This window comes from Bacillus sp. DE0042 (assembly GCF_007680225.1).
Lineage (GTDB): Bacteria > Bacillota > Bacilli > Bacillales > Bacillaceae_G > Bacillus_A > Bacillus_A wiedmannii.
On sequence record NZ_VEJP01000007.1, the window covers coordinates 20,860 to 78,530 of the forward strand.

Sequence of the window (57,671 nt, forward strand, 5' to 3'; positions counted from 1 at the left end):
TTGATTATCGTTTCCGCCTTGATTATCGTTTCCGCCTTGATTATCGTTTCCGCCTTGATTATCGTTTCCGCCTTGATTATCGTTTCCGCCTTGATTGTCTAACGGTTTAACGCTATCTTTATCAAATGCGAATTGAATGTCGTAGAAATGATGATAATTCATTGAATCGATATCTACTTTTACTTTTGCATTTAACTTTTTAGATAAATCATCTACTTCTACTTCCACTACGCGTGTATCAGCTTTTATATCTTCACTTAATACACTCGCATCAACGAACGAACCATTTTTCTCAAATTCAAACTTTGTAATCCATGCACTATTCGTTAATGTGAATGATACATATTTTTTACCATCTTTCACCTTTAACACGCCCGGACTCTTCGTATACGTGTTCATCATTGAAATTTCTTCTGTTTGATCTTTTAAAGCTTTGAAACTGATGCTGTATTCGCCATCTTTCATTGTTTCAACATTCGGCTTCTCTACTTCTGGTTTCTCTACCTCTGGCTTTTTATCTCCATCTGGTTGCTTTTCTTCGTTCTTAATTGGCTCAAGTTTATCTTGATTAAATTGAAGTTGTAATTCATGCGTTTGTTTATAATTTTGTGATGCCACTTCAATAAATACTTTTGTATTCAACTTTTTAGATAAACTGTCTACTTCAAATTCTACTACTCTTGTATTTTTCTCTTTATCTTCACTTACTACTTTCGCATCAACAAATGAACCATCTTTTTCTGTTTGGAAATTTTTAATTGATGCGTTATCTGTTAATGTTACAGTCGCTTTTTTCTTACCGTTTTCTACTTTTAATACTGCTGGACTTATTAGCTTGTCTTTCATTCTAGATTCTTCATCTGTCTTATCTTTTAATACTTTAAATGGAATGCTGTACTCTCCATCTTTAATTGTTTCAACTTCTGGTTTTTCTACTTCCGGCTTTTTATCTCCATCCGGTTGTTTTTCTTCATTTTTAATTTGTTCAAGTTTATCTTGTTCAAATAAAAGTTGTACATTATGTGTTTGCTTGTAACCTTGTGATGCCACTTCAATAAATACTTTTGTATTTATTTTTTTAGATAAATCGTCCACTTCAAACACGACTACTCTTGTATCTTTTTCTTTATCTTCACTCACTACTTTTGCATCAACAAATGCGCCATCTTTTTCCGTTTGGAAATTTTTAATTAATGAGCTACTTGTTAGTGTTACAATTGCCTTTTTCTTACCGTTTTCTACTTTTAATACTCCTGGATTTACCATGTAAGTATTCATCTTAGATTCTTCATCTGTTTGATCTTTTAACACTTTAAATGGAATACTATAATTCCCATCGTTAATTGTGTTAGAATTGGGTTGTTGATCTGGGTCAGGCTTTTGGTCGGGCTTCTGACTTGGATCCGGTTTTTCATTTGGATCTGGCTTATTTGCTGGATCCTCTTTTTCATTTGGTTTTTCTACATGAATCGGTGTAATACTATTTTGATCAAATGCAATACGCACATCATAGTCATGATGATAACTTAAAAAGTCTATGTCTACTTTTACTTTCGCATTTAATACTTTCTCTACATCGTCCACTTCAAATTCTACTACTCGTGTATCTTTTTCTTTATCTTCACTAATTACATTTGTCGCAACAAACTGGCCACTTTTTTCTGTTTCAAACTTCGTAATCCATGAACTATGTTCTAACGTAAAGGATACCTTCTTCTTCCCATCCTTCACTTTTAAAGTTCCTGGACTTACAGAGTATTGATTCATCATAGATTCTTCATCTGATGTATCCTTAAGAACTTTGAAACCGATTGAATATTCACCGTCAGCTAGTTGGCTTGCTGCTTGAACTGCAAGAGGTTGTAATGTTGATACGAATGTAAATATCATTAAACACATCGCAACAACAATTTTAAGATATCTATTCAATGGGATAACGCTCCTTTATTTAGTTTTGACGTACTTTACGAATTAAGAAAACACCTGAAATAAGAATTAACACTGCAAATAATCCGATGCGTGCTTCATCGCCTGTTTTTGGGTTATCTGTTTTTTCAGCTTTACCACTTTCATTTGTTCCTTTGTTCGCCTCTTTATTTGTTTCTTTATTCTCTTCTTTCTTCACTCCTTCTTTTACTTTTGTATCTGTTTTTGTCTGATCATTATTCTTTGTTGCAACAGTTGCTTTATTTTCTCCACCTACCGCTTTTACATTTGCATCAAACGCAAAGCGAATTGTGTAGTTATGGTCATAATTTACGTTAGGTACAACAACATGAATTTTTGCAGCTGCTGGCTTAGATAAATCGTCTATTTTAAACTCTACAGTTCTTTTATCTGCTGATTCATCTTTACTAACAACTTTTGCATCAACAAAGTTCCCGTTCTCTGGTGCTTTAAATTCTGTAATCCAAGCACTATGATTCATCGGAATTTGTACTCTCATCTCACCATTTTTCACAATTAACTTAGCTGGTTTTTCAAAATAATCATTTGCCATTGAAGCTGAATCATTTTCTGCTTTTTGTATGACATAGTTAATATCATAAGTACCGTCAGCTACATTTGCCGAAGCTTGTCCAAATGGCACTACGAAAAAAGCTAGCATACATACGAATGTCATAATAAAAGCGGGTAATACAGAAATCTTTCTCATTTGGCTTACTTCCTCCTTGTTTATCTTTCATCCATACTTTTTTTGAAAATGATAATTATTCTCAATTTATAAGAAAAAAATAATAATCCTCTATCATTATTTAATTGTAATTTATTTATGTAATGTAGATATTATTGATTATCATTCTCACTACGCGTTAAAAATAATATCCCTCCCTATTCCTTATAAAGAGCGATTTACATTTTAACATAAGTCCCTATTTCTTTTGATGATTATCATTCTCAATGAAGGTCAAAAAAAATAAAACTAACCATTCTCCTACTCTATCACCTCTATCTACAAAATGATATCGTTATAGAAAACCTTATACCTTTCCACTCCTCACTTTCCTTCCAATATTTCCACAACTAAGTCAATCTTAGCCTAATGCTAATTTTTTTGTCAACTATATTACGTATAAAATTTTTAATATCCAAATTTCCCTATATGTAATTTTTTCTACAAAAAAAGAGACTTTCTTTCATAGAAAGCCTCTTTTCACTATTTTTCTACAGCAACTTCTTGCTTTTGAAATAAAGAAACTACATATCCAATTGCAATTCCAATGATACCCGGAACTAGCCAACCAATCCCTACACTATATAGTGGAATTTTATCTAAGATAGGAGCAAGGGCCACTACTTGAAGATTTGCATTATGCAACCCATCAAAGAAGCTAATTGCAAATGAACCTACAATACCGCCTACATACATAGCTAATGGAAGACGAATATAGTTTTCAACAAGTGATAATACAATCAGTACGATACCAATTGGGTAAATTGCAATTAAAATCGGTAATGCTAATGCGTTTAACTGAGTTAACCCAAGGTTTGCTACCATAAATGCTAACACACAGAAGATGAAAACAACCTTTTGATAAGAAAGCTTTGGTAATAAGGAAGAAAAATATTCCCCACAAGCTGCAACAATACCTACAGAAGTTGTTAAACATGCCGCTGTAATTGCGATCCCTAATAATAAAGTTCCGTAGCTACCAAATAAATGATTTACAACGTTTGTTAAAATAATTCCTCCGTTTGCCCCCATTCCAAGAGACACACTAGAAGCTCCCAGATAAGCAAGTGCTAAATAAACAAGTAGTAAACCGAGTGCTGCAATAAATCCTGCAAAGATTGTTACTTTTGCAATGCTGTTCTTATTTGTAACGCCTTTTGCTTTTAAAGCATTAATAACAACATTTCCGAAAACAAGTGCTGCAAGTCCATCTAAAGTTAAATATCCATCAATAAAACCTTTAAAGAGCGGAGCATTATACGCTTCTGTCGGTGCACCAAATTCTCCAATTGGTGTAATAATTGCTTTACCTACGATAATTGCTATAACAGCTAACAAAATCGGAGTTAATACTTTACCGATGCGGCCCACTAATTTCGATGGGTTTAAAGCTAAATAGAAAGTTACTGCAAAGAAAATGAATGTAAAGATAACAAGTGGATAAGATTGACCAGCTATCTCACTTGGTAAAAATGGTGCAACACTCATTTCATAAGCAACTGTTCCTGTACGCGGAACACTTACGAATACGCCTAAACATAAATAAATTGCAGTGATAAAAACAAGTGCGAATACAGGGTGTACACGTCCCGCTAGCTCATTAATATCTCCCTTTAGAGCTATAACAATTACCCCTAATAAAGGTAATCCAACACCTGTTACGATAAAGCCAAATAACGCGATCCATACGTCTGTTCCAGCACCTTGCCCTAAAGCCGGCGGGAAAATCATATTACCTGCACCGAAAAATAGTGCAAACAACATTAAACTTATTGCAAACATCTCAGAAAACTTTAAAGATGATTTCATTTCTACTAACCTCCTACATATTTTTATATTAACAAAATATTCTGAATTAACGGCCGTCACATATCCTCTTTCAAGCATACTTCCCCGTAAAAGAACGCAAAAAACACCCGTCCCTAACAAAGGGACGAGTGTTGAAATCGTGGTTCCACCCTTATTCTAATAAAATGAATTTATAACAAAATAAACACATTTTATAGCTCGTGTAAATTGATAACGGTTTTATCCGCCAAGAATTACAATGCATCATGCAGTTCACTCTTGAAGTTTAGAGGTGGTAAGTTTGTCTTTCCGTATTAGGAAGCTCACAGCCTAGGCTTCCCTCTCTGAGAATCGTCAAAAACAACTCATGTCCTCATCATTACTTTTATAAAATATCTTGTCGAAACTTGTTGTTTTTTATTATATGGGCTATTTTTTAAAAAATCAATAGTTTTATTTTTTCTGACAAAAAATATAGGGAGAAAATTTTTCCTCCCTATAACTGATTTATTAAAATGTCTAATTCCTCAGATGTAACGCTCCGCCATTTTCCCACTTCAAGATCGTCTAGCTCTATATTCAGAATACGAACCCGCTTTAGCTTTGTTACAGTAAATCCGAAAGCACGGCTCATTCTACGAATTTGTCTGTTCATTCCTTGCGTTAAAACGATGCGAAATGTAGATTGATCCACTCTCGTCACTTTACAAGGCTTCGTCATTCCATCTTTAATCTTTACACCGCTGGCCATCTCATCAATAAACCAATCTGTAAACGGCTTATCAACCGTAACAATATATTCTTTCTCGTGTTCATGATCTCCGTGTAAAATTTGATTGGCAATCCCACCGTCATTCGTTAATAAAATTAATCCTTCTGACGCTTTATCTAATCGTCCAACAGGAAAGATACGCTCTGGGTAATTGATATAATCAATAATATTATCTTCAATATGATCGGCTGCTGTACAAGTAATACCAACTGGTTTATGAAAGGCAATATACACCTTTTCCTTCTCTTCTTTTGCAATAACCTGTCCATCAATCGTTACAACATTACCATCATTAACAAGTGCACCGTGCGTACATATTTCGCCGTTAATAGCCACGCGTCCTGCTTTAATGAGACGGTCTGTTTCGCGTCTTGAGCAAGATTTTGCTTCGCTTATGTATTGGTTGATTTTCATAGCTTATTCCTTTTCATATATATTAAAAGCGTCAATCTATGGCAATATCACTCTGCCACGATTGACGCTCTTTCACTTCGCAAAAACAACTAAATAAATAACCCCAATCACCAAAAATATTCCACAACAAGCTAACAATACTTTTGCAAGTTTGTCCATAAACATATAATGGTTCCCCTTTGTTTCGTTGTTTGCTATTTTAATTCGACAACTGTTACGCCTAGGCCTCCCTCGCCCATGTCACCGTAGCGGTAGTTTTTCACACCGCGGTGCTTCTTCAAGTAATCTTGTACACCTTGGCGAAGCGCTCCTGTTCCTTTACCGTGAATAATTGATACACGAGGATAGCTTGCAAGCTGTGCATCATCTAAATATTTTTCAACGCGCATCATTGCATCTTCATAACGTTCACCGCGAAGATCAAGCTCTAACGAAACGTGATAATCTCTACCCTTCACACTTGCGACTGCTTTTTTCTCAGTTTGCTTCGGTGTATTAATGTATTCCATATTGGATTCTTTCACTTTCATCTTCAGAATACCAATTTGTACGCTCCACTCTGTATCACTTACTTTTTCAAGCAATTGACCTTTTTGACCAAACGTTAACACTTTTACTTCATCACCTGCGCGTAATTGTTGTTTTGGCGCTGTGTTTTTCACGTTTACTTTTTGTTTCTTCACAAGCTCTGGCGCCGTACCTTCTAGACGGCTCTTCGCTTCAATAAGCTCATGGTCTTTCACGTTTATAAGCTGTGCTTTACGCAATTGACGAAGTTCTTGAATAATGCCTTCTGCTTCTTTCTTTGCAGCTTCGACTTTTTCTTCCCCTTCTTTTTGCGCTTTTAATAATTTTTCATCGCGCTCATCATTAAATTCAATAATTTGACGCTGTAATTCACGATGCAGTTTTTCAGATTGCTTGCGAAGTGCTTCTGCTTCGTTCCAGTCACGTTCTGCATTCTTTTGACTTTCTTCTAACTTCGCAATCATATTTTCAATTTTGTTTGTATCTGTACTAATGTGGTTACGAGCTTGATCAATCACGCGATCAGATAGTCCAAGGCGCTTCGAAATTTCAAAAGCATTACTACGTCCTGGTACACCGATTAATAATTTATACGTTGGGCTTAATGTGTTCACGTCGAACTCAACGCTCGCATTAATAACTTTCTCACGGTTATATCCGTATGCTTTTAATTCTGGGTAATGCGTCGTAGCAACAACGCGAGCACCACGATTACATACTTCATCTAAAATTGAAATTGCTAATGCAGCACCTTCTTGCGGGTCTGTTCCAGCACCTAATTCATCGAATAAAACTAAGCTTTCAAAATCAGCTTTTTCTAAAATATCAACAATGTTCACCATATGTGAGGAGAACGTACTTAAACTTTGTTCAATCGATTGCTCATCACCGATATCGGCAAAGATATTTTTAAATACACAAATCTCTGATTCATCCATTACTGGAATGTGAAGGCCAGATTGCGCCATTAGCACACAAATACCAACAGTTTTCAGCGTAACTGTTTTACCACCTGTATTCGGTCCTGTAATAACAATTGTCGTGAAATCTTTACCTAACATAATGTTATTTGGCACGATAATTTCTGGATCAATAAGCGGATGACGTGCTTGTCTTAAATCCATATAGCGCTCGTTATTTACAATTGGCTTCGTTGCTTTTATACGCTTCGCATAAAAAGCTTTCGCAAAGATAAAGTCAAGATTCGCAACTACTTCTACGTTAGATAAAACGATATCTGCTTCTACTGCCACTTCTTCTGTTAACATCAATAAGATGCGTTCAATTTCTTGTTTTTCTTTCACTCGTGCTTCTTGAAGCGCGTTATTTAACTCTACAATGACTTGTGGTTCAATAAATAACGTTTGCCCAGAAGCTGATTGATCGTGGACAATACCGCCATATACACCGCGGTATTCTTGTTTTACTGGGATTACGTAACGTTCGTTACGAATCGTTACAATCGCGTCAGACAACATCTTTTGCGCGTTGGAAGAACGCGTCATGTTTTCTAACTTTTCACGAATACGACTTTCCGCAGTACGAATTTGAGTACGAATACCACGCAGTTTATCACTTGCGCTATCGACTACTTCACCGCCATCACCGATACAATTTGTAATTTTCTTTTCTAAATCATATAAAGATACAATTTGAGCGACATGAGTTTCTAAAATTGGAAGCTCCACACCATTATCAACCATATCTTCGATGAAACGTTTCATATTACGACTACCGTACATTGTATTTGCAATATCAAGTAGTTCGTTCGGACTTAACATACTTCCAATCTTTGCACGCTTCACATTTGAGCGAATATCCGTAATACCACCTAATGGTGCACTACCTTTTAAGCGAATGACTTTCGCTGCTTCATCCGTTGTATCTTGCATTTCTACAATTTCTTCAAAATCAGTGCTTGGCACTAAATGCTTCACTTTGTCACGGCCAAGTGAAGAGGCTGTATGTTCAAGTAATTGTTCTTTTACTTTATTGTATTCTAATACACGCAACGTTCTTTCTAACATGTTGCAGGTCCCCCTTGTGTTACTTATTACGTTTAATATAATCTAATAAACGTTCAATATCCCACGTGTTAATCACGTTATCTTTTTGAATCCAACCTTTACGTGCTGCTGCTACACCTGTTTCCATATCTTCTAACATTTCAAGCGTATGAGCATCCGTATTAATCGCTACTTTCACACCAGCATCTTGTGCTTGTTTTAATAATTTCGCGCTTAAATCTAGACGGTTTGGATTCGCATTTAATTCTAAAACTGTATTTGTTTCTTTTGCGAGCTCGATTAATAAATCTGTATCCACATCATAGCCCTCGCGGCGTCCAAGAAGACGTCCTGTCGGATGAGCAATCATTGTGACATGCTTATTCTCTAGCGCAGCACGAAGACGTTTCATAATCGTTTCACGGTCTTGTGAGAAGCTAGAGTGAATCGCTCCAATGACATAATCTAATTCTGCTAATACTTCATCGTCAAAATCAAGTGTTGCATCCGGTAAAATATCCATTTCAATTCCGCGTAAAATTGTAATGTCTGGATACTTTTCGTTCATACGTTCAATTTCTTTCGCTTGTTCACGAAGGCGCTCTTTCGTTAAACCGTTCGCTACTTTCAAGTATTGTGAGTGATCTGTAATCGCCATAAACTTATATCCACGAGCACGACACGCTTGTACCATCTCTTCAATGGAAAAAGCACCGTCACTCCATGTTGTATGCATATGTAAATCACCTTGTATGTCAGAGAACTGAATTAAGTTTGGATACTCTTTAATTAATTCAATTTCTTTTCCATCTTCACGCACTTCTGGTGGGATAAATGGAAGACCGAAATGAGCGAAGAACTCCTCTTCTGTTTCAAATGTTCTCACTTCACCTGTTTCTAAGTTTTCTACACCGTACTCACTAATTTTCTCGCCTCTATCTTTCGCGATTTGGCGCATTTTTACGTTATGGTCTTTTGATCCTGTGAAATGATGAAGAGTTGTAATAAATTCTTCAGGTTTTACTAAGCGGAAATCGATTGAAATATCATATTCATATTGAAGACGAACAGAAACTTTCGTATCTCCACTTGCGATTACTTCAATCATATTATCAAATTGCAGTAAATGCTCACGTACTGCAGCTGGTTCTGACGTTGCAATGATAAAGTCTAAATCTTTCACTGTTTCACGAACACGGCGCAAACTACCAGCACGAGAGAAACGAATTACTTCAGCAATATTCGACAATTTCTCCTCTATTTCCCCGGCAATAGGCAATACCATTGCGATTGGTAAACGCTCTGGACGAGATCCTACTTGATCGATTGCTTCTAATATTTTCTCTTCTGTCTTCTTACCGAAACCTGCTAAAGCTTGTACTTTATTTTCCTCACAAACCGCTTTTAGCGATTCCATATCAACAACACCAAGTTCTTTATATAACTTAGCCACCTTTTTACCACCAAGTCCTGGCAATTTTAATAACGGTAATAAGCTACTTGGCACTTCTTTCTCAAGCTCTTGTAATACTTCAGATGTTCCCGATTCTATATATTCTTGAATAACTGCCGCTGTTCCTTTTCCAATGCCCGGAATCTTCGTAAAATCTTCAATTTCAGAAAGACTGCGATCGTCACTTTCTAACGCTGCCGCCGCCTTACGAAATGCAGATATTTTAAATGGATTCGCGCCCTTTAGTTCCATAAAAAGCCCAATTGTCTCTAGTAATTTAATAACTTGTTTTTTATTTACTTTCATCATTACCCCGCCTTTCTTTCATAGAAAAAAACTCCTCTTTCCGAAAAAAGAGAAGTTATACTCTGCTACCTGTCTGCCATAGTTCCTTCACCTTTTCAGAAAGAATCGGTGTATCGTCTACAATTATTTTGCTAATTGATGATTTTTGTAATGGTGTTTGTATTTGTTCAATTGGAAGAATGTTTCCAACGATAATTAAAACAAACAAAATAATATATACTTCTAAAAATCCGAGAATTGCCCCCGCAAACGCATTGACTTGCTTTAAAACCGGTATTTCTGCAAACATATTTAACAAATTACCAAGTAATGAAAGTGCAATTTTTGTAATAATAAACAATATGATAAACGCTAGTGCTTGATAAAATACTGTTTCAATATTATTTGCATCAATCCATTCTGGAACAGATACGTTTTTATCAAATGGATACGGAATAAATTTCGCAAGTGCTGGCGCTAAATCTTTACAGTACCAGTATGCAACAAGGTATGCGATAATAAAGCTTGTTAACTTTACAAGTTGCAGAATAAACCCTCTGCGTAAGCCGAGGAAAAATCCCATAACAAGCAGTAAAATGATAATAATATCAATCATGTTATTCCATTCCTTTTTTTGTCATACTTTCTTTCAATTTCTCATGTTCTTCTTTTAATTTTATGTAATCGTGTATGACGTTTACTGCCGTCAATACCGCTAGTCTACTCGTGTCAAGCGAAGGATTCTTGGCATTGAGTTCGCGCATTTTATCATCCACAATCGCTGCTACCATGCGGATATGACTTGTACTTTCATCGCCAACAACTGAATATTGTTGACCATAGATTTCTACATTAATTCGACTTTTCTTTCCCTTTTGTTGTGACAACTCACCGGCCTCCAATCACGTACAGAATCCTAAAGTTTATCATACCATGAACCATCATATTATGGAAACAGAAAGAACAATCCGATATGATAAAAATAACAATATAAAAAAAGGAGCGACCATCTTGTCAAATTCTATCGTAATACAAACAAGTTCTACAGTAATTGAAGACATGAAACAACAATATAAACAAGCGCTTAGCCCAAAAATCCCACAAGGCGGGATCTTCATGGCAAAGGTGCCATCTTGCACGATTACAGCTTATAAATCTGGAAAAGTAATGTTCCAAGGAGGCCGTGCTGAAGCAGAAGCTTCGCGTTGGCAAACTGTCTCTCAAACACCGAAAACAGCTGTAAAAAAATCTGTCGATTCACACCGTTATGCACCCCCTGCTTCCATCGGTACAATGTCTATCGTAGGGTCAGATGAAGTTGGTACTGGTGATTTCTTCGGACCGATGACAGTAGTTGCTGTATATGTGGATGCGAAGCAAATCCCACTGTTAAAAGAACTTGGTGTAAAAGACTCTAAAAACTTAAATGACGATCAAATTACTGCCATTGCAAAACAACTTCTACACGTTGTTCCTTACAGCTCTCTTGTCCTTCATAATGAAAAATATAACGAGCTATTTGATAAAGGAAACAACCAAGGTAAGTTAAAAGCTTTACTACATAATAAAGCTATTACAAACTTATTAGCTAAAATTGCACCTACAAAGCCTGAAGGCGTCTTAATCGATCAATTCACACAACCAGATACATACTATAAATATTTAGCAAAGCAAAAGCAGGTACAGCGTGAAAATGTTTACTTCGCGACGAAAGGCGAAAGCGTCCATTTAGCAGTAGCCGCTGCTTCTATTTTAGCTCGCTACTCATTCGTAAAACAGTTTGACGAATTAAGCAAAAAAGCTGGTATGTCACTTCCAAAAGGTGCTGGTAAACAAGTCGATATCGCCGCTGCTAAATTAATTCAAAAGCTTGGTAAAGAACGATTACCTGAGTTTGTGAAAATGCATTTCGCTAATAAGGAGAAGGCCTTTCGCTTATTAAAATAGTATCGACAAAAACAGGAGGCTACAAACTCCTGTTTTTTTGTTTCCCTACTATTATCCTTATAATTTTGTTACAATTAAAATATACAGATTATTCTAACACAGGAGGAGATTCCCATTGCTACTTCTACAAATGATTCTAAATATTTTACTAGGCGATCCACACGAAAGACAGTTTGAAATTAGAGAAAACATTCAGCTACTAAGTGAACAACGAGAATTCAACGATTTAATAGAGCGCTATGGCCGATCTTTCTTATTAAACTTTCGGATTCGAAGATTTATCGGGAAACACGATGCCCGCTTGTTAATACATAATCCAGCAAAACTACAACACTTCTGTGAGGAACTTGAATGTATGATTAGAAGAAAAAGATTGTTTACATAAGGAGGGAATTCATATGAACGCTTTAAAAGTTAAAAAGTTATTATATGTTTTCGTACACCTCGTAGGCCCACTTTCTTACCTCACTATTTCTACCATTTGGGGAGCTTTTTTCACTTCTAAATCCACATTCGAAAATATATCTGATAATCTTGGTGTGATGGCCATCTATTACGTGCTCATGAGCTTACTGTGGTTTTTCTATTTAGATCGATTAGACAAAGATGTAGATAAAATTACAAAAGAGATTAATGATAATAAGGTGTAATACATATAAAAAAAGGAGAGCCGCCAAGACTCTCCTTTTTTATGTTAGCTTCTTTTCTGCTTCTTATTTGATGAAGATACTTTATGAGAACCTGTTTCATGTGTCGTCGTTCCTTGTCCTTCTACTTCTGGAGAACCTAGGCTTGATCTTGAATGATCTTTTTTTACTTTTTTACTCATTTATATTCACCCCTTCGCGTTACTTTTTGCTACGAGGTAATAAACTATGCAAAGTCAACTCCCCCCACTGAGATAAAGCGTTTCAGTGGGGGCTTGAGTTAGAATGCTAGGTCTTTTCGTCTATCGCTAGACAGTTTGACGCTCTAGCATTCATGCCACCTTATGGTAACACCCCAAGTAAGTTTTTGGTTGGTACTGGCAACGAACTATTGTTTTCCCACTTGCACCACCCTTTCGAAAAAGAGCAATTCTTCCTTCCAGAAGAAGCCACCACTCAGATGAATCTGGCGTGTGCTACAAGCCCCGACAAGTCGAGTACACATGGATGGTTGACGCACCCACTAAGCTATGCGCGAAGCAACAGCCTTACGTTTTTGCACTTCTAATAGAACCGGCGTTTTCACTTTAAGATTTTCATCCAATTCTACAACTTTTGATTTTTCCAATGTATTCAATGCACCATTAATATCAGCATGGATACATGTTCCTGCTTTACTTTGGTACAGACCACGAGTGATTCGTTTGCCACTAAAGCGATACTGAGTCCTATCATCCTTAGACCAAACTGGAACCCTATCTTTATCCAGAAAACTAGCTTTTGAAGTATAGCTTTCTTCTTGTTTTAAAAATTGGATACCTTCTTTTACACATTTATTCTCAATCGCTGCCATCAGTTTATGAAATGGGATTTGAACAAATGTTTGATTATTCTTTTTTCCCATATCAGATTTTTGTTTCCAACCAGCGTTATACCCTACGACAATCGTATCTATGTTGCATGCTCTCACTTTTTTGAACAACAGGCCTACAGTTTGTGAAATGTAACCATGTATTTGTCGTTCTCGTTTATGCCAAAGTGCAGCCATTTGATTCGTTACAACACGTTTTGAAAGTCCATTTTCCCTATTTTTTAGTTGCAGATTACGTATCATTTTGTTGAAGTATTGGTTAATGGATTTTAGTTTTTTTCCATCAATTAAAAATGCATCACCTGTATTTGTTATGCAACTTACTAATCTGTCTACACCTAAATCGCAACTCAAAGCGTTACTAGTAGTCGTGGATGGTTTCTTCATTTGAGAAACGTGCATTTCATATGTATAATGCACCTCAAAGAACCGACCTTTTTGCTTCGGTACAATCTCAATGTAGGAGATTTTTTTATTTCTTAAGTTTTTTGGCATACGTATTTTAATGGAACCGAATTTTTTTCTGAATGCAACATTCATCGGAATCATCCAATACCCGTTATCATCAACTTTTGGAACTTGATAGATTTCAATAATTCGTTTGTCAGTGGAACGAGAATAATTCGGAAACTTAGGACGACCTGTGAAGGTTTCATTTTTTTTCTTCCACTGTTCCAATGCCTTAAAAAAGCTTTTTACTTCTGTAAATAAGGCTCTACGAATCGCTTGAACAGAGTTTGATTGCATGCCCCAGTAGTTTGTATCGGTTTGCATGGCAGTGTCCACTTCTTTTACAGTAGCCATCTTTTTATTATTCAAGTAACTTTGTTTAATCGTGTACAATCCAACATTTCGCAAAGCTTTTGAACTATGTGACATACGCTGAAGTAAGCGAAATTCTTTTGCAGTAAGGCACGCTCTTCCGATATTCTGTTTCTGAGTGAATCGTTGTATGCTTTCTCTTTTCTTTTGTTTTCGTAATACTTTCACTGCTTTCTTTCTAGCCATTGTTTTCACCACCTATCTTAGAGAGTTCATTAAAATTATTTTTGACAAATCAATATTTGGAACAAAATGGAACAAAATGCGAACATGTTCTTCATCTTAATTCCTTTTGGCTCAAGTAGCTGAATGATGATCATTATCCAATTTCGTTGTCTTACAATCTATTCCCTCCTTATCTACGCAGATTATATCGTAAGACAAAAAGAAACAAATATTCGCTATCGAAAAATTGTTATGAACGAAACAAAAGAGTTCAGCCTACCTTCTGACGGCAATTCATCTCCACCTGAATTGTTGGATTTCACCCGTAACACAAATCAGATGGAGTCTTCTTGCCGAAAAGGAAAAAAGCGAGAGGAAACCCTCTCGCTTTTTCATATCTTAAAACTCAGAAGAACCTGGAGTTCTTGGGAATGGAATTACGTCACGGATGTTAGCCATGCCAGTGATGTACATTAAGAAGCGCTCAAAACCTAGACCGAATCCAGCGTGTTTTGTACCGCCGTATTTTCTAAGTTCTAAGTACCACCAGTAGTCCTCTTCGTTCATACCTAATTCTTTAATTCTGTCTACTAAAACGTCCATTCTTTCTTCACGTTGGCTTCCGCCGATTAATTCGCCGATGCCAGGAACTAGAAGGTCAGTAGCAGCTACTGTTTTTCCATCTTCATTCATACGCATGTAGAACGCTTTAATGTCTTTTGGATAGTCAGTTACGAATACAGGGCGTTTGAAAATTTCTTCTGATAAGTATCTTTCGTGCTCTGTTTGTAAGTCAATACCCCATTCTACTGGATATTTGAAGTCAGCACCTGACTCTTGAAGCACTTTAATTGCTTCTGTATATGTGATACGACCGAAGTCAGAGTTGATTACGTTGTTCATGCGCTCAAGAACTGTTTTATCAACGAAGCTGTTGAAGAATTCCATTTCTTCTGGTGCATGCTCTAGTACGTATTTCATTGCATATTTCAGCATATCTTCTGTAAGATCCATTACGTCGCCTAATTCAGCGAATGCAATCTCCGGCTCAACCATCCAGAACTCAGCTGCGTGGCGAGTTGTGTTTGAGTTTTCTGCACGGAATGTAGGTCCGAATGTGTATACGTCACGGAATGCTAATGCATAAGCTTCAGCGTTCAGCTGTCCACTTACTGTTAAGTTTGTTTCTTTGCCGAAGAAGTCTTTTGATTCATCAACTTGTCCGTCTTCACCTTTTGGTACGTTGTTTAAATCTTGCGTTGTTACGCGGAACATTTCGCCTGCACCTTCTGTATCACTACCAGTGATGATTGGTGTGTGAACATGTACGAATCCACGCTCTTGGAAGAACTGGTGAATCGCAAATGCTGCGACAGAACGTACACGGAACGTTGCAGAGAATGCATTTGTTCTTGGACGTAAGTGAGCGATTGTACGTAAGTATTCAAACGTGTGACGTTTCTTTTGAAGTGGGTAATCAGAATCTGATAAGCCCTCGATATCAATTTTTTCTGCTTTAATTTCAAATGGTTGCTTCGCTCCAGGCGTTGCAATTACTGTACCTTCTACTTTAACTGAAGAGCTAAGTGGAAGTTTTGCAATTTCTTTGAAGTTTTCTAACTCTGTATCGAAAACGATTTGAACGCTTTTGAAAAAGCTACCGTCGTTTAATTCGATGAAACCAAATGCTTTTGAATCACGTAAGTTACGAATCCACCCTGATACTTGTACTGTTTGACCTGCGTATTTATCTGTATCTCTATACAGACTTTTTACTAATGTGTTTTCCATAGTGAAATTCTCCTTTGCACATATATTTAAATACAAAAAAACCTTTCATCCATAAAGGGACGAAAGGTTAAACTTCGCGGTACCACCCAATTTGTCATAAAGACCAACTTTAGCTCGTATGTAATACATACTTCCCGGTTTGTAACAGGCCGGATTCCCGTCTAAGCCTACTCTTGAATACAAGTTTCAATTTCGGTTAGCAACTCCAAGGTGTTCTTCACATATACCGCCTCATCAGGCTCTCACCGTCCCTGACTCGCTTTGGATTATAGTATATACTACTTTTCCTTATCATCGTCTTTCATTTTGTTAAACTAAAATTAATGTACTACATTCGAGAGAAAGATGCAAGATACCAAAAAATATATCAGCAATTTTTGTAATATATCGACTTACCGACAATCGTGCCATAAAAAAATTGCCGGACTGAATCCGGCAATCTTTTATTACTTACGTAACTCCGCACCAAATTTCTCTTCTACCGTTGTTAATACACGGTTATGTGCTTCTGTTACTTCTTCGTCTGTTAACGTACGTTCTGCATCGAAGTAGGTCATAGAGAATGCAAGTGATTTCTTGCCTTCTTCCATTTTTTCACCTTCGTATAAGTCGAATAGCGCTACGTCTTTCAGAAGTTCTCCGCCAGCTTCAGCAATGACTTGCTTCATTTCGCCAGCTTTTGTTTCTTTTGTTACGACAACAGCCATATCACGTGTCATAGATGGGAAACGTGGAATTGCTGCGTAGTAAGTTTCTTCTGCGTCTGCACCGAACACTTTTACAAGAGATAGTTCGAATACGAATGTATTTTTCACATCTAATTGTTTTTCTGCTTCTGGGTGCAATTGACCGATGAAACCAATTACTTCGCCATCTAATACGATGTCAGCTGTACGACCTGGGTGCATACCTTCACGTTTTGCTGGTGCATATGTGATTTGGTTTGCAACGCCAAGTACGTCGAATAATCCTTCTAGTACACCCTTCACAACGAAGAAGTCTACTACTTTCTTCTCACCTTGCCATGCATGGTGAAGTGCAAGACCTGTCATAACACCTGCAAGATGTTGTTCTTCTTTCGGAAGTTCTCCTGCTTCTGTCGGTAAGAAGACAGAACCTACTTCGTATAAAGCAACACTATCGTTTTTACGTGCCACATTATATGAAACAGCTTCTAGTAATTGCGGTACTAAGCTTAAACGAAGTTGGCTACGCTCTTCACTCATTGGAAGTGCAAGGTTTACAGGAGCTTTTTCATTTGGCTCAACCATATATTGCTTCGCTTTATCAGCGCTCGTTAATGAATACGTGATTGCTTCATATAAACCAGCACCTTCTAAGAAGCGACGTACTTTACGACGTTTCGTTTGTGCTGATGTTAATTTACCACGAGTCATTGTTCCAGAAGGTAATGTAACTGGAATGTGGTCATAACCGTATAGACGACCCACTTCTTCTACTAAGTCTTCTGAAATTGTAATATCAGGACGACGTGCTGGTACATTCACATGGAATGTTCCTTCTACTTCTGTGAATGGGAATTTTAAGTTTGTGAACATTGTACCCATTTCACTTGCAGAAATATTTGTACCTAATACACGGTTTACTTTTTCAGCAGTAACAGATACTGTACGCTCTTGTACTTGTAAGTTGTCAGCTTCTACTACACCTTCAAGTGCTTCTCCACCAGCGTATTTCGCCATTAAAGCAGCTGCGTGTTGAATTGCTTCAAATGTACGTGTTGGGTCAATTCCTTTTTCAAAACGTGCACTTGATTCACTGCGAAGACCTAAGTCTTTTGATGTACGGCGTACTGTTTGACCTGCAAAGTATGCAGATTCAATCAAAACGTTTACTGTCTCATTTGTAACTTCAGAATCCGCTCCGCCCATTACACCAGCAACAGCTAAAGCTTTTGTTCCGTTTGTAATTACAAGGTGGTGGCTTTGTAACGTACGCTCTTGATCATCTAACGTTTCAATTTTTTCGCCTTCTTTTGCAAGACGAACAACGATTTCTTTTGAACCTAATTTATCGTAATCGAATGCATGTAACGGTTGACCGTATTCCATTAAAATGTAGTTTGTAATATCAACTACATTGCTAATTGGACGAATGCCAGCTGCCATAAGGCGCGTTTGCATCCACATTGGTGATGGACCAATCTTTACGTTCTTTACCATTTTTGCAATATATAATGGGTTTTCTTCTTTCGCTTCTACACTTACAGAAATGTAATCAGAAGTTTTTTCTGCTGTTTCTTGTAAGCTGATAGCTGGAAGTTTTACTTCACGGCCGTAAATAGCAGCGACTTCATATGCAACACCTAGCATGTTTAAGCAATCTGCACGGTTTGGTGTTAAACCAAGCTCAAGTACTTCATCATGTAAGTTTAAAATTTCAAGTGCGTCTGCACCAACTTCAGCGTCACTCGGGAAGATGAAGATACCGTCTGCATATTCTTTTGAAACTAACTTTCCATCAATGCCAAGCTCTTGAAGCGCACAAACCATACCGTGAGAAGCTTCACCACGTAGTTTTGCTTTTTTAATTTTGAAGTTGCCAGGAAGTACAGCACCAACTTTTGCAACTGGTACTTTTAAACCTTTTGCAATGTTCGCCGCTCCACAAATAATTTGAACTGGCTCTTCTTCACCGATATCGATTAAGCATTTGCTTAATTTATCAGCTTCTGGGTGTTTTTCACATTCTAATACGTGACCAACTACAACACCTTTTACACCTTTATTTAATACTTCAACACCTTCTACTTCAATACCACTTTTCGTGATTTTGTCTGCTAGTTCTTGTGCTGTTACATCTTTAATATCTACATACTCTTGTAACCAACGATATGATACGAACATACTTATCCTCTCCTTCCCTTACGCTCGTTTGAATTGTTGTAAGAAACGTACATCATTTGTATAGAAATGACGAATGTCATCTACGCCGTATTTCAACATTGCGATACGCTCTGCGCCCATACCGAATGCGAAACCTTGATATTCTTTTGAATCATAACCAGCCATTTCAAGTACGTTCGGATGAACCATACCTGCGCCTAAAATTTCGATCCAGCCAGTTCCTTTACAAGTGCCGCAACCTTTGCCGTGACACATCATACAAGAAATATCCATCTCTACAGATGGCTCTGTGAATGGGAAGAAACTTGGACGAAGACGGATTTCACGATCTTCACCGAACATCTTTTTCACGAATACTTGCAGTGTACCTTTTAAGTCACTCATGCGAATGTTTTTATCAATTACAAGACCTTCAATTTGCATGAACTGGTGTGAATGCGTCGCATCATCGTCATCACGGCGATACACTTTACCAGGACAAATAATTTTAATTGGGCCTTTTTCTTTATTATTTTCCATCGTACGTGCTTGCACAGAAGATGTATGTGTACGTAGTAACGTTTCTTCTGTAATGTAGAATGTATCTTGCATATCACGCGCTGGGTGATCTTTCGGTAAGTTTAATGCTTCGAAGTTGTAGTAGTCTTTTTCTACTTCTGTTCCTTCAGCTACTTCATAACCCATACCGATGAATACATCTTCAATTTGTTCAACAACAGCTGTTAACGGATGGTGACAACCTGTTTCAACAGGACGGCCTGGTAGTGTAACATCAATTGTTTCCGTAGCCAATTTCGCTTCAATTACTGCTTTTTCTAAGTTACCAATTTTGTCTTCTAAACGCGTTTGGATCGCTTCACGTACTTCATTTACTAATGCTCCCATACGTGGACGCTCTTCTGCTGATAATTTTCCCATGCCGCGTAATACTTCTGTAATTGGACCTTTTTTCCCTAAATACGCTACGCGTACGTCGTTTAAGCCCTTTAGCTCTTTCGCTTCTTCAATAAGCTCTAACGCTTTTTGCTTTAGCTCTTTTAAACGTGCTTCCATTTGGAACCCTCCTAATTTTAAAAATAAAAAAACCTCGCTCCCAAAAAGGGACGAGGTAAATTCGCGGTACCACCCTAAATTGACAGACCAGGTCTGCCCACTCATTAGTTATAACGATCAATTCTGACCGGAACGCCTTTACATATATATGGTCCTGGCGTCAACTCCAGAGGTGAATTCACTTCCGTCTACCATAAGAATACTTTCAGTCTAAGGCATTCTCTCCCTTTATGGCGATTTTGTAAGTTACTCTTCTCTATCAACGTTTTTCGTTATTTAACTTTTAATATAATATACTTCAACTTATTATAAGAAGTTTTTTATTTGTTCGCAACTGGGCTTTGCAAATAATACGTTAAAATCCCTGCTGCAACCGCAACATTTAATGATTCTGCCCCGCCGTAAATCGGAATATACAAGTTTTGATCACTTTTTTCAAGAATTTCTTCGCTTACGCCACTTCCTTCATTTCCTACAATTAATGCAAAACTACCAGCTGGTGTTACTTCACCATATGGAACTCCATTTTCAAGAGCTGTTCCATATACAGGAACGTTATTTTCTTTTAACTTGTCTACCCACTCTTCTAAGTTCCCTTTTACAACTGGTAAATGGAAAATAGAACCTTGTGTAGAGCGAAGCACTTTACTATTATATGCATCAACGCATCCTTCTCCAAGCACAACAGCATGAATACCAGCTGCATCAGCTGTACGAATAATTGTCCCTAAGTTGCCCGGGTCTTGAAGACCATCTAATAAAAGAAACTTTCCATCTGCAAGAGCTACTTCACTCTCGTGTTTCTCACAAACAGCAAATACCCCTTGCGTCGTTTCTGTTTCACGGAGTACTTTTACGATTGCTTCAGGTACGATATACATTTCCACATCATTAACTGTCCAATCTTTCGGAAGATCTGTCTGATCAGAAACGATAAGTTCTGTTACAACTCCTGCTTTTAAAGCTTCTTCCACTAAGTGGAATCCTTCTACAAAAAATAAACCTTTTTTATCGCGCTCTTTTTTCGTCTGCAGCTTTTTCCACTGCTTCACACGCGGATTTTGCACTGAATCAATGTTTTTCATAATATGTATTTCCCTCTCTTCTTGTCTTATCATTATAGCCTATTTTTCATACATATTTACATAAAAAAGAACAAAAACTAACGTCAGTTTCAATTCTGAAGAAGAGGTGAAGATAATGAGTTTTAATTTACGCGGTGCTGTATTAGCGAATGTATCTGGAAATTCACAAGATCAATTACAAGAAACGATTGTCGATGCAATTCAAAGCGGTGAAGAAAAAATGCTTCCAGGTCTTGGCGTTTTATTCGAAGTCATTTGGAAAAATGCTGATGAAAATGAAAAACACGAAATGTTAGGAACACTGGAGCAAGGATTAAAAAAATAAACAATAAAAGGTCACCTTAGAAAAAAACTAAGGTGACCTTTTATGTCTATAAAATTTTTCTTCTCCTAAACATTTCTACTTTACTAACGCTATCCCGATGGAGTACAATGTTCAAAATACATTTAAACCGATCGATTTTCTTATAGACACCATTAGATAAAAAGGAGTGAATGTTTTATGCAACGTATTACGCTTGAACAAGTTTTTAAACATCACATTACACAAAAATATGTAAACCGTTCTGGAATGGTCCACGCGATTGCTGTCGCTTACCATGCGTTTCACTTAGCGAAAAAGCATCATGCCTCAGTCGATGCTGCAACAAAAGCTGGTTTCCTTCATGATATCGGACATCACACATGGTACAGCGAGGGAGAATGGGACTATGACTTGTATAAAAAGAATGATATACATGCAATTAAAGGAGCAGAAAGAGCTCATAAATTGCTTATTAGATTAGGAGAACATCCGAAACTAGCAAAAGAAATTTCTATCGCGATTCTTCTTCATACAGATTCTTTCTTAGTACAGCAAGAAATTGAAAGGACATCTCTTCAAAACATTATTAAATGGGCAGACGAAGCAGATGAAGAACCGGGCGGAGCACACCATTATAGAACGATTTCTTATGAAAAAGCACTTAAAGCTATTCAGCAGTTAGACCGATTGGTAGAACGTGAATTACAAATAGAGCAATCAAAATCGAATAACAAGGCAGAACATAGTTATCAATGAGAAAGAGGCATCACTATAGGGTGATACCTCTTTTATTATTTTATAGAAAATACACCTTTATATGTAATATTTAAATATTACATATAAAAACAAAATACTTTATAATTAAATATACAAATATAAAGAGGTGATTTTATAAATGCAACCCGCTACACAACTTTCTAATGAACAGAAATACTCTATGTCATGGGGACAATTTATTAGCTCAGTTTTATTCGCTTTTTTCGGAACCGGACTTATTACTGTGTTCCTCGCAATGCCCTTAACAATTTATACAGCCGGTCTTACAGATAAAAAACAAATTGCCCTGTATGAATCTATCGTAAATACTGCAAGTATCGTATTACAACTAGCCGTGTTGTTATTCTTCATTTTTAAATTCAAACCCGCAAAAAAATTACTACTAAAATCTTTTAACTTTAAAGCACTTAAAGAATGGCGTACATACGTATACTTACTTCTTTTCTTCACTATAAACATTATACTCAATTACATCTTGTTAAATTATGTGTTCCAAGACGCAACAAAGCAGCAATCTTCCGCACTAAACTTAGACGTTTTTAAGCAGTATCAAATATTATTACTTCTCGGCTTCGCAATACTCACACCAATTTTTGAAGAACTTATTTTCCGTGGCTTTATACTTCGCTTCTTCTCAGAGCGATTTCCATTTTGGATTGCAGCCATCATAACAAGTTTCTTCTTCGGTATCGCTCATACATACTCACTTGGAGTCATGGTAATTACTTTCTTCATGGGATTATTAATGGCCATTTTATGTAAAAAAACAAAATCCATTATTCCAGCTATATTACTTCATATTATGAATAATATGTTAGCCTTTTTAGGATAAAGAGAGGTATCATCACGATACCTCTTTTTTACTCTTTTATAACAACTTCAAACTCTTCTTCCGTTAGCACTTTTCGATAATCCGTTTTCTTTTCTCCTTCTTCAGCAGAAGTTAGGACAGGTGTCAGTATAATTTTCGTTACATTATCCTCTAGTTTTTCAAACCGCCAATAACTATTTTTCGATAGTGTATGTCCTGAAACCGGTTTTAGCTCTTTCCCATCTTGATCTTTTCCCATAAATGTTACATCTAACTTTGTTCCGTTCAACATCTTATAGTTCAACTTCGCGGATATAGGAGAAACTTTTAAATCTTCCACTTCTATTTTTTGACCATTTTCTAATTTAAAATGTTTATGGATTGGGATTGTTTTCGTTTCTGCTTTTAATTTGTCTCCAGATGCTTTAAAAGAAAAGCCCCATTCTCCTTTTATTGATGTTTTACCTTTTAACGGCATAAGTCTTCTATATACAATTTGTATATCTAGTTCCCCATCCAATTCCATTGGATTCATTTGTGAATCTTTCAAATTTGTAGTAGTAAAAAATGTGTATGTATAATCATTTACTTTTTGTTTACCTCCACCACCACTACCATTTAACTCTTTTCCATTTATATAAACATCTGGGTGCGGTAAAAAAATCCCCCCTAGATTAACACTGTTAGACTTAAACGTACTATTAACAATAATCTGCCCTTCATCTATCATCACTTCATCTAACCGTACTTCTACACCGTTATCATAAACTGTTTGTCCTATTGTCGTTTTATATTCTTTTAAAGGTTCCCCTCTACTGTTTACGTAGTCTTCCATTTTACTTCCGATTAACGGTATATCCGCAATCATCCTTCTCATATCTACAGTCATCATCATAATAAATAATGCCGCAGCCGATGTTACAATCGCTACATTCCGTTTCGTATGAGCTTTGTTCTTGTTTATTTTTTTACGAACTCGCTTTTTTATTTTCTGTTTCTCTATGTGAGTTAAGTTAACCTCTTCATATTCATTCTCATCCATTTTTATATCATTTAACATTTCATATGGATCTTTCATTTTCTTCACCTCTTTTCTTATTTATTTCATCCGGTTATGTAAAAATAATGACCTTAACTTCTTCCGTCCCCTTGATAGACGATTATATATAAAAGAAGTTTTCACGCCCATTTTCTCTGCAATATTTTCTACACTATCTTCTTCCACGTAATGCTTTATAAAGATTTCTTTATCGTTCTTCTTTAAATGATCTAATATATGTTCCATATCATTACTAATTTCATTTTTAGTCGTATCGGTATGCATCGCTATTTCACCTATGTGATCTAATCCTTTTTCATTTACTGTTTTCGCATATTTCCTCGCATAATCGATAGATTTGTATTTTGTAATAGCCGCGATCCAATTTTTTAAAGTATTTTTCTCTTCATCATACTTTTCAATATGATTCCAAATCGCTAATAACACATCATCCATACATTCCTCTTGTACATCTTGAAACGAAGCTAAATGCTTCTGAATAATACTTTTTATAAGTCCACCGTACTGGTCGATAATAAAGTATAATGCTTTTTCATTCCTTTTCCTTAGCTGCATTGCAACGTTCTCTTCTGTAATTTTCATATGCACCCTCCTCTCTAACGTTCTCTATATCTATTAATTCGTATCATTACTTCTCATTTCTATCAATTTATACATATTTATTAATAATATCCAAAATAAACCTCATGTAGTAAAATATAACTGATTACATAGAAGGAGACTATATATGTTGAGCTTACTTTGGGTTGTTTATATGCCACTTCTTGTTTTATGCGGATTTTTCGGTGGTATCTTTTTAATTGTTATTAGCATGAAACATCGTAAATTATTTGTTGGTTTAATGGGGCTACTTAGCTTCTCCTTTGTCACACTACCTTTTGTTTTTTGGGGCATGGGAGTGGATAGCAATACAATCTTCCCTATTCCAACTTCTCTATACTGAACGCTATTTTCTTTAACTGGATCAATAGCAGGGGTAAGTGGAGTCCAAGCCAAAATTAAAAGTATACGTAATATGGGATTCATTATTTTTATCGCTGGTATATTAGGGGTTATCTTCTGGTTACTCATGACTGTAGGTGATTCATACTATATATAATATTTTTTAGAAACGCATAAATCGGAGGTAATACAAAAGTGTTTGGAATATTAACTTGGATGATTTTCGCTCTTACTTTGATGTTATGTGAATTCATCATTGGTATTTTTTTAATTATTACTGGAATTAAATATCATAAACCACTTACTATTATGGCTGGTTTGATTAGTATATCGCTTATCTTTGTTCCTATCATTTGTATAGGTTATGGAATAGATTTAGAGGGGATGGTTCCAATTTCGGGAACTTTATATTGGTGTTTCTTCTCCTTAGCTGGACTATTAGCTATTATAAGTGGCAGACAAATATCAAGTATTCGTGCTATGGGAATGGTTTTGTTTATAACAGGATTGTGCTCCGTAACTGGTTATCATTTTTTATATCTCACTCTTTAACAAGACAAAAAAGCAGGGAAATTAATTCCCTGCTTTTCTATTTGGTTTATTGCCTGACGGTAAGAAGAACGATAACACCCAAGCAATACCAGCTAATATTGTTGCAATTAAGAAGGCATCGTTAATACCGTTAATTGCAGATAGCTTTGAAATTTGTCCAAATAATAGTTGCGTGCTCATCGCATCTCCTGCTTGCGCTGATCCGGCAATCGCTGCTAAACTTTGGCCCATACCGTGTACTTTATCAACTAAAATTGGGTTTGACGTTGTTAACATGTTGCCGTAATCTGCTACGTGAGCAGTCGTTTGCTGCGTCATAAGTGTAATTAATATCGCTGTTCCAATTGAACCAGCTACTTGTCTTGACGTATTTTGCGTTGCTGTACCGTGAGAAATTAATTTCATCGGCAGTGCGTTCATACCTGCTGTCATAATTGGCATCATAATGAATGACATACCAATTGAACGTATAATATAATCCGTCATAATAACGCTATACGGTGTATCCATCGATAACGTTGTGAATTCATATGTCGCAAACGTTGTAATGGCTAAACCGACAATTGCTAACGGACGAATACCATACTTATCAAATAGTTTACCTGCAATAGGTCCCATGATCCCCATAATTAATGATCCTGGAAGTAGTAATAAACCTGATTCTATCGGTGTGAAACCGCGAATGTTTTGCAGATATACTGGAAGCAATAACATACCTCCGAATAATGCCATCGTAACAATTGCATTAATTACTAAAGTAAAAGTAAATACTGGGTATTTAAACACTTGTAAATCAAGCATTTTATTGTCCGTTGTTAGCTCTCTCCAAATAAATACCGCAATACCTACTACACCAATGATAAGTGAAATAACAACCTCTGCACTAGTCCAGCTATTATTTCCTGCTTCACTAAATCCATACAATAAGCTACCTAGTCCAATACTTGAACTAACAACACCGAATACATCTAACTTCGTTTTAGATACCGGCTGAGCTAGTGTAAAGAATTTTAAAGATAGGAACGTAATAATTAAACCAATTACAAACATTCCGTAGAACATTAAGTTCCAGCTATAGTTTTCAATCACCCAACCTGTTACAGTTGGTCCAATAGCTGGTGCTAAAATCATCGCTACACCTAGTAATCCCATCGCTGCTCCGCGCTTATGAGGCGGGAATAATGTCATGAAAATATTCATACCAACCGGCATTAAAATACCTGCACCCACCGCCTGAATAACGCGGCCCGTCATCATCATTGTAAAGTTTCCTGAAATAGCACAAATGATAGATCCTACCGTGAAGAATAACATTGCCGCTACGAATAATTTACGATACGTAAATCGTGAAACTAAAAAGGCACTAATCGGTACTAAAATACCATTTACAAGCATGAAACCTGTAATTAACCATTGTGCTGTTGAAGTTGATACGTTAAATTCATTCATTAACGGAGGCAATGCAACGTTAATAATTGTTTGGTTTAAAATAGAAACGAACATGCCGAGAATTAATACAGCTACAACTGCTTTTACGTTCACATTTTCTACAGGCGTAGACATTTGTTTTTTTGGCACTTCTTTTTCTTGTTTTACTTCTTCTTGCTTTCCTGTTTCTAACTCAACTACATTAGAAATTTCTGCTTCTTGCTTTCGTTCAATTTCTTTCTCTTCTGTTTCTACCTTACTTACTTCTATTTTATTTACGGCTGGGACTTGTTCTTCTCCCACGTTCGTTTTTTTCTTTCGTAAAAGACGATTTACAAGGAAGAAGACGATTATACAAAATAGTGCATATCCTGCAATTGCAATTGAGGACATCTCATCTCCCCCTTACTTATGAATACGAACTGACACATTCATTCCAGGAACAATATTTACTGATTTACTATGATCTAAAGAAATTTTAACTGGTACTACTTGTGTTACTTTCGTATAGTTCGCTGTTGCGTTGCTTGATGGTAACATAGAGAATGTATTCGCTGTTGTTAATCCAACTTGCTCTACTTTTCCTGATAACGTTGTATCTGGGTATGCATCTACATACACATCTACATCTTGACCTTTTTGTACATCGTCAACATCTGTTTCTTCAATGTTTGCTGTTACCCATAAATTGTTCATATCAAATGCGTAAGCAATTGGGCTACCTGCTCCAACGAAAGCATTTGTCGTCGCGTTTGATTGTACAACTGTTGCATTTTGCGGAATTGTTACGTCTACTGTTTGTTCTCCATTTGCTGCCGCTACAGTAACAGCACCTAATTTGTCATTCTCGTTGTAGTTCTTTCCTACTTCAGCTTTCCAGTCAGTTAATTTACCTGCTACTGGTGATGCAATTGGAATTACTTTTCCATCAATTTTTGCATTTTCTGTTTTTAAATAATTTTCCGCTTGATTGTAATAGTAATAACCGCCAATACCGCCGCCAACTAGTACAATTAATGTGATAATGTTGATAATCACCATTCTTCGAAACTGATTCATTGCATTCCTCTCCTTATATCGCATATAATTTTTTTCTAAACTATTTACGTCCTTATTGTTTAGACTGTTTAATTGTTAATTATATTAACTTTTAAACAAAAAAATCACACCATCTGCGGTGTAAATCGAAATTTATCTACCTGCGAGCGGTGCTGATTTCTGAAGGACTATCGTTTATAATTATAAATAATTATTTTGAATCTACAACCGACAATTTACGTATGAAATGTCGCTTAAACAACAATATAATACCTATATGTTGTTTAAGTATAAAAAATTAAACGAGGGGAAGTAAAAATGTCTATTAAAAATACAAATGATCCACGTGTAAAGCGGACGAGACAACTCATACAGGATGCTTTTGTCGCTTTAGTAGGCGAAAAAGGATTTGATGATGTAACTGTTCAACATATTGCAGAACGTGCTCCCGTAAATCGTGCTACGTTTTATAGCCATTACCATGATAAATATGACCTATTAGACAAAAGCATCGAAGAAATGTTAGAGAAATTAACAGAAGTTATTAAGCCGAAAAATAGAAATAAAGAAGAGTTTCAACTTACATTTGATTCACCAAATCCAACCTTTTTAGCTTTATTCGAACATATCGCAGAAAATGTGAACTTCTATAACGTTATGCTTGGTGATAAAGCCGCTGGAAACTACTCTTATAAAATGATGAAAACAATACAAACACATTTAACATTAAGCTTGTCTATTTCACAGCCAGATGATAAAGATCTTATGGTTCCTCGTGATATTTTAATTAGTTATGTGACAGGAGCTCATATCGGGATGATTATGTCATGGTTAAAAAGAGGGATGATTTATACCCCGCATTTTATGGCCATGCAATTAACTCGTTTAATTATTTTAGGAGCTCATACTGCTGCAGGATTAGAACGACCTTTTTAAAACATAAAAAAGCGAAGGAGAACCTCCTTCGCTTTTCCTATTAATTAAATGTAATGTTATGTACAGCCTCTTTATCAAGACGTTTAATAACTTCTACAATTAACTTCACTGCATTTTCATAGTCATCACGGTGTAACATTGCCGCATGAGAATGAATGTAGCGCGTTGCAATCGTAATTGCCATAGACGGAATACCATTTACAGCAATATGAATGGCACCTGCATCCGTTCCTCCGCCCGCTACTGAATCATATTGATACGGAATTTCTAATTCGTCAGCAACATCAACTACAAAGTCACGTAAACCAGTATGACCAATAACAGACGCATCATATAAAATAATCTGTGGTCCATCGCCCATTTTACTTTGCGCTTCTTTTGCCGTTACACCTGGCGTATCTCCAGCGATGCCAACATCTACTGCGAACGCGATATCTGGTTTAATATAATTCGCAGATGTTTTCGCGCCACGAAGGCCAACTTCTTCTTGTACAGTCCCTACGCCGTATACAACGTTTGGATGCTTTTCATCTTTTAACTGTTTTAATACGTCAATTGCAATTGCACAACCAATTCGGTTATCCCATGCTTTTGCAAGTAACATTTTTTCATTTTTCATCACTTGGAACTCAAAGTAAGGTACAACTTGATCTCCTGGTCGTACGCCCCACTCCATTGCCTCTTCTTGGCTAGAAGCACCAATATCAATGAACATGTCTTTAATTTCAACTGGCTTTTTACGCGCTTCTGGAGGTAAGATGTGCGGTGGTTTTGAACCAATTACACCTGTTACATCTCCTTTACGCGTTACAATTGTCACGCGCTGCGCAAGCATAACTTGTGACCACCAGCCACCAACTGTTTGGAAACGAAGGAAACCTTTGTCATCAATTTGCGTGATCATAAAGCCGACTTCATCTAAATGACCTGCAACCATAATTTTCGGGCCGTTTTCTTCCCCTACTTTTTTCGCAACTAAGCTTCCTAAATTATCAGTAGAAAGTTCGTCCGCAAACGGCTCAATATATTTCTTCATTACTTCGCGTGGTTCACGCTCGTTACCCGCAATACCACGTGCATCTGTTAATTCTTTTAGCATTGTCAATGTCGCGTCTAATTTTGTCATTGCCAACACCCTCCTTTTTCTTCAGTCACTTCATTATACAAAAGGAAATTGAAATATTCAAAAATTAAATCAGTATCCTTGTGTTTGACGCTGATGATTTACTTCATTTTTATCTAAATATGCCTTTTCAATCTCTTCTTGCTCAAACTCTAGCGCTTGTCCAAGTCGAAGATAGCTTGTAAATAATTCAATATAGTTCGTAATAGATGGTTGATCTGTAAAACGAATTACTTTCGCATATGTGTCTAAGAAAATTTCTACTTGTGTTTTATTCGTTTGTGCACATTTATAGAATAGGAAGTTTTTATCAATACCTAAATCAATTCCGATTGATAAAATAAAATGCAAGCCATCTACGTATTCTTCTAATATTACTTCACGTTCTGATGCTGGTTTGTTGCTCCAATATTTAAAACAACGTGTTTCATTTGCAAGTTCTCCAATTTCTACAAGAAGAGCTAACATTTTTTCTTTTAACAACTTTTTCGGTTGTAAATCATGCTCTTTCACAATACGGTCATCTAATTCTTTTTGTAATTTAAATAGTTGTAGTAAGTCCATTCTATTGTCCTCCTCCAACATCGCATTTTACGCAACAATGTTGTTTCATCTCAAAGTTCATTATTATTTTTCGTTTCTTATTAATAAGTCAGCCATTTATCTCTTTACAAAATAGCTTGTCCTTAATTTACAAATACGTTTCAATCATCACTATTAGATTGTTCACTCCGATTGGTGATAGTTAATCATTATCCGGGGATTGTCCACTGATAAAAAATTTATTTTATCTGATGAAAGTTCCATATCATCTTTCCATTATAGCAGTGTCGTTTCAGGTAGGAAAGATACTCTTCTTTCCAAAGGGGGATAATTGAAAAAAGCCAGGAGAATTCTCCTGGCTTCATATATATATTCTTCTATATCGCTATAGCTTTTATATTGATTTTGTCATATCAATAACGACATACTTCTCTTTGCATGCAAATAAAAAAACCTTAGAAGAAAAATCTTCTAAGGTTTCAACTAATTAATTAGTTAATGTTGTTTTTTGCAACTGTTGCTAATTCAGCGAAAGCTTTTTCGTCATGAACAGCTAAGTCAGCAAGCATCTTACGGTTAACTTCGATGCCAGCATTTTTAAGACCGTGCATTAAGCGGCTGTAAGAAAGACCATTCATACGAGCTGCTGCGTTGATACGTGTAATCCATAATTTACGGAAGTCACGTTTCTTTTGACGACGGTCACGGAATGCATACATTAGAGATTTCATAACCTGTTGGTTAGCAACCTTGAATAATGTACTCTTAGAACCGTAGTAACCTTTTGCTAATTTTATAACTTTTTTACGACGTTGACGAGTAACTGTACCACCTTTTACTCTTGGCATAATATTACCTCCTAATTGTTCTATATATCAGCCGAACTTATTTTAAGTTGTCAAGCATTTGACGAATGCGTTTGAAGTCACCAGCGCTTACTACACCAGCTTTACGTAGTTTACGTTTAGCTTTTGTAGATTTGTTAGCGAATAAATGGCTTGTGTAAGCGTGAGAACGTTTCAGTTTACCTGATCCAGTCTTTTTGAAACGCTTTGCAGAGCCGCGATGAGTTTTTTGTTTAGGCATAGGTATTTCCTCCTCTATCTATTACTTATCGTTTTTCGGTGCTAAAACTAAGAACATACTACGTCCTTCCATTTTAGGCTTAGATTCAATTGTACTAACTTCAGCACAAGCTTCTGAGAAGCGATCTAAAACACGTTGACCGATTTCTTTATGAGTAATGGCACGTCCTTTAAAGCGAATTGACGCTTTAACCTTGTCGCCTTTCTCTAAAAACTTGATAGCATTACGAAGTTTTGTGTTAAAGTCGTGTTCATCAATTGTTGGACTTAAACGAACTTCTTTCATGCTAATTACTTTTTGATTTTTGCGCTGTTCTTTTTCTTTCTTCTGTTGCTCAAAGCGGAATTTACCGTAGTCCATAATGCGGCATACTGGCGGTTTCGCATTTGGAGCAACTAATACTAAATCAAGATTAAGATTTGCAGCTAAGTCTAAAGCGTCATTACGAGACTTGATTCCAAGTTGATCGCCATTTGCACCAACTAAACGTACTTCACGTGCACGAATTTGCTCGTTAATCATCATATCCTTGCTAATAGTAAGCCACCTCCAAGGTTTTTTCAGAACATCTTTTGTAGTCATAGAACCCGACAAAAAAAGTGCGGGCATACGACACCCACACTTGTAAATTCTTAAGTAAGAAATACATTTACCTGTAAACTGCGAATGCGTCCATCAGGTGAGAAGCGGGTGCTTCTACTTGTTCCACAAAACAATATTCTATTATCCTTGATGAGTTTATCATAGGACATGACGTCTGTCAAGAAGACGCGATGTGTTTTACTAACAACAAGAAATATTGTAACAAACAACTAACATACTTGCAATACTTTTTTATGATAAGTATAGTTTGGTTATTTTTTCTAGTTTTTCTTTTTTATAATACATACGAAAGCCGCGGTATACCGCGGCTTTGTCTTATCGTTTTCCTTCTACTTTAATCATATCAACAAAAGCATCTAATGCAATTGTTTCTGATTTTTGTTCACCATATTTACGTACGTTTACGCCGTTTTCAGTTACTTCATTGTCACCTACTACAAGCATGTACGGAATTTTTTGCATTTGTGCTTCACGGATTTTGTAACCAATTTTCTCTTCACGAGTATCTAATTCAACACGGATACCAGCACGACGTAATTCATCTTGTACTTTCTTCGCATAGTCTAAATGTACTTGCGGAGAAACTGGAATTACTTGCGCTTGAACTGGAGCTAACCAAGTTGGGAATGCACCTTTGTATTCTTCAATTAAGAAGGCTACGAAACGTTCCATAGTTGATACAACACCACGGTGAATTACAACTGGACGATGTTGTTTACCGTCTTCACCAACGTAAGATAATTCAAAGCGTTCTGGAAGTAAGAAGTCTAATTGTACAGTTGAAAGTGTTTCGTCTTTTCCAAGAGCAGTACGAACTTGAACGTCAAGTTTTGGACCGTAGAATGCCGCTTCACCTTCAGCTTCATAGTAATCAAGACCCATTTCATCCATAGCTTCTTTTAACATACCTTGTGCTTTTTCCCACATTTCATCATCAGCATAGTACTTTTTAGTATCAGCTGGGTCACGATAAGATAGACGGAATGAATAGTTCTCTAAACCGAAATCTTTGTACACTTCTAGAGTTAAGTTTACAACACGTTTTAACTCTTCTTTAATTTGATCTGGGCGAACGAAAATGTGCGCATCGTTTAAAGTCATTCCGCGTACACGTTGTAATCCAGATAATGCTCCAGACATTTCATAGCGGTGCATTGTTCCAAGTTCCGCAATACGGATTGGTAATTCACGGTAGCTGTGAATATCATTTTTATAAACCATCATGTGGTGAGGGCAGTTCATCGGACGAAGAACTAACTCTTCATTATCCATTTCCATTGATGGGAACATACCATCACGGTAGTGATTCCAGTGACCAGAAGTTTCATAAAGCTCTCTGCTTCCTAGTACTGGAGTGTATACGTGATCATAGCCTAAGCTTGCTTCTTTATCAACGATGTAACGCTCGATAATGCGGCGGATAGTTGCACCTTTTGGTAACCAAAGTGGTAAACCTTGTCCTACTTTTTGGCTATTAGTAAATAGTTTTAATTCTTTACCTAATTTACGGTGATCGCGCTCTTTCGCTTCTTCAAGCATACGTAAGTGCTCATCTAATTCTGCTTTCTTAACGAATGCAGTACCGTAAATACGTTGTAGCATTTTATTATTGCTATCGCCGCGCCAGTAAGCACCTGCAACGCTTAATAATTTAAATACTTTAATTTTCCCTGTAGATGGAAGGTGAACACCACGGCAAAGGTCGAAGAATTCGCCTTGCTCATAGATTGAAATAACTGCATCTTCTGGAAGATCGTTAATTAAATCTAATTTTAACTCATCGCCGATTTCTTCAAAGCGACGAAGTGCTTCTGCACGTGGCACTTCATGACGAACGATTTCTAAGTTCTCGTTCACAATTTTTTGCATTTCTTTTTCGATTTTCTTGAAGTCTTCAACTGTAATTGCTTCTTCCATATCAATATCGTAGTAGAAGCCATTTTCAATTACTGGACCAATGCCAAGCTCAAGCTTAGCATCTTTATATAAACGTTTTAACGCTTGTGCTAATAGGTGGGCTGTTGAATGGCGTAAAATGTATAAGCCATCTTCAGAATCTAATGTAATAATAGAAACTGCACCATCTTCTTCGATTGGTGTAACAAGATCAATCATCTCATCGTTTAATTTTCCAGCCACAGCTTTTTTCTTTAAGCCTGGGCTAATAGAAGCTGCGATTTCTTCAGTTGTTACGCCTTTTGGAAACTCCTTCACAGCTCCATCAGGGAAAGTAATTTTAACTACATCTGCCATCACTGGTCACTCCTCTTTTTTTCAAAATAAAAAACACTCATCCCGTAAAAAGGGACGAGTGTTGAATTCGTGGTTCCACCCTTGTTCCAATTAACATTATTGTTAATTGCTCAAGTTCAACATAACGGTGTTGTCCGTTAGCAATTACTAGGAAAAACCGTTCACTGCTAAAGTTTAGAGGTGGTAAGTAATAATCCCGTACTAGGAAGCTCACACCCTAAGGCTTCCCTCTCTGAAAATCGTAGAAAACTACTCATGTCCTCATCATGACATTTCAATATATTTCATTTATGTAGGTAATTATATGCTCAAAAACTTAGAAAATCAAGGGCGTTACCTTTATTTTTTAAATTTTTCACATTGCGCTCAAACTCATGTAATCCATGTAATTGGACCCGTTCTTGAAATACATTTCGCAAAGTAATAATCATATTATGGTCTTGTTCTTTCGTATATAAATAAATTTTTTTCGGCGAAATAGAAAGAAGTGGTGCAATTACTTTCGTATCAATATATACATCCTTTTGCTTCAATAATTCCTCATCTATATATTGGACCAATTTCTCCTGTTTTAAACGTCTACCTTTATCATCATAGAAAATAAAGCTTTCATCAAAAATAAGATGCACACAGGACAAACGTGATTTTCGGCTACGCACTTGTTGCCTTAGCGTCTCAATAAACATTTGATATTCTTGTTCCAACTTATACTCATCAATCGACACTTCAGCAAGCTTAGCTACCATTTCCCTATATGTACGAAGGCGAAAACGAACATATGATGAAAACGAGAACGAAAGCGGATCACAAAGCCAGTTATTTAAAGAGGATTTAATATATGATTCAAATGTGTGACGTGTTAATTCTCGAGCAATCTCTTTTCTTCTTCCCTTTAAAATCTCTTGTGCCATATGCAATATTTGATGACACTCTTCCTCTTCTTCATAAAAAAACTTCTCTTTTAAGATTGTATAAATCCACTCATTTTGCTTTACATTCACAATGAAATATACCATTACCGGCAATAAAATCTTTTCAATATAATTCGATTCACATACTGGTATATGAATCACCACTTTTTGTTCCTCTAAATACACACTCGTTTCCTTATATAACAGTTCCGCTCTTTTCAATAGTTGTCTATATACATGCATAGCATCATTTTTTTCTTCGAAGCAAATTTCAATCACTTTTGTCCCCCCTTTTATCCCTGCTCTAAAGGATTGTATCTATACGTTACAAATCCTATAAGAGTCCGTCCCGTGGAAGTTCACTCTTAGTAGAATTACATTTCCTATCGTTAGAAAATCCACTCAATATGGCTTGCTAATTTTATATATATTAAGGGAGGGAGAAAAAAATGATACAAGCTACAATGAATTTTCTATAAGAAGTTTTTCGTTTTACAATTCACCTATTCTGAAAAGTGTTCAAAACGAAAAAAGAGCAAGCTTTTCAGCTTACTCTTTACTTATGACGTCGGTTTTTCCCGCCAATCGGAATTGGCTTCGCTAAATATTTAATTCGTTCCATAATACGTGCTGCTTTCATTTGTTCTGCTTCACCACGCTGTGTATACGTTAAATGATGTTCCAATTCCTTGAAATCAAAGTTAGACGTAAAGAACGTCGGTAAGTTTTCTAACATACGGAATTGCAAAATTGCGCCAAGCACATCGTCACGCACAAAGCTTGACATCGCTTCTGCTCCGATATCATCTAGCATTAAAACTTGTACGCGTTTCACCGCATCAATCTTTTCCCCAATCGAATTATCTTGAATCGAACTTTTAATTTCACGTAGAAATTCAGGAAAGTATACGAGCATCGAACTTATTTTCTTTTGAGCAAGCTCATTCGCCATTGCTCCTAACAAATACGTTTTCCCTACACCAAATTTACCGTACAAATATAAACCTTGTACTTTTTTACCAGGTTCATATGTACTTAAAAATTCATTAGCAGCACCAATTGCATCAATACGCGCATCTAAATCTGAAGGATCTAAGTTTTCCATCGTTGCCTGTAAAATGTCAGTTGGCATATATACACTTTGAACGAGCTTTTCATATTTCTTTCTCTCGTCATATGCTACTTTTCTAACGCAACGATCGTATTGAATATCAATCATTTTCCCTTGGATAACGAGCTTTGGCTCATATCCTTGCAGCATGTTTTTACACGAACCTAAATCCGGACAATCTACGCAACCTACACTTTGTCCAATATATTCGTATAACTTCACAAGGCTGCGCTCAATCATAGAAGTTGTTACTTCACCTTGATGTTCGTCTATAAATTCTTTCACACGCGGATGTGCCATTACTTCCGCCTTTAATACTTCATATCTATTTTTAAAATTTTTATTTTCCATTAACTTTGCAAATGAATTTTGAATATGCTCCATTTTCTCACCTCAAAGAGCGTTCATTCTCTTCTATTAATCACGCTTATATTTTTTTAACACTTCTTCTAGTCGTTTTCGTTCATCATCTAACGTACTTGCATCTTTTTTCTTACTTACATCTTTCTTCACTGTTTCTTTCTCTTGTTCTTTCGGCTCTTCTTTCAGCCAATCTGGTACCATTTCTTTTCTTATCGTTTTCTTCGACGTACGGCCTTTTTTCTTCGTCTCAGCCCATTCTTGATATTGACGATTTTCTTCTTTCGCTAACGCCATTGCTTCAGCTACTGTACCGACCTTTTTACGTGCCCAATGCCCAGCAATTTTCTCCACATACGTTTTCGCAAGCTTCATATCTGAGCGTAGCATAACGTAATAAATAAGTACATTCACAACACCTGGCGTTAATTTTTGATTGATCATTACATCTTCAATGATCTGCAAGTCAGCCTTTGTCGCCTCTGCACCACCAGAGATTTCTTTTAATAGTTGTTTTGGTGAGATTTCCTCTAACTGTTTTATTAACATTTCTTCTTGCGTAGAAGGCTCTTTCCCTTCCATCATACGTGCAGCGTGAGGTTGTACTCTTTCACTTAATACAGGTAACGCTTGACCATTTTCGAACTGATACCAATCACGTGCTCCTTTTCTAAGCCTTTCGATATCAATTGTCTGCATCTCTGTCACCGTACCAAGAACGATATTTTGCATCGATAACACATCTACATCGTACACGTAAGCAAGTGTAATGACACATTCTCGCACTTGATCTGTAATCGCCTTTTTAGGGACAAGAGCGGACAAGCCATCTACAAATAAGGAGAAATCAAAGAAATCATTCCAAACTTTTGGAGCGTCTCCCTTCTCGTTACTTGGCATAGCTGTCGTTTTTGGAATACGAAGATCTTCTTGCGCATGCTCAAGCTGTCCTGGATTAAACGAACCAAACACATCATTGAAAGAACGCGTAACATTTTCATAAGAAGCAAAATCAAATTCTTCTTCTAAGAAATATTGCTTTACTTGATTATATTTTGTCCGACTCAATCGATTGTATAAAAAGATGCTTAACACAATATCATCAAAAAACTGCTTCGGAGATAAAGGTGGTTGCAATTCGTATATAAACATTCGAATATCTTTTTCTTTCTTAATATATACTTTCAAAAGCCCAATTGCTTCTAACTTTACTCGTTCCTCATATATTTCGGGAAGCTGCATTTGCATGGTCACCATAAGGGAATGATGTGTATTCTCTTTTCCAAACACACGATCTTGCTCTAACTCTCCCCATAGCGTCATGTACAAGCTAAAAGCTCTACTACCTATTAACGGCTGATACAACATCGTTAACACTTTTCGGTCGTAATTATGCAGTAACCCTTTCGCACTTACTTTATAACGATCAATTGGCAATAGCTCCATCCATGACTGTTTTTCCATTCTTGCTTTTCCTTTCTCTCATCCAATCTATCCTCTACTTCATTCGTTCTATCTTCATTATATAATTGCTTAGCGAAAAAGAGCTATTAGCTTTCGCTTCTAGCTCTCTTATCTCATTACTTACGGTATGTAAAGAGAATAAAATACAACTTCTACTCTCTTTCTTTTTGCAGTATATCTTTTAATTCTTCAATAAATACATTTAAATCTTTAAATTGGCGATATACAGAAGCAAAACGCACGTAAGCAACATCATCAATATCACGCAGTTCTTCCATAACAATTTCACCAATCATATCACTTTTCACTTCTGATATACCTAAATTACGAAGTTCACGTTCCACACTTTGAGTTACTTCTTCTAATTGTCTTAAAGATACTGGCCTTTTTTCGCAAGCTTTAATTAAGCCGCGCAAAATCTTTTCTTTATTAAACTCTTCTCGTGTACCTTCTTTTTTTACAACGATAAGAGGTGACTCTTCTACTCTTTCAAATGTCGTAAAGCGACTTAAACAGCTTTCACACTCTCTCCTTCTTCGAATAGAGCGCCCCTCGTCTACCGGACGCGAATCTAACACTCTTGTACCATTATGAGAACAGGATGGACAACGCAATATATTCACTCCTTTACACTATACTCTTTATTTTTTCTCTACTTACTTCATCTGACAATATATATACAATATTATATAACTCATTCTAACTCTCTTACCACTTTAAGTTTAAACACATTATTTTATCATCTCGTTTTCAAAAATAAGATGGTAGATGGAGTGGCTCAATTTATCTCACTAACGAGTACGTTATATTTTTCCTTTTTTATAAACTAAAAAAGAGGTGCATTATACACCTCTTTACATTTTAAATCAATTATGTTCTTTTTTAAAGAGCTTTTGTTTCTCTCTGCTTAATTTCGAAGCTACCAGTGCCTCGAGGAAGCTCGATGCTCTCACGCGTTTTCGCGTTTAAACCTTCTGCAATATATTCTGCAGCAACATTTGGATCAATACGATCCCCACAAGTATAAACATCAATACTTGCGTAACCGTGCTCCGGAAAGCTATGAATTGTTAAATGTGATTCCGAGATAATTACTACTCCACTTACACCTTGTGGTGCAAATTTATGGAAAGCAACCTCACGCACTTCAGCACCAGCTCTCAGTGCTGCATCCACAAATAATTGTTCAATATACGGCATGTCATTAAGCTTGTCGAAATCGCAATCCCAAAGTTCAGCGATTACGTGACGACCCATCGTATCCATAGTATCCATTCTACAGTTCCCCCTTGTAAATTTATTCTAACTGTTCGAATTGAAAACTAATTTGCAATTTGGCTTGCTCCACTACCACGGGGGAAAGTTAGTCCAGAGAGGTCCTAACCCTTTAAGTAGTGACTACGTACCTCAGCTCTTAAGTTTACGAGTGTTAGTATACTTTGTTTATTTTCATTTTGCAACAACAGTTTTTTCGATTTTCTGTCATATTTTCCTCTTTACTTTTCCCTAAAAAAAATAAACGATTCACAAATACAGTAATCACAACGTTTCGTGGTATGTCCACTTTCAAAAATATACTTATATAATTTTTTTCCTTTTCAGAAAAAAATAAAAAAAGAGGGCAAATATTCACTTGCCCTCTCCCTTATTCACTTAAATATGTTGCACATTTTTTTGTTTCGCTAATTCGTCAACAACTAACGTTACAAGATCTACAACACGACGAGAGTAGCCCCACTCGTTATCATACCAAGCAAGTACTTTCACTTTACGATCACCCATTACCATTGTAGATAAACCATCAATAATAGCTGAGTGTGTATTTGTATTAAAGTCAATAGATACTAAAGGCTCTTCGCTGAATTCTACAATGCCTTTTAACGCACCGTTTGCAACAGTTTTGAATGCTTCATTAATAGCTTCAACTGTCACATCACGCTTTACATCTACTACTAAGTCAACAAGAGACACGTTTGGTGTTGGTACACGAAGTGCCATACCATGAAGTTTTCCGTTTAAGTGCGGAAGAACTTTTGCAAGCGCTTTCGCAGCACCTGTCGTTGTCGGAATGATTGATTGTCCGCAAGCACGTGCTCTTCTTAAATCTTTATGTGGGTTATCAATATTTTTTTGGTCATTTGTATAAGCGTGAACAGTTGTCATTAAACCGTTTTCAATTCCAAACTGCTCATCTAACACCTTAACAACAGGCGCTAAACAGTTTGTTGTGCAAGATGCATTTGAAATAACAGTATGTTTTGTAATATCTAATTGGTCTTCGTTCACACCAACTACAATTGTTACATCTTCATTCTTACCAGGCGCTGTTAAAATAACTTTTTTCGCTCCAGCTTCAACATGAAGAATTGCTTTTTCTTTCGAATTAAATTTACCAGTTGCTTCAATTACAACTTCAACACCTAAATCTGTCCAAGGCAATTCCTTTGGATCGCGGTTGTTTAAAAGGCGAATCATTTTTCCATCAACTAATAAGTGATCTTCAAATGCTTCTACTGTTCCGTCAAACTTGCCGTGAACTGTATCATATTTAATTAAATGTGCTAACGTTTCAGATGGATAGCTTGCATTGATTGCTACAATTTTGAATGCGCTTTCTTTTATTGCCTGACGAAATACCATTCTCCCAATACGTCCAAATCCATTAATTGCCACACGAGTCATAATATGTTATCCCCCTTGAATGCGTTATACTATTTATCTCCAATCCCAATAATAGTATAACACAAAAAGGGGATATGTCACTAAGCATTTTCATTAATTTCACAATTTTTTAGTCAATAATGTTCCAATTCTTTAAAATCACCTGTAATTGTGTTTTCGTTCCCATAATTGTGCCATCATTATTTATCACTTCATCTGCATTCTTCACTTTTTCTTCTAACGGCATTTGAGATTGAATACGAGCTGTTGCTTCTTCTTCTGAAAAATTATTTCGTTTCATTAAACGTTTTAATTGTGTATGCGGCTTAACCGCTACAACTAAAACGCGGTCCACGAGACTTGTTAATTTACTTTCAAATAAGAGAGGTATATCTAACACAACCGCTTGCATACCTTCCTTTATGTACTTTTCCTTTTGTGTATTCATTTCCTCACGCACTGCAGGATGAACAATTTTATTTAACTGCAATCGTTTTTCTTCATTATAGAAAACGACACTTCCTAATTTTGGCCGATCCAGTTCTCCATCTTCTTGTAATACTTCCGTTCCAAACACTTCTACTATTTTGTTATATGCTGGTTTTCCTCGCTCTACAACTTCTCTTGCAATAATATCCGCATCAATAACTGGTATACTCAGTTCACGAAACATTTGAGACACTGTACTTTTTCCACTTGCAATGCCTCCCGTTAATCCAATTACTACTGTCATCATAATCCTCCTCACAATATAAAAGGCGCGAAACTAATGTTCCACGCCCATACTTACATTTTCCAAATTCCAATAATAATGAGTAATACCCCAGGCAGGAACGTAAATTTTTGTAACCATTTCATATTTGATAAAACCGTTCCAAGTTTCATTCCAATAAATAAAAACAAAGAACTCATAACCGCAACTAATATTGCCATCATAGCGGGCGCATACCCTAATAAAGATGCACCAATTCCAGCACCAAACGAATCTATAGAAAGAGCGATACCAAGAAGCAATGCTTCTCCTGCAGAAATGGTGCCTGATTTATCAAAATCTGCAACAGTCGGTTTCCGTAAAATTTGAATCACTAGCCCGAGCGAAGCAATTTCTAATTTCCAAACCTTCTCCTCTTGCTTTGGTTCTTCTTTTTTCTCACTTCGAAAAAATTGGTATAATACCCAAATTCCTATTCCAATAAGAACAAGCCCACCGATACGCGTTGCGATAACAGGTGAAAATATTTTCGCGATCATATGTCCAATTCCCATTGAAACAAGCATAACAGCCGCTGAACACATTCCGATAATTATAATTGATCTTAGTGGAATTCTTACGCTTCTTAAACCATATGTTAGCCCTACACTACAGCTATCTAAGCTTAATGTAAAAGCTAATAAAATAAGAGATAAATAAAGGTACATCGGTAAGCTCCTCCCTTATACATAGCCCTGCTGTATGTATATGACAAATGCCTATCCGATGTTATCTCTTTTCTATATTCTCGGCTGACAAACCGGGCAGTAATGCGTTCCTCTTCCGCCAACAACTGTTTTTTCTAATATCGTACCGCAAGTCACACATGGTTCTCCTTTTTTTCCGTATACATTTAGAAGTTCTTGGAATGAGCCAATTTGCCCTTGCGAATTCATATACGTTCGAATTGTACTTCCGCCTCGCTTCACTGCTTCACCTAACGTTGTAACAGTCGCCTCGTAAATTCGTTCAATTTCTTCTGCTGTTAAAGACGAAGCTTCTCGTTCCGGATGAATTTGAGAACGGAATAAAACTTCATCTACATATATATTTCCAAGCCCTACTAAAAGACGCTGGTCTAATAATACGACTTTTATTTTACGATTGGTCTTTTGCAATCTTTCTTGTAAATACTGCGGTGTCAATTCAGCATCAAACGGCTCCGGACCTAAGTCAGCAAGAGGCATTTGATTCAATTCTTCACCTTTCTTAAAGAGATGCATCGTACCAAACTTTCTCACATCTTTATAATGTAGTTCAGTTCCATCTGTAAATAAGAAACGGACGTGTGTATGCTTATCAATTGGCTCGTCCTCTTGATGCAGTAAAAACTTACCTTCCATACGCAAATGTGAAACAATAACATAATTCGTTACATATAAAAGCAAAAACTTTCCTCTTCGCTTTATATTTTCAATCTTTTCGCCTCTTAGCATTTCTTTAAAGATTTCTGCATCATCCGGACGTTTTACTATTTTTGGATAGGTAACAATAACATCTTCAATTGTTTTTCCTGTCACAAGATTTTCAAGTGTCCGTCTGACGTTTTCAACCTCTGGTAATTCAGGCATTTCATCACTTCCTTATTTTGCGTCGTACCAAGTTGGACCGTAAGAATAATCAACTTTCAGCGGAACTGCGAGTTCAATTGCATGCTCCATTACTTCTGGTACAAGCTTCTCTAATTTTTCAATTTCTTCTTTTGGCGCTTCAAATATCAATTCATCGTGTACTTGCAGAAGTAGACGCGCCTGTAATCCTTCTTCTTCTAGACGGTCTGCCATAATAATCATCGCTTTTTTAATAATATCTGCTGCAGTCCCTTGAATTGGTGTATTCATAGCCGTACGCTCAGCAAAGCTACGTAAATTGAAATTACGACTCGTAATTTCCGGAATATAACGGCGGCGATTTAATAATGTAGCCACATATCCTTTTTGTTTCGCATCTTTTACGATGTCACTCATGTATTCTTGTACACCAGGGAAACTTTCTAAATACTTTTCAATAAATTCCGCTGCTGCTTTTCTTGTAATTCCTAAGTTTTGTGAAAGACCATAATCACTAATACCATACACAATTCCGAAATTAACAGCTTTTGCTTGTCGTCTCATATTCGAAGTTACTTCATCTTTTTCAACGCCAAATACATCCATCGCTGTTTTCGTATGAATATCCATATCATGTTGGAACGCTTCAACTAGCCCTTTATCATTTGCAATATGAGCTAATACGCGAAGTTCAATTTGTGAATAATCTGCCGCGTACATAATCCATCCTTCTTCTGATGGAACAAATGCCTGACGAATCTTTCTTCCTTCTTCTAATCGAATCGGGATATTTTGCAAGTTCGGATCCGTTGAACTTAATCGACCTGTTTGCGTTAATACTTGATTGAAACGAGTATGGATTTTAGATGAATCTTCATGTACAACTTTTAATAAACCTTCAATATAAGTTGAATTTAGTTTCCCTAATTGACGATAATGTAAAATGTTTGGAATGATTTCATGGCGATCCATAAGCTTTTCTAGTACATCAGCTGACGTAGAATAGCCTGTTTTCGTCTTTTTAATAACTGGTAAGTTTAAGTTCTCAAACAGAATAACACCAAGCTGCTTCGGTGAATTAATATTAAATTCTGTTCCCGCAAGCTTATAAATTTCCTGTTCCATTTCCTTTAATCTACCTGCAAGTTCTTCTCCCATATTACGAAGACGCTCCGTATCAACTTTTACACCTTTTACTTCCATATCAGCTAATACACGCGCAAGTGGTAATTCTAACTCTGTAAACAGTTCATATTGCTCATTCTTTTGTAACTCTTCCACGAATGTTTGCTTTACATCATATAATACGTGCACTTTACGAGCTACATGCTCCGCTACTACTTCTAGCTCTGGAACAGCACGCTTCGCACCTTTTCCGTAAACTTCTTCATCAGATTTCACAGCATGTGTTTCTTTCATTTTTGCTACAGTACGGAAATCTTTATCCGTATCAGCCGGGTCAAGTAAATAAGCAGCGATTAATAGATCAAAGTCAATCCCTTGCATATCTATCCCGTTCCATTTAAGTGCAACGATTGCGCGCTTCGCATCAAATGTATGCTTTCTCATTTCTCCATCTGCAAGCCACTCTTTAAAAGCGTCTGACTTAAGAGCAATGTCTGTTTGAATAAAGTAACAGCCATTTTCATTTTGAATACCAAAACCTTGAATTTCCGCTCTATGATAGTTATCTTCTTGTACTTCAACAATAAGCGCACTATCTTGCTGAAGCATTTCTTCTGTAACTTCTTCCACAATATCAAATGTAATATCATCTAATTCAGCTGGAGTCGTTTCCTCTGGCGTAACACCTAATTTATTTAAAAGGGATGTAAATCCTAAATTCTCGAACATTGGAGTCACATCACTTGCTTCATACCCTTTATACTCCATATCATCCACATGCACTGTAATCGGTGCATCTGTAATAATAGTTGCAAGATCTTTACTCATAAGAGCTTGCTCTTTATTTGCTTCTAGCTTTTCTTTTAATTTCTTCCCGCTTACTTGATCTATATTTTCATACACTGCCTCGACCGTTTCAAACTGTGTTAACAATTTAATCGCAGTTTTTTCACCAACTCCTGGTACACCTGGAATATTATCTGACTGGTCTCCCATTAAACCTTTCATATCGATAATTTGCTTTGGTGATAAGCTGTATTTCTCAAATAAAGCTTCTTTCGTATATTCATCCACTTCTGTAATCCCTTTGCGAGGAATACATACGAGTGTATTCTCTGAAACAAGTTGCAGTAAGTCTTTATCTCCTGAAATAACTTTTACATGAAACCCTTGTTCACTCGCTTCTTTCGCTAACGTCCCCATAATGTCATCCGCTTCATAATTTTCTAATTCATAACGCGGTACGTTGAATGCATCAAGCATCTCACGAATAAACGGGAATTGCTCTGATAATTCAGGTGGAGTCTTTTGACGTCCTCCTTTATACTCACTATACGTTTTATGACGGAATGTCGTTTTACCCGCATCAAACGCTACTAACATATGCGTCGGTTTTTCTTCCTCTAATATTCTCATTAACATCATTGTAAAACCGTAAATTGCGTTCGTATGTATACCTTTGTCGTTATTTAAAAGCGGTAGTGCAAAGAAAGCACGATACGCGATATTATTACCATCTACTAATACGACCTTTTTTTCCAAACCAGAAACCTCCCCATACAAATTTGAAATGATTTTTTTCACAGAAAAAAACCGTTCCTTTCCTCTCTCTATATTAACATGACTAATAGAGAGAAGAAAAATAACGGCTATTTTCTATCATATATACAAACGTTTACTAACATAAAAGGGAAGTGACGAGAACAGCATAACTATTCTCGTCCAAAATTACTCCTTGGATGAAGGGGTTTTCATGTATTATATTAACAGACCTTTATTAATATTTAATTAAGCCATTGTTAATATATTGTAAACATCCTTCATCCTATTTTTCAGTTGCTGATTTTGGTAAAACAACTGTAAATGTTGTCCCTTCCCCAACTTCACTATCCACTGTAATCGTACCGTGATGTGCCTCAACTAAATGCTTTACAATCGATAATCCAAGGCCTGTACCACCAGTATTTCTACTTCTCGCTTTATCCACTCGGTAAAAGCGTTCAAAAATACGCGGAATTTCATCTTTACTAATACCAATTCCGGTATCCGATACTTTTATATAAGCATTATATTTATCTTCTGCTAATTCTACAGAAACAACGCCTCCAGCCGGCGTATATACGATTGCGTTATTCATTAAATTAATAAAGATTTGCTTCAAACGACTTGGATCTCCAATGACCGAGACTCCTTTTAGCGCATTTACTTGTAAAGAAATTTCTTTTTCTCCTGCTTTGTTATCAAGCACCATATGAATGTCTTCAAGAAGTCCCTTCATATCAACGGTCCCCATACTCAATTTAAATCCTTGTTGCTCAATCTTTGATAAATCTAATAAATCTTCAATTAACCCTTGCATGCGTTCACTTTCTTTTAAAATAATGTGCAAGAAATGTTCGCAGAATTTTTTATTATCCATCGCTCCATCCAAGAGCGTTTCTGAAAAACCTTTAATAGAAGTAATCGGTGTCTTTAGTTCATGAGAAACATTCGCTAAAAAGTCTTTTCTCATTTGTTCTAATTTCTTTAGCTCAGTAATGTCATGGAATACAAGGACAATCCCTTTCCATTCATGGTTCGTCCCGATAATCGGTGCTCCATATACTTCGAAATGCTTTCGCTCAATTCCAAGCGGCAATAACATTTGTTTACGCACTTTCACTTCTGTCATAAAGATTTCTTCCACGAGCTCTATAATTTCTGTATGATGAAACGACTCATAATATAAACGATCTAAATATTCTTCATCTGTTACGTGGAAAGTCTCCTTATACGAACGGTTTACAAGGTTTATATAACCGCGGCTATCAATTAAAATCATTCCGCTTCCCATATTTTCAATTAACGTATGCAGACGATCTTGTTGCATTTCTTGCTCAAGTGTCATCTCTTGTAAATTACGGGCTAAAATATTAATCGCTTTACTCAGCATTCCCGTTTCATCCGAATGACTCTCATAAGCGCGTGCTTTATAATTTCCCTTCGCTAATTCGATAGCAACTTTCGTAACGGATTCAATCGGCCTAATATATTGCCCTGTAATTTTCATACCTAAAAATACGACTACGAGACAAGCGATAACAAATCCGATAATTAATAATCCCCACGTTTTTTGATGAACAGATTTCAAAGGCTCAATTGTACTTTTTACCAAAATGTACCCTTGTTTTCCTGCTACATCTTGAACGAACACCGCATGGTAAAATTCATTATTCTGCTCTGTTTCTTTCGTAATGACTTTATTTCTTTGTTTCGTTGTTTCAGAAGTAAGTTCTTTAATTATCCCTTGGCTAAAAGCAGACTGTTCTCCTCTGCTATATTGAACTTTCTTTTTTTCATCTACAAATGCAATAGAAGCCTGTATTTTTTCTTCTAACTTTTCAAATACATATGGATTTTTTAAAACATCATCAAAACCCTGTTCTTCTGCTAATACCGCAACATACTCTGTCTCTTTTACCATTCTCTCTTTGGCATGATCTATATAGTAGTTTTCAAACACGGTTTCCAGTAATAAACCTAGTCCAACTAAAATAAAAACAATAAGAGAAACAAATGTAAAAAGAAGCCTGGAACGAAATTTATTCATCCCCTTTTGGCTCCTCTAATTTATATCCTAAACCACGTATCGTTTTAATGTACGTCGGTTTTTTCGTATTTTGTTCAATTTTATCGCGCAAATGGCTAATATGAACGTCAACAATTCGTGTATCACCAGCAAAATCATAGTTCCATACAGCACTTAATAATTGATCACGTGTCAACACGCGACTTTTATTTTTCGCAAGATAAACAAGTAGTTCAAATTCTTTTGGTGTTAATTCAAGCTTTCTTCCTTGGAAATAAGCCTCATAAAATTCCGGCAAAATTTTAAGTTCAGCAATTGTGATGCTCTCTTCATCTGACGCTTCTTTCACTTGTTCTTCTTGTTGTAATTTCGTGCGGCGCAAAATTGCCTTCACACGCGCAACAACTTCCCTTGGGCTAAATGGCTTCGTCATATAATCATCCGCCCCAAGTTCAAGACCTAGCACCTTATCAAATTCATCATCTTTTGCTGTTAACATTAAAATCGGCGTCATAACGCGCTGCAATCGTAATTCTTTACACACTTCCATACCATCCATTTTCGGAAGCATTAAATCTAATATAATTAAATCTGGGCGTTCTGTTGTCGCTTTTTGAAGCGCCATTTCTCCATCCATCGCTGTTATTACCTCAAACCCAGCTTGTTGTAGATTAAATTCAATTAAAGTTAAGATAAATTCCTCATCATCAACTACTAAAATACGATTGTTCATTCTTTTCCTCCAAGTTATAGACTTGAAACCTTCTTCATCCTAGCATTTTCCCCGTTATTCTCATCATACTAGAAAATAAGGTCCCTCTCAATATAATTGTCTATTCATGGATTCAGATTGTGCTATTGTTATTACTCATTCACTCCAATTAACGTGTTGTTATCCATACTTTATACACTTTTATATCGTTATTAAACTTCACATTCGTATAAATATTAAATTCTCGATTTTGCGCTAACAAAAATGCAAGAGCATACGCTATTTTATAGTCTAGCGTTTCATATCCATCAAATACTCTTCCGTACATTTCATTCGCGATTGAATCTGCCCACACTTCAGCTTCTCTTATCGTTTCAAAAATAATGTCTTCTCTCTTCCACTTCACCTTAAAAACCCCCCTTTCATTGACTTCAATTACCGATGAACATACTATTAATTTAAATATATAAATAAATATAATTCAGGGGGCTATTATGCGAGTATTACTACCTATTTTAACTTTAGTAGTAACATGTTTCCTTACTTTTAACGTACCAAGCTGGGATACGATTAAAACAGGTTGTTCAGAATTTGCCGAAGGGTTTAAAGAAGGATTTTTCAACTAAAAATAGCGCTAGCCCCTTATAGTAAGGTATGCTAGCGCTATTCATATTTTCATGTTTTAAAAATTATCTAATGCTTTTTCCATAATAGAAACTGATTTAAAAGGCGGTGTTACTGTTAAGGAACCTTTTACAACCGTTTCTCCTTTTTCATCATGAGCAGATACAAGCATATCAATTGTATGTTCCTCCTCAGAAACAGCCACAACTTCAAAGTGGATTTGTAACGTTTCATAATGGTGAACATGCTTCACGAACGTAAGGTCCTTCCTAGTAATATGACTACCTGGACCTGGTAAATATTTCGTAACTGCCGTTGTAATCATTCCCGTTAGCATAATGCTTGGTACAATCGGCTTTTCATACGGAGTTTGGGATGCGTAATCATGCTGAATATATAATGGATTGGCATCATTCGTTAACCCTAAGTACAATAACAAATCTTTATCCTCAATTTTTTCAGTGATAGATAATTTCTCTCCTACTGTAATTTCATCCATTCTACGACCAATTTGAACTTTTTTCTTTAACATGTTACAACCCCCTCCGATTTTTTCACCTTATTATCCTACTAATAGCGATACCTGATCCGAAATTTACTATGATGAGGGCAATGTATAGTATAAATCTATAGTTTCATTATAGGATACACCAAATGATAGCGTTTTCATATTATTTCAAAAAAACATTTGAATAAATAGTAGAAAAAGATTCGGGGCCCCGAATCTTTTTCCACTTATATTTAATTATTAAACAAGAACCTTCATTACATTACGTACAGATTCTACAGAGCGATCTAACGCTTCTCTTTCATCTGTAAGAAGTTCTAACTCAATAATTTTTTCAATTCCGTTACCACCTAGAATTACTGGTACCCCTAAGTAAAGGTCGCTATAACCATATTCACCTTCAAGGTATGCAATAGCTGGTAATACACGGCGTTGATCTTTTAAGATTGCTTCTGTCATTTCAACTAAAGAAGCAGCTGGTGCGTAATATGCACTACCGTTTCCTAATAAGCCTACAATCTCGCCGCCACCTTTACGAGTACGTTCTACGATTGCTTCTAAACGCTCTTTCGGAATTAACGTTTCTAACGGAATGCCACCTGCATAAGAATAACGTACAAGAGGTACCATATCGTCACCGTGTCCACCAAGAACAAATCCTGTAATGTCTTTCACAGAAAGATTTAATTCCTGTGCAATAAATGTACGGAAACGAGCTGTATCTAATACGCCCGATTGACCGATAACACGCTCTTTCGGGAATCCTGCTTCTTTAAATACAGAATATGTCATTGCATCAACTGGATTTGTTAATACAACAATAATCGCATTTGGTGAATGTTTTGCAATGTCGCGCGTAATACTTTTCATAATTTTAGAGTTTGTTGCTACTAAGTCATCACGGCTCATACCAGGCTTACGTGCAATACCTGCTGTAATAACGACAACGTCAGAATCAGCAGTATCTGCGTAATCAGATGTTCCAATAATGTTAGCATCAAAACCTTGTACTGGGCTCGCTTCTAACATATCTAACGCTTTCCCTTTTGTTGGATTTTCCAGTTGTGGAATGTCCACTAATACAACATCTGCAAGTTCTTTTTGTGCTAATAAGAATGCTGTTGTTGCTCCTGTAAATCCTGCACCGATGACTGAAACTTTCTTGCGTTTGATTGTCATAATTTACCCCCCGCTTTAATTATGCGTTTTTGATTATCGCTACATCCATGTTTTTAATAAGTTCATTAGCGAACTCAGAACATTTCACTTCTGTTGCACCTTCCATTAAGCGTGCGAAATCATAAGTTACTACTTTTGAAGCAATTGTTTTCTCAACTGAATCAGTTACTAATTTCGCAGCTTCGTTCCATCCTAAGTGCTCTAATAATAATACACCAGAAAGAAGAACTGAAGATGGGTTTACTTTATCTAAACCTGCATATTTTGGAGCTGTACCATGTGTAGCTTCAAAGATAGCATGTCCAGTCACATAGTTAATGTTTGCACCAGGTGCAATACCAATTCCACCTACCTGTGCAGCAAGTGCATCAGAGATGTAGTCTCCGTTTAAGTTCATTGTTGCAACAACATCGAACTCACGTGGACGAGTTAAAATTTGTTGTAAGAAGATGTCTGCAATAGAATCTTTTACGATGATTTTTCCAGCCACTTCAGCGTCTGCCATTGCTTTATTCGCTGCATCTTTACCATCTTTCTCAACGATACGGTCATATTCAGCCCAAGTAAATACTTTATCGCCGAATTCTTGTTCCGCTACTTCGTAACCCCAGTTTTTGAAAGCACCTTCTGTAAATTTCATAATGTTTCCTTTATGAACTAATGTAACAGAAGAACGCTTTTCGTTAATTGCATATTGAATTGCAGCACGAACAAGACGCTTTGTCCCTTCTTCTGAGATTGGTTTAATACCAATACCAGATGTTTCTGGGAAGCGGATTTTATTAACACCCATTGCTTCTTTTAAGAAAGCAAGGACTTTTTCTGCTTCCGGAGATCCTTGTGCATATTCAATTCCAGCATAAATGTCTTCTGTATTCTCACGGAAAATAACCATATCAGTATCTTCCGGACGTTTTACAGGTGAAGGAACACCATCAAAATAACGAACTGGACGTAGACATACATATAAATCTAGTTCTTGACGAAGTGCTACGTTTAGAGAACGAATACCACCGCCAACTGGAGTTGTAAGTGGACCTTTAATCGCGATTAAATATTCACGGATTAAATTTAAAGTTTCTTCTGGTAACCACTCGCCTGTTTGGTTGAATGCTTTTTCCCCTGCAAGCACTTCTTTCCAAACGATTTCCTTCTCACCATCATAAGCTTTTTCAACTGCTGCTTCTAGTACACGAGATGCAGCTGCCCAAATATCAGGACCAATTCCATCTCCTTCGATAAATGGAATAATCGGATTGTTTGGTACATTCATAACACCATTAGTTACAGTAATTTTTTCACCTGTCGTCAATGTGATAACCCCCATGTTTGAAATTTCATATGTATGAAACTGAGGGAATAACCCCTCAGTTCAAACCGTTATTTAAATTAAAATATTCTAATCATTACGTCTTTCCAAAAAAATCAGACTTTTGAAAGCGTATTTTCACTATCAAAATAGTGTTTTTCGCTTATCGTTGTGCAATTGGAACGTACACTTGATGTGTTGGTCCATTATAATCAGCACGTGGACGGATTAAACGGTTGTTTTCATATTGTTCTAGAATATGAGCTAACCAGCCTGACATACGGCTAATTGCAAAAATAGGTGTAAATAAGTCATGGTCAATTCCTAAACAATGGTATACAGAAGCTGAATAGAAATCAACATTTGGTGGAAGACCTTTTTCTTTTGTTACAATGTCTTCAATTTTGATAGACATATTATACCATTTGTCTTCTCCTAAAAGCACGCATAATCTCTTAGACATTTCGCGTAAATGTTTTGCACGCGGATCACCCTGCTCATATACACGGTGGCCAAAGCCCATGATTTTCACTTTATTTTGAAGAGCATTATGAATATATGATTCTACATTTTCTTCTTCGCCAATTTCAGTTAGCATCTTCATTACATTTTCGTTTGCCCCGCCGTGAAGAGGACCTTTTAACGCACCGATTGCTGCTGTAATACCAGAATATACATCTGAAAGTGTAGCTACACAAACGCGTGCAGTAAATGTAGAAGCGTTTAACTCATGATCTGCGTGAAGTACAAGCGCCTTATCAAAAGCTTCAATTTCAACTTCATTTGGCTCGCGATCATTTAACATGTACAAGAAGTTTGCAGCTAATGATAAATCGTTTCTAGGCTCAACAACATCTAAACCTTTACGAATTCTTGCATAAGCAGCAACTAAAGTTCCCACTTGAGCCTGCAATTTAACCGCTTTCAAATAATTGGAGTTTTCATCCATAATTTCAGCGCTCTCATCGTATAATGATAGCATGGAAATTGCAGTTCGTAAAACAGACATCGGATGTGCGATTTTTAAATCTACTTGTTTCAAATATGTTAAAATCTCACCTGGAACTTTATAGTATTCCGATACAGTCTCTTTAAATTTCGCTAGTTCTTGTTCACTAGGAAGCTTGCGATGCCATAATAAGTACACTACTTCTTCAAATGTAGCATTCTCAGCTAAATCATCAATATTATACCCAACATAAGTTAATGTATCATCAATAATAGAGCTCACAGATGATGTTGTTGCTACTACCCCTTCTAAACCTCGAATAACAGTCATGACATTCTCTCCTTTTCCTGAAAATTCTCCCAACCTTGCTCCTTATATCTATTTGCTCCCCTTTTGAATTATGAACGCCCGTTCACTCTTTAGGCAAGCAAAATGCACGATCATGCAAATTTATTGCGATGTTCCCCTCTTATGTCCATTGTCTACATGGAAAGCATGAGCGTGAATGTCTCCCCGAATCCTCACGCTCAAAACAACAAGTTAGTGAGGAAAATTAATTCCGAAGAGTTTTATGATAAAAACAACATAAAACAATATCATTATAAAATTGTTTTATGTTGTTTTTATTTTATCTGGTGTAAAGTCTCTGCTGTTATGTAACTTTTCAAAGTTTCTAATCCTATTATAAACAATTATCTGACTTTTGTGAACAGAAAGAATTCAAAATTTTTATATTACTATAAAATTCCTCATTTAAACATCTGTATAATACTCATAACTGCATAGGCAATTCCAGCCCCAATTAATGGACCTACAGCAACTCCATTAAATAAAGCAACCGCTATAATTGTCCCGAAAACGAGCGCAGTTGTAATATGAGGATCCGTCGTCAATAATTGTACGCCGCCTTTCGCTAACAAAGCAACCGCTACCCCTGAAGCTAAAGCAATCCATGCATAATACGATTTCGCCGCTTCTCCAAGTTGTTTAAAACCTATTTCCCCCGTTGCAATCGGTACGAGTACTGCTATTGTAATAACCGTTACACCGAGGTTAATCCCTTTCGTTTGTAGATAAGGAAAGACTTTATCTCCTAGAAACGTAAATTTCAATAAAAATAACACACCAATGGCTACAGTAAGCGATTGGTTTTTAGCAACAAGTCCTATAATAAGTAGTATGAATAAAAATAACGTTGACTGACTAATCATGTTTGCACTTCCTTTCTGAAAATAATGAACTCATTTCCAAACAAAAATACCTTTAAACCTATCGTTATACATGCTATATCGATGTATATTCAACAATAACCACTTCATTTTTTATGTATTTTAAAATGACAAACTGAGACTTTCATCATCAAAAATTTAAGCATGTATACATTTTTGAAAACGATTGTCTCTCCTTTCTTTTCTAATAAGAAACAGGTAAAATAAAAAGAAGAGAAAATGAAGTTTTTACCATATAGTAGAAGCATCAACACCAAGCTTTTACAGTCACTCATGTACTGAAAAAGCAGGAAAAATCCATCATTCCACTATAACATAAAGTGAAACTTTAATCAGTGGGGAACACTCGTTATAAGTTGAACGAATTAGGATAATCCAAATTGGAATGGGAGGTATACATCTTTGAACCGAAACTTACTATATATGATATTGCGACTCATATTTGTCATTGTAGCAACGGTAGCCGGGTTCTATGCATTACTATATATGTCAGGACTTATCTATCCTTTTATTATCGCTTTCGCATTTGCTTATTTGATTAATCCCGTCGTCAATTTCCTTAATCAAAAACTACAATTTCCTCGCACACTAGCAGTACTCGTTAGCTTAATTCTCGTATTCGGAGCTATCGTCGGACTCGTTACATATCTTGTAACGGAAGCAATATCGGCCACAACATACTTACTACAACTTGTTACAGTAAAGTTCCCGGATATCGTTAAATTCGCAGAGCAATTTGCACTTAATCATATTATGCCTCTCTATGATGATTTAATTTCTAAATTTAATCATCTTGGGGAACCACAGCGCTATACGATTACACAAAACATTCAAAACTTAGGAACCGAAGCAACGACGCAAATGAAAGAACTTTTAACTGCTATTATAAGCGGGTTAACAAATTTCATTAGTGCATTACCAACAACTTTAACTGTCCTTGTATTCGTTTTATTAGCCACTTTCTTCATTAGTTACGATTGGCACCGTCTTGCTCAGAAAGTAAGAAAATTTTTGCCGAACCGTGTTCACGGCTATGGAAAAACTATTTTTGTCGATTTAAGAAAAGCTTTATTTGGTTTTATTAAAGCGCAACTTACACTCGTATCTATGACAACTGTTATTGTACTAATCGGACTTTTAATATTACGCGTACCATACGCCATTACTATCGCGATTATTACAGGGGTTGTAGATTTACTCCCGTATTTAGGAACAGGTGCCGTCTTCGTTCCTTGGGTTATATACGTATTTTTCACTGGCGATACTGCTTTCGCCATCGGTCTTCTCATCTTATACATCGTCGTGATTGTCCAAAGACAAATTATGGAGCCTAAAGTACTTTCATCTAATATCGGCCTCGATCCATTAGCAACACTGATTGCTCTATTTGTCGGTTTTAAGCTTTTTGGCTTTTTAGGATTAATCATCGGTCCAGTCATCTTAGTACTACTTAATACATTGCACAAAGCTCGTGTATTCCATGATTTGTGGAAATATATTAAAGGCTCACCTTCAAAATAATAGTTTCTAATTCATATACAACAAAAAACTTACATGTAATCAGTGGGAATTTCCCACTGATTATTCCTTGTACTTATTTTTCAAACTCATTACATGCAACAAGAGGATTCCCCACAAAAAGGATAATACTCTTGTTTTTTTGCATAGAAAACGCATATTTCGAGGTATTTTTACATATTTATTCTATTATTTTTATAATTATTACTTACATTTATTACTTTTTATGTAAATGAATAAATATACAAAATGGTATAAAATAAGACTTAAACTACCAATTTTCCTGTTCGTATCTAACTTTTCCATACCAATTGATCTTTTTATATACAAAAACTAACTTGAGTTCATATGAATTTCCCTACAGTACACTCAGTAAGAACTACCTACATATCCAATCGAAAAATACATAGCAAATATAATAAGGCAAAACTATGATCAGTAAGGATTTTGTCCACCACCGATTATTAACTTTCACCAACCGGACTTGTATGAGCAGTCTAATCTCCACTTAACTCCTTCGCATTCACCACATTTTAAGGCATGATACAGCAAAACTTTAATTAACAGAGCTTCATCCATCCACCATCCTTTTGTGGGCAAAAAAAATAGTGCTTAGATTGCTATAATCTAAGCACTATTTCTGCACAATAATAGTAGAACTCTTTCTAAACTTCCATTCCATCCACTTCATAACAAATGGCTTCAACAAAGCCCTCGTCATAGGGATAACGAAGATCAAACCCATTATATCCGTTACGTATCCAGGAAGCACCAAAAGAATACCTCCTATAAAGATAAAAATACCATCCAGTACCGCTCCTCCTGGCATTTCTCCTCTATTCAACTTAGATTGAATCTCTCCAAGTACTTTAAATCCTTGTCTTTTCGCCAAATAGACACCTACAACACCCGTAAATACAATCATGGCGAACGTAGACCATAAACCTATTACATGACTCGATCCAATTAAGACTGTAATCTCAATCGCCGGTATTAAAATAAACAAGAATAGTAACCACTTCATAGTTCTACACTCCTCTCACACATCACTTTAAACGAACCCAGAGCGCCCGTATACGCTACACAGAAACTAAACACCTTTCCCTATTGAACCTCGTAACAAACGGCTTTTAAACGCGATTCCAGGCGTTTCAAGCTGATTCCACCTCGTTTTTGTGTAAAAAAAAGAGAAGGACTCCGATCCTTCTCTTCGTATTACTTATAGCACTTCCGCATGTCCATTATAAACAATTCCGCGTGCTGCATCAACTGTTACTTCTTGGCCATTTTTTAAAGTTGCTGTTACGCCGTTTACACCAACGATAACAGGAATACCGATTGATACACCTACAACAGCCGCATGGCTTGTTAGACCGCCTTCTTCTACAACTAGAGCAGCAGCTTTTTCGATTGCAGGAATCATATCTTTATCAGTGCTTGTTGTAACAAGGATATCACCTTTGTTTACGTTCGCTACAGCTTCAGCAGCTGTTTTCGCTACAACTACTTTACCTTTTG

The 57,671-nt window shown here is 36.4% G+C and carries 54 protein-coding genes, 1 pseudogene and 5 other annotated features (1 of these 60 running past the window's edge); of the genes and pseudogenes, 11 read left to right on the plus strand and 44 right to left on the minus strand.

Features of this window, described 5'->3' with window-relative positions; genetic code table 11:
* From FS802_RS22610 to zapA, 8 genes are all read right to left on the minus strand, one after another.
* The coding region (locus tag FS802_RS22610) for an NEAT domain-containing protein (RefSeq protein ID WP_186367230.1) at positions 1-1,929 on the minus strand (1,929 nt) is incomplete at its 3' end.
* Between the two features lie 19 nt (positions 1,930-1,948).
* Positions 1,949-2,656, minus strand: a complete 708-nt coding sequence (gene isdC / locus FS802_RS22615) for a heme uptake protein IsdC (RefSeq protein WP_098654480.1) — start codon at positions 2,654-2,656, stop codon at positions 1,949-1,951.
* 501 nt (positions 2,657-3,157) lie between these two features.
* On the minus strand, positions 3,158-4,483 hold the full coding sequence (brnQ6, locus tag FS802_RS22620) for a branched-chain amino acid transport system II carrier protein BrnQ6 (RefSeq protein WP_000842661.1): 1,326 nt from the start codon (positions 4,481-4,483) through the stop codon (positions 3,158-3,160).
* Between the two features lie 117 nt (positions 4,484-4,600).
* Positions 4,601-4,851: a binding site (T-box leader), on the minus strand.
* Positions 4,852-4,958: 107 nt separating this feature from the next.
* Complete coding sequence (locus FS802_RS22625) at positions 4,959-5,648, minus strand: 23S rRNA pseudouridine(2604) synthase RluF (protein WP_098654479.1); 690 nt, start codon at positions 5,646-5,648, stop codon at positions 4,959-4,961.
* A gap of 194 nt (positions 5,649-5,842) precedes the next feature.
* Positions 5,843-8,203, minus strand: coding sequence for an endonuclease MutS2 (locus FS802_RS22630; RefSeq protein WP_098096605.1), 2,361 nt, complete (start codon positions 8,201-8,203; stop codon positions 5,843-5,845).
* Positions 8,204-8,222: 19 nt separating this feature from the next.
* Positions 8,223-9,941 (minus strand): DNA polymerase/3'-5' exonuclease PolX, encoded by a 1,719-nt coding sequence (gene polX / locus FS802_RS22635; protein WP_000867526.1) that lies wholly within the window; start codon positions 9,939-9,941, stop codon positions 8,223-8,225.
* A gap of 55 nt (positions 9,942-9,996) precedes the next feature.
* On the minus strand, positions 9,997-10,536 hold the full coding sequence (locus FS802_RS22640; protein WP_000565411.1) for a CvpA family protein: 540 nt from the start codon (positions 10,534-10,536) through the stop codon (positions 9,997-9,999).
* A gap of 1 nt (position 10,537) precedes the next feature.
* Positions 10,538-10,807, minus strand: a complete 270-nt coding sequence (gene zapA, locus FS802_RS22645; protein WP_000082701.1) for a cell division protein ZapA — start codon at positions 10,805-10,807, stop codon at positions 10,538-10,540.
* A 124-nt stretch (positions 10,808-10,931) separates the two neighbouring features.
* Here zapA and rnhC point away from each other — a divergent pair, with 124 nt between their 5' ends.
* The 3 genes from rnhC to FS802_RS22660 all read left to right on the plus strand — a co-directional run bounded on the left by rnhC (position 10,932) and on the right by FS802_RS22660 (position 12,517).
* The gene (rnhC, locus tag FS802_RS22650) at positions 10,932-11,867 is read left to right on the plus strand and encodes a ribonuclease HIII (protein WP_000071613.1); all 936 of its coding nucleotides are present in this window, start codon (positions 10,932-10,934) and stop codon (positions 11,865-11,867) included.
* A gap of 115 nt (positions 11,868-11,982) precedes the next feature.
* A complete protein-coding gene (locus tag FS802_RS22655) occupies positions 11,983-12,252 on the plus strand; it encodes a hypothetical protein (protein ID WP_000925541.1) in 270 nt (89 codons plus the stop codon).
* A 13-nt stretch (positions 12,253-12,265) separates the two neighbouring features.
* Entirely contained in the window at positions 12,266-12,517 is a 252-nt protein-coding gene (locus tag FS802_RS22660) for a hypothetical protein (protein WP_048562156.1), read from the plus strand.
* Positions 12,518-12,561: 44 nt separating this feature from the next.
* Here the strand turns inward: FS802_RS22660 and FS802_RS22665 are convergent, their stop codons facing one another.
* From FS802_RS22665 to FS802_RS22700, 6 genes are all read right to left on the minus strand, one after another.
* Positions 12,562-12,696: a YuzL family protein gene (locus FS802_RS22665; protein WP_000039594.1), complete on the minus strand. Its 135-nt coding sequence runs from the start codon at positions 12,694-12,696 to the stop codon at positions 12,562-12,564.
* 341 nt (positions 12,697-13,037) lie between these two features.
* Positions 13,038-14,393 (minus strand): RNA-guided endonuclease TnpB family protein, encoded by a 1,356-nt coding sequence (locus FS802_RS22675; protein ID WP_144525507.1) that lies wholly within the window; start codon positions 14,391-14,393, stop codon positions 13,038-13,040.
* A gap of 378 nt (positions 14,394-14,771) precedes the next feature.
* Positions 14,772-16,163, minus strand: a complete 1,392-nt coding sequence (gene asnS, locus FS802_RS22685; protein ID WP_000432172.1) for an asparagine--tRNA ligase — start codon at positions 16,161-16,163, stop codon at positions 14,772-14,774.
* A 52-nt stretch (positions 16,164-16,215) separates the two neighbouring features.
* Positions 16,216-16,467 (minus strand) — a binding site (T-box leader).
* A gap of 142 nt (positions 16,468-16,609) precedes the next feature.
* Entirely contained in the window at positions 16,610-19,030 is a 2,421-nt protein-coding gene (gene pheT / locus FS802_RS22690; protein ID WP_098654478.1) for a phenylalanine--tRNA ligase subunit beta, read from the minus strand.
* An 18-nt stretch (positions 19,031-19,048) separates the two neighbouring features.
* Positions 19,049-20,083 carry a phenylalanine--tRNA ligase subunit alpha gene (gene pheS, locus FS802_RS22695; protein ID WP_000388220.1) on the minus strand — a complete coding sequence of 345 codons (1,035 nt, stop codon included), beginning with the start codon at positions 20,081-20,083 and terminating at the stop codon, positions 19,049-19,051.
* Positions 20,084-20,126: 43 nt separating this feature from the next.
* Positions 20,127-20,355: a binding site (T-box leader), on the minus strand.
* 48 nt (positions 20,356-20,403) lie between these two features.
* Positions 20,404-21,201, minus strand: coding sequence for a TrmH family RNA methyltransferase (locus tag FS802_RS22700; RefSeq protein ID WP_141545936.1), 798 nt, complete (start codon positions 21,199-21,201; stop codon positions 20,404-20,406).
* An 82-nt stretch (positions 21,202-21,283) separates the two neighbouring features.
* Between FS802_RS22700 and sspI the strand changes: the two genes are divergently transcribed.
* The 3 genes from sspI to FS802_RS22715 all read left to right on the plus strand — a co-directional run bounded on the left by sspI (position 21,284) and on the right by FS802_RS22715 (position 23,081).
* On the plus strand, positions 21,284-21,493 hold the full coding sequence (gene sspI, locus FS802_RS22705; RefSeq protein ID WP_000009511.1) for a small acid-soluble spore protein SspI: 210 nt from the start codon (positions 21,284-21,286) through the stop codon (positions 21,491-21,493).
* A 177-nt stretch (positions 21,494-21,670) separates the two neighbouring features.
* Positions 21,671-22,228, plus strand: a complete 558-nt coding sequence (locus FS802_RS22710) for an HD domain-containing protein (RefSeq protein ID WP_001189002.1) — start codon at positions 21,671-21,673, stop codon at positions 22,226-22,228.
* A gap of 139 nt (positions 22,229-22,367) precedes the next feature.
* Positions 22,368-23,081, plus strand: coding sequence for a CPBP family intramembrane glutamic endopeptidase (locus FS802_RS22715; protein WP_098654476.1), 714 nt, complete (start codon positions 22,368-22,370; stop codon positions 23,079-23,081).
* A 28-nt stretch (positions 23,082-23,109) separates the two neighbouring features.
* Here FS802_RS22715 and FS802_RS22720 read toward each other — a convergent pair whose 3' ends face one another.
* Positions 23,110-24,138, minus strand: coding sequence for a DUF4179 domain-containing protein (locus FS802_RS22720; RefSeq protein WP_098654475.1), 1,029 nt, complete (start codon positions 24,136-24,138; stop codon positions 23,110-23,112).
* Between the two features lie 21 nt (positions 24,139-24,159).
* Positions 24,160-24,702, minus strand: a complete 543-nt coding sequence (locus FS802_RS22725) for a sigma-70 family RNA polymerase sigma factor (RefSeq protein ID WP_098654474.1) — start codon at positions 24,700-24,702, stop codon at positions 24,160-24,162.
* 145 nt (positions 24,703-24,847) lie between these two features.
* Between FS802_RS22725 and FS802_RS22730 the strand changes: the two are divergent.
* A pseudogene (locus FS802_RS22730) lies at positions 24,848-25,219 on the plus strand (DNA-binding protein).
* 38 nt (positions 25,220-25,257) lie between these two features.
* Positions 25,258-25,614 carry a hypothetical protein gene (locus tag FS802_RS22735; RefSeq protein WP_000467051.1) on the plus strand — a complete coding sequence of 119 codons (357 nt, stop codon included), beginning with the start codon at positions 25,258-25,260 and terminating at the stop codon, positions 25,612-25,614.
* A gap of 21 nt (positions 25,615-25,635) precedes the next feature.
* Here FS802_RS22735 and FS802_RS22740 read toward each other — a convergent pair whose 3' ends face one another.
* Positions 25,636-27,435, minus strand: a complete 1,800-nt coding sequence (locus tag FS802_RS22740; protein WP_000094767.1) for a DHA2 family efflux MFS transporter permease subunit — start codon at positions 27,433-27,435, stop codon at positions 25,636-25,638.
* A gap of 12 nt (positions 27,436-27,447) precedes the next feature.
* On the minus strand, positions 27,448-28,101 hold the full coding sequence (locus FS802_RS22745) for an HlyD family secretion protein (protein ID WP_001071413.1): 654 nt from the start codon (positions 28,099-28,101) through the stop codon (positions 27,448-27,450).
* A gap of 297 nt (positions 28,102-28,398) precedes the next feature.
* On the opposite strand from FS802_RS22745, the gene FS802_RS22750 reads away from it, so the two are divergent.
* A complete protein-coding gene (locus tag FS802_RS22750) occupies positions 28,399-29,016 on the plus strand; it encodes a TetR/AcrR family transcriptional regulator (RefSeq protein ID WP_000023656.1) in 618 nt (205 codons plus the stop codon).
* 40 nt (positions 29,017-29,056) lie between these two features.
* Here FS802_RS22750 and FS802_RS22755 read toward each other — a convergent pair whose 3' ends face one another.
* From FS802_RS22755 to FS802_RS22850, 19 genes are all read right to left on the minus strand, one after another.
* Positions 29,057-30,142: a M42 family metallopeptidase gene (locus tag FS802_RS22755; protein ID WP_000163550.1), complete on the minus strand. Its 1,086-nt coding sequence runs from the start codon at positions 30,140-30,142 to the stop codon at positions 29,057-29,059.
* A 69-nt stretch (positions 30,143-30,211) separates the two neighbouring features.
* A complete protein-coding gene (locus FS802_RS22760; protein ID WP_000365057.1) occupies positions 30,212-30,703 on the minus strand; it encodes a dUTP diphosphatase in 492 nt (163 codons plus the stop codon).
* Positions 30,704-31,173: 470 nt separating this feature from the next.
* Positions 31,174-31,530, minus strand: coding sequence for a 50S ribosomal protein L20 (gene rplT / locus FS802_RS22765; RefSeq protein ID WP_001138364.1), 357 nt, complete (start codon positions 31,528-31,530; stop codon positions 31,174-31,176).
* 37 nt (positions 31,531-31,567) lie between these two features.
* Positions 31,568-31,768, minus strand: a complete 201-nt coding sequence (gene rpmI, locus FS802_RS22770) for a 50S ribosomal protein L35 (RefSeq protein WP_001125946.1) — start codon at positions 31,766-31,768, stop codon at positions 31,568-31,570.
* Between the two features lie 21 nt (positions 31,769-31,789).
* Positions 31,790-32,293, minus strand: a complete 504-nt coding sequence (gene infC / locus FS802_RS22775) for a translation initiation factor IF-3 (RefSeq protein ID WP_000973214.1) — start codon at positions 32,291-32,293, stop codon at positions 31,790-31,792.
* Between the two features lie 62 nt (positions 32,294-32,355).
* Positions 32,356-32,476: a sequence feature (ribosomal protein L20 leader region), on the minus strand.
* Positions 32,477-32,686: 210 nt separating this feature from the next.
* Positions 32,687-34,624 (minus strand): threonine--tRNA ligase, encoded by a 1,938-nt coding sequence (thrS, locus tag FS802_RS22780; RefSeq protein ID WP_000786074.1) that lies wholly within the window; start codon positions 34,622-34,624, stop codon positions 32,687-32,689.
* A 47-nt stretch (positions 34,625-34,671) separates the two neighbouring features.
* Positions 34,672-34,901: a binding site (T-box leader), on the minus strand.
* Positions 34,902-34,932: 31 nt separating this feature from the next.
* Complete coding sequence (gene ytxC / locus FS802_RS22785) at positions 34,933-35,814, minus strand: putative sporulation protein YtxC (RefSeq protein WP_000569607.1); 882 nt, start codon at positions 35,812-35,814, stop codon at positions 34,933-34,935.
* A 277-nt stretch (positions 35,815-36,091) separates the two neighbouring features.
* On the minus strand, positions 36,092-37,030 hold the full coding sequence (gene dnaI / locus FS802_RS22790) for a primosomal protein DnaI (RefSeq protein ID WP_000400116.1): 939 nt from the start codon (positions 37,028-37,030) through the stop codon (positions 36,092-36,094).
* A 33-nt stretch (positions 37,031-37,063) separates the two neighbouring features.
* Entirely contained in the window at positions 37,064-38,470 is a 1,407-nt protein-coding gene (locus tag FS802_RS22795; protein ID WP_000415021.1) for a replication initiation and membrane attachment family protein, read from the minus strand.
* A 152-nt stretch (positions 38,471-38,622) separates the two neighbouring features.
* Entirely contained in the window at positions 38,623-39,084 is a 462-nt protein-coding gene (gene nrdR / locus FS802_RS22800) for a transcriptional regulator NrdR (RefSeq protein ID WP_001203687.1), read from the minus strand.
* Positions 39,085-39,352: 268 nt separating this feature from the next.
* A complete protein-coding gene (speD, locus tag FS802_RS22805) occupies positions 39,353-39,736 on the minus strand; it encodes an adenosylmethionine decarboxylase (RefSeq protein WP_002003660.1) in 384 nt (127 codons plus the stop codon).
* 387 nt (positions 39,737-40,123) lie between these two features.
* A complete protein-coding gene (locus FS802_RS22815) occupies positions 40,124-41,152 on the minus strand; it encodes a glyceraldehyde-3-phosphate dehydrogenase (protein WP_098720319.1) in 1,029 nt (342 codons plus the stop codon).
* 109 nt (positions 41,153-41,261) lie between these two features.
* Positions 41,262-41,864 carry a dephospho-CoA kinase gene (gene coaE / locus FS802_RS22820; RefSeq protein ID WP_000219320.1) on the minus strand — a complete coding sequence of 201 codons (603 nt, stop codon included), beginning with the start codon at positions 41,862-41,864 and terminating at the stop codon, positions 41,262-41,264.
* A gap of 53 nt (positions 41,865-41,917) precedes the next feature.
* On the minus strand, positions 41,918-42,550 hold the full coding sequence (gene ytaF / locus FS802_RS22825; protein WP_000281739.1) for a sporulation membrane protein YtaF: 633 nt from the start codon (positions 42,548-42,550) through the stop codon (positions 41,918-41,920).
* A gap of 72 nt (positions 42,551-42,622) precedes the next feature.
* Positions 42,623-43,453, minus strand: coding sequence for a DNA-formamidopyrimidine glycosylase (mutM, locus tag FS802_RS22830; RefSeq protein ID WP_001114487.1), 831 nt, complete (start codon positions 43,451-43,453; stop codon positions 42,623-42,625).
* 12 nt (positions 43,454-43,465) lie between these two features.
* On the minus strand, positions 43,466-46,099 hold the full coding sequence (polA, locus tag FS802_RS22835) for a DNA polymerase I (protein WP_000412841.1): 2,634 nt from the start codon (positions 46,097-46,099) through the stop codon (positions 43,466-43,468).
* Positions 46,100-46,382: 283 nt separating this feature from the next.
* A complete protein-coding gene (gene phoR / locus FS802_RS22840; protein WP_001032134.1) occupies positions 46,383-48,146 on the minus strand; it encodes a sensory box histidine kinase PhoR in 1,764 nt (587 codons plus the stop codon).
* Positions 48,139-48,858, minus strand: coding sequence for a two-component system response regulator PhoP (gene phoP, locus FS802_RS22845; RefSeq protein WP_001065222.1), 720 nt, complete (start codon positions 48,856-48,858; stop codon positions 48,139-48,141). The genes phoR and phoP overlap by 8 nt, the downstream gene beginning before the upstream one ends.
* Positions 48,859-49,006: 148 nt before the next feature.
* Positions 49,007-49,243 carry a hypothetical protein gene (locus tag FS802_RS22850; protein ID WP_000871414.1) on the minus strand — a complete coding sequence of 79 codons (237 nt, stop codon included), beginning with the start codon at positions 49,241-49,243 and terminating at the stop codon, positions 49,007-49,009.
* Between the two features lie 88 nt (positions 49,244-49,331).
* Between FS802_RS22850 and FS802_RS31750 the strand changes: the two genes are divergently transcribed.
* Positions 49,332-49,463: a hypothetical protein gene (locus FS802_RS31750; protein WP_001265022.1), complete on the plus strand. Its 132-nt coding sequence runs from the start codon at positions 49,332-49,334 to the stop codon at positions 49,461-49,463.
* Positions 49,464-49,519: 56 nt separating this feature from the next.
* Here FS802_RS31750 and FS802_RS22855 read toward each other — a convergent pair whose 3' ends face one another.
* From FS802_RS22855 to FS802_RS22880, 5 genes are all read right to left on the minus strand, one after another.
* Positions 49,520-49,993, minus strand: a complete 474-nt coding sequence (locus FS802_RS22855; RefSeq protein ID WP_000914190.1) for a MaoC family dehydratase — start codon at positions 49,991-49,993, stop codon at positions 49,520-49,522.
* Between the two features lie 216 nt (positions 49,994-50,209).
* Positions 50,210-51,148, minus strand: a complete 939-nt coding sequence (gene mdh / locus FS802_RS22860; protein WP_000153236.1) for a malate dehydrogenase — start codon at positions 51,146-51,148, stop codon at positions 50,210-50,212.
* A gap of 19 nt (positions 51,149-51,167) precedes the next feature.
* Positions 51,168-52,460, minus strand: a complete 1,293-nt coding sequence (gene icd / locus FS802_RS22865; RefSeq protein ID WP_000206895.1) for an NADP-dependent isocitrate dehydrogenase — start codon at positions 52,458-52,460, stop codon at positions 51,168-51,170.
* A 160-nt stretch (positions 52,461-52,620) separates the two neighbouring features.
* Positions 52,621-53,769: a citrate synthase gene (gene citZ, locus FS802_RS22870; protein WP_002203699.1), complete on the minus strand. Its 1,149-nt coding sequence runs from the start codon at positions 53,767-53,769 to the stop codon at positions 52,621-52,623.
* Positions 53,770-54,155: 386 nt separating this feature from the next.
* Positions 54,156-54,617 (minus strand): DUF441 domain-containing protein, encoded by a 462-nt coding sequence (locus FS802_RS22880; protein ID WP_000625511.1) that lies wholly within the window; start codon positions 54,615-54,617, stop codon positions 54,156-54,158.
* A 420-nt stretch (positions 54,618-55,037) separates the two neighbouring features.
* On the opposite strand from FS802_RS22880, the gene ytvI reads away from it, so the two are divergent.
* A complete protein-coding gene (gene ytvI, locus FS802_RS22890; RefSeq protein WP_098720318.1) occupies positions 55,038-56,156 on the plus strand; it encodes a sporulation integral membrane protein YtvI in 1,119 nt (372 codons plus the stop codon).
* 631 nt (positions 56,157-56,787) lie between these two features.
* On the opposite strand, the gene FS802_RS22895 is transcribed toward ytvI, so the two are convergent.
* A complete protein-coding gene (locus tag FS802_RS22895) occupies positions 56,788-57,177 on the minus strand; it encodes an FxsA family protein (protein ID WP_000871634.1) in 390 nt (129 codons plus the stop codon).
* 195 nt (positions 57,178-57,372) lie between these two features.
* Positions 57,373-57,671 carry the final stretch of a pyruvate kinase gene (pyk, locus tag FS802_RS22900; protein ID WP_001232679.1) on the minus strand. It continues 1,459 nt past the right edge of the window, so 299 of the gene's 1,758 nt are visible here — the last part of the coding sequence; its start codon lies off the right edge, out of view; the stop codon is at positions 57,373-57,375.

What these genes read in the sequence shown, in the direction of transcription:
- coaE (WP_000219320.1), bottom strand. Translation starts at nt 41,864, where the DNA reads ATGACAGTAGTAATTGGATTAACGGGAGGCATTGCAAGTGGAAAAAGT.
- FS802_RS22725 (WP_098654474.1), bottom strand. Translation starts at nt 24,702, where the DNA reads ATGAAAATTACAGAAGAGAACGTTGCAATGCAGCTAAGGAAAAGGAAT.
- pheS (WP_000388220.1), bottom strand. Translation starts at nt 20,083, where the DNA reads ATGGAAGCACGTTTAAAAGAGCTAAAGCAAAAAGCGTTAGAGCTTATT.
- FS802_RS31750 (WP_001265022.1), top strand. Translation starts at nt 49,332, where the DNA reads ATGCGAGTATTACTACCTATTTTAACTTTAGTAGTAACATGTTTCCTT.
- FS802_RS22630 (WP_098096605.1), bottom strand. Translation starts at nt 8,203, where the DNA reads ATGTTAGAAAGAACGTTGCGTGTATTAGAATACAATAAAGTAAAAGAA.
- mdh (WP_000153236.1), bottom strand. Translation starts at nt 51,148, where the DNA reads ATGACAATCAAACGCAAGAAAGTTTCAGTCATCGGTGCAGGATTTACA.
- FS802_RS22855 (WP_000914190.1), bottom strand. Translation starts at nt 49,993, where the DNA reads ATGTTAAAGAAAAAAGTTCAAATTGGTCGTAGAATGGATGAAATTACA.
- FS802_RS22715 (WP_098654476.1), top strand. Translation starts at nt 22,368, where the DNA reads ATGCAACCCGCTACACAACTTTCTAATGAACAGAAATACTCTATGTCA.
- FS802_RS22700 (WP_141545936.1), bottom strand. Translation starts at nt 21,201, where the DNA reads ATGATAAGACAAGAAGAGAGGGAAATACATATTATGAAAAACATTGAT.
- FS802_RS22720 (WP_098654475.1), bottom strand. Translation starts at nt 24,138, where the DNA reads ATGAAAGATCCATATGAAATGTTAAATGATATAAAAATGGATGAGAAT.
- pheT (WP_098654478.1), bottom strand. Translation starts at nt 19,030, where the DNA reads ATGTTCGTATCATATCGTTGGTTACAAGAGTATGTAGATATTAAAGAT.
- rplT (WP_001138364.1), bottom strand. Translation starts at nt 31,530, where the DNA reads ATGCCAAGAGTAAAAGGTGGTACAGTTACTCGTCAACGTCGTAAAAAA.
- isdC (WP_098654480.1), bottom strand. Translation starts at nt 2,656, where the DNA reads ATGAGAAAGATTTCTGTATTACCCGCTTTTATTATGACATTCGTATGT.
- thrS (WP_000786074.1), bottom strand. Translation starts at nt 34,624, where the DNA reads ATGGCAGATGTAGTTAAAATTACTTTCCCTGATGGAGCTGTGAAGGAG.
- ytaF (WP_000281739.1), bottom strand. Translation starts at nt 42,550, where the DNA reads ATGTACCTTTATTTATCTCTTATTTTATTAGCTTTTACATTAAGCTTA.
- FS802_RS22660 (WP_048562156.1), top strand. Translation starts at nt 12,266, where the DNA reads ATGAACGCTTTAAAAGTTAAAAAGTTATTATATGTTTTCGTACACCTC.
- FS802_RS22795 (WP_000415021.1), bottom strand. Translation starts at nt 38,470, where the DNA reads ATGGAAAAACAGTCATGGATGGAGCTATTGCCAATTGATCGTTATAAA.
- FS802_RS22640 (WP_000565411.1), bottom strand. Translation starts at nt 10,536, where the DNA reads ATGATTGATATTATTATCATTTTACTGCTTGTTATGGGATTTTTCCTC.
- FS802_RS22750 (WP_000023656.1), top strand. Translation starts at nt 28,399, where the DNA reads ATGTCTATTAAAAATACAAATGATCCACGTGTAAAGCGGACGAGACAA.
- polX (WP_000867526.1), bottom strand. Translation starts at nt 9,941, where the DNA reads ATGAAAGTAAATAAAAAACAAGTTATTAAATTACTAGAGACAATTGGG.
- FS802_RS22625 (WP_098654479.1), bottom strand. Translation starts at nt 5,648, where the DNA reads ATGAAAATCAACCAATACATAAGCGAAGCAAAATCTTGCTCAAGACGC.
- FS802_RS22740 (WP_000094767.1), bottom strand. Translation starts at nt 27,435, where the DNA reads ATGTCCTCAATTGCAATTGCAGGATATGCACTATTTTGTATAATCGTC.
- FS802_RS22665 (WP_000039594.1), bottom strand. Translation starts at nt 12,696, where the DNA reads ATGAGTAAAAAAGTAAAAAAAGATCATTCAAGATCAAGCCTAGGTTCT.
- FS802_RS22755 (WP_000163550.1), bottom strand. Translation starts at nt 30,142, where the DNA reads ATGACAAAATTAGACGCGACATTGACAATGCTAAAAGAATTAACAGAT.
- sspI (WP_000009511.1), top strand. Translation starts at nt 21,284, where the DNA reads ATGAGTTTTAATTTACGCGGTGCTGTATTAGCGAATGTATCTGGAAAT.
- phoR (WP_001032134.1), bottom strand. Translation starts at nt 48,146, where the DNA reads ATGAATAAATTTCGTTCCAGGCTTCTTTTTACATTTGTTTCTCTTATT.
- asnS (WP_000432172.1), bottom strand. Translation starts at nt 16,163, where the DNA reads ATGGAAAACACATTAGTAAAAAGTCTGTATAGAGATACAGATAAATAC.
- FS802_RS22745 (WP_001071413.1), bottom strand. Translation starts at nt 28,101, where the DNA reads ATGAATCAGTTTCGAAGAATGGTGATTATCAACATTATCACATTAATT.
- FS802_RS22760 (WP_000365057.1), bottom strand. Translation starts at nt 30,703, where the DNA reads ATGGACTTACTACAACTATTTAAATTACAAAAAGAATTAGATGACCGT.
- FS802_RS22895 (WP_000871634.1), bottom strand. Translation starts at nt 57,177, where the DNA reads ATGAAGTGGTTACTATTCTTGTTTATTTTAATACCGGCGATTGAGATT.
- dnaI (WP_000400116.1), bottom strand. Translation starts at nt 37,030, where the DNA reads ATGGAGCATATTCAAAATTCATTTGCAAAGTTAATGGAAAATAAAAAT.
- infC (WP_000973214.1), bottom strand. Translation starts at nt 32,293, where the DNA reads ATGATGATTAACGAGCAAATTCGTGCACGTGAAGTACGTTTAGTTGGT.
- FS802_RS22710 (WP_001189002.1), top strand. Translation starts at nt 21,671, where the DNA reads ATGCAACGTATTACGCTTGAACAAGTTTTTAAACATCACATTACACAA.
- FS802_RS22675 (WP_144525507.1), bottom strand. Translation starts at nt 14,393, where the DNA reads ATGGCTAGAAAGAAAGCAGTGAAAGTATTACGAAAACAAAAGAAAAGA.
- speD (WP_002003660.1), bottom strand. Translation starts at nt 39,736, where the DNA reads ATGGATACGATGGGTCGTCACGTAATCGCTGAACTTTGGGATTGCGAT.
- rpmI (WP_001125946.1), bottom strand. Translation starts at nt 31,768, where the DNA reads ATGCCTAAACAAAAAACTCATCGCGGCTCTGCAAAGCGTTTCAAAAAG.
- brnQ6 (WP_000842661.1), bottom strand. Translation starts at nt 4,483, where the DNA reads ATGAAATCATCTTTAAAGTTTTCTGAGATGTTTGCAATAAGTTTAATG.
- FS802_RS22880 (WP_000625511.1), bottom strand. Translation starts at nt 54,617, where the DNA reads ATGATTAGTCAGTCAACGTTATTTTTATTCATACTACTTATTATAGGA.
- FS802_RS22815 (WP_098720319.1), bottom strand. Translation starts at nt 41,152, where the DNA reads ATGACTCGTGTGGCAATTAATGGATTTGGACGTATTGGGAGAATGGTA.
- mutM (WP_001114487.1), bottom strand. Translation starts at nt 43,453, where the DNA reads ATGCCTGAATTACCAGAGGTTGAAAACGTCAGACGGACACTTGAAAAT.
- phoP (WP_001065222.1), bottom strand. Translation starts at nt 48,858, where the DNA reads ATGAACAATCGTATTTTAGTAGTTGATGATGAGGAATTTATCTTAACT.